The sequence below is a fragment of the Pseudomonas maioricensis genome, assembly GCF_022790535.1.
Lineage (GTDB): Bacteria > Pseudomonadota > Gammaproteobacteria > Pseudomonadales > Pseudomonadaceae > Aquipseudomonas > Aquipseudomonas maioricensis.
This window is the reverse complement of record NZ_LOHG01000010.1, coordinates 199,944-255,826: the sequence shown is the minus strand read 5'-3', so window position 1 is coordinate 255,826 and position 55,883 is coordinate 199,944. Positions and strand designations below refer to the sequence as shown.

General features: G+C 58.1%; 50 protein-coding genes and 2 pseudogenes (1 of these 52 only partly in view). 16 read left to right on the top strand and 36 right to left on the bottom strand.

Annotated elements, in window-relative coordinates; genetic code table 11:
* A partial coding sequence (locus tag AUC61_RS17460; protein ID WP_340163299.1) for a contractile injection system protein, VgrG/Pvc8 family occupies positions 1-489 on the bottom strand: 489 nt, incomplete at its 3' end.
* Between the two features lie 139 nt (positions 490-628).
* Between AUC61_RS17460 and AUC61_RS17455 the strand changes: the two genes are divergently transcribed.
* From AUC61_RS17455 to ppk2, 3 genes are all read left to right on the top strand, one after another.
* Positions 629-856: a hypothetical protein gene (locus tag AUC61_RS17455; RefSeq protein ID WP_122663666.1), complete on the top strand. Its 228-nt coding sequence runs from the start codon at positions 629-631 to the stop codon at positions 854-856.
* A gap of 48 nt (positions 857-904) precedes the next feature.
* Positions 905-1,609: a YoaK family protein gene (locus AUC61_RS17450; RefSeq protein ID WP_122663667.1), complete on the top strand. Its 705-nt coding sequence runs from the start codon at positions 905-907 to the stop codon at positions 1,607-1,609.
* Between the two features lie 75 nt (positions 1,610-1,684).
* Complete coding sequence (gene ppk2 / locus AUC61_RS17445) at positions 1,685-2,602, top strand: polyphosphate kinase 2 (protein ID WP_122663668.1); 918 nt, start codon at positions 1,685-1,687, stop codon at positions 2,600-2,602.
* Between the two features lie 24 nt (positions 2,603-2,626).
* Here ppk2 and AUC61_RS17440 read toward each other — a convergent pair whose 3' ends face one another.
* A complete protein-coding gene (locus AUC61_RS17440; RefSeq protein WP_243247437.1) occupies positions 2,627-4,483 on the bottom strand; it encodes a pyruvate kinase in 1,857 nt (618 codons plus the stop codon).
* 223 nt (positions 4,484-4,706) lie between these two features.
* Between AUC61_RS17440 and AUC61_RS17435 the strand changes: the two genes are divergently transcribed.
* The 5 genes and pseudogenes from AUC61_RS17435 (at position 4,707) to AUC61_RS17420 (ending at position 9,874) form a co-directional block, all read left to right on the top strand.
* Entirely contained in the window at positions 4,707-5,642 is a 936-nt protein-coding gene (locus tag AUC61_RS17435; RefSeq protein ID WP_243247436.1) for an AEC family transporter, read from the top strand.
* A gap of 66 nt (positions 5,643-5,708) precedes the next feature.
* The gene (locus tag AUC61_RS17430) at positions 5,709-6,671 is read left to right on the top strand and encodes a class I SAM-dependent methyltransferase (RefSeq protein ID WP_243247435.1); all 963 of its coding nucleotides are present in this window, start codon (positions 5,709-5,711) and stop codon (positions 6,669-6,671) included.
* 271 nt (positions 6,672-6,942) lie between these two features.
* A pseudogene (locus AUC61_RS26655) lies at positions 6,943-7,416 on the top strand (MCP four helix bundle domain-containing protein); the annotation flags it as partial.
* Between the two features lie 99 nt (positions 7,417-7,515).
* Entirely contained in the window at positions 7,516-8,565 is a 1,050-nt protein-coding gene (locus AUC61_RS26650; protein ID WP_422765461.1) for a methyl-accepting chemotaxis protein, read from the top strand.
* A 76-nt stretch (positions 8,566-8,641) separates the two neighbouring features.
* Complete coding sequence (locus AUC61_RS17420) at positions 8,642-9,874, top strand: cyclic di-GMP phosphodiesterase (protein WP_243247433.1); 1,233 nt, start codon at positions 8,642-8,644, stop codon at positions 9,872-9,874.
* Positions 9,875-9,997: 123 nt separating this feature from the next.
* Here the strand turns inward: AUC61_RS17420 and AUC61_RS17415 are convergent, their stop codons facing one another.
* From AUC61_RS17415 to AUC61_RS17405, 3 genes are all read right to left on the bottom strand, one after another.
* Positions 9,998-10,432 carry a nuclear transport factor 2 family protein gene (locus AUC61_RS17415; RefSeq protein ID WP_243247432.1) on the bottom strand — a complete coding sequence of 145 codons (435 nt, stop codon included), beginning with the start codon at positions 10,430-10,432 and terminating at the stop codon, positions 9,998-10,000.
* Positions 10,433-10,724: 292 nt separating this feature from the next.
* Positions 10,725-12,377, bottom strand: coding sequence for a malate dehydrogenase (quinone) (mqo, locus tag AUC61_RS17410; RefSeq protein ID WP_243247431.1), 1,653 nt, complete (start codon positions 12,375-12,377; stop codon positions 10,725-10,727).
* 421 nt (positions 12,378-12,798) lie between these two features.
* Entirely contained in the window at positions 12,799-13,503 is a 705-nt protein-coding gene (locus tag AUC61_RS17405; protein ID WP_243247430.1) for a GNAT family N-acetyltransferase, read from the bottom strand.
* 368 nt (positions 13,504-13,871) lie between these two features.
* Here AUC61_RS17405 and yghX point away from each other — a divergent pair, with 368 nt between their 5' ends.
* Positions 13,872-14,759, top strand: a complete 888-nt coding sequence (yghX, locus tag AUC61_RS17400) for a YghX family hydrolase (protein ID WP_243247429.1) — start codon at positions 13,872-13,874, stop codon at positions 14,757-14,759.
* A 94-nt stretch (positions 14,760-14,853) separates the two neighbouring features.
* On the opposite strand, the gene AUC61_RS17395 is transcribed toward yghX, so the two are convergent.
* Positions 14,854-15,339 (bottom strand): DUF3592 domain-containing protein, encoded by a 486-nt coding sequence (locus AUC61_RS17395; RefSeq protein WP_243247428.1) that lies wholly within the window; start codon positions 15,337-15,339, stop codon positions 14,854-14,856.
* A gap of 218 nt (positions 15,340-15,557) precedes the next feature.
* On the opposite strand from AUC61_RS17395, the gene epsC reads away from it, so the two are divergent.
* Both epsC and AUC61_RS17385 read left to right on the top strand, forming a co-directional pair.
* Entirely contained in the window at positions 15,558-16,334 is a 777-nt protein-coding gene (gene epsC / locus AUC61_RS17390) for a serine O-acetyltransferase EpsC (protein WP_243247427.1), read from the top strand.
* 2 nt (positions 16,335-16,336) lie between these two features.
* Positions 16,337-17,227: a VOC family protein gene (locus tag AUC61_RS17385; protein ID WP_243247426.1), complete on the top strand. Its 891-nt coding sequence runs from the start codon at positions 16,337-16,339 to the stop codon at positions 17,225-17,227.
* 18 nt (positions 17,228-17,245) lie between these two features.
* On the opposite strand, the gene AUC61_RS17380 is transcribed toward AUC61_RS17385, so the two are convergent.
* From AUC61_RS17380 to AUC61_RS17370, 3 genes and pseudogenes are all read right to left on the bottom strand, one after another.
* A complete protein-coding gene (locus tag AUC61_RS17380) occupies positions 17,246-17,833 on the bottom strand; it encodes a flavin reductase family protein (protein ID WP_243247425.1) in 588 nt (195 codons plus the stop codon).
* A gap of 25 nt (positions 17,834-17,858) precedes the next feature.
* Positions 17,859-19,025, bottom strand: a pseudogene (locus AUC61_RS17375) (pyridoxal phosphate-dependent aminotransferase); the annotation flags it as partial.
* A gap of 361 nt (positions 19,026-19,386) precedes the next feature.
* Positions 19,387-19,785: a nuclear transport factor 2 family protein gene (locus AUC61_RS17370; protein WP_122663681.1), complete on the bottom strand. Its 399-nt coding sequence runs from the start codon at positions 19,783-19,785 to the stop codon at positions 19,387-19,389.
* A 187-nt stretch (positions 19,786-19,972) separates the two neighbouring features.
* On the opposite strand from AUC61_RS17370, the gene AUC61_RS17365 reads away from it, so the two are divergent.
* The 4 genes from AUC61_RS17365 to AUC61_RS17350 are packed head-to-tail and all read left to right on the top strand — an operon-like array spanning position 19,973 to position 25,812.
* A complete protein-coding gene (locus AUC61_RS17365; RefSeq protein ID WP_243247424.1) occupies positions 19,973-21,160 on the top strand; it encodes an ABC transporter substrate-binding protein in 1,188 nt (395 codons plus the stop codon).
* Between the two features lie 10 nt (positions 21,161-21,170).
* Positions 21,171-22,040, top strand: coding sequence for a branched-chain amino acid ABC transporter permease (locus tag AUC61_RS17360; protein ID WP_122663683.1), 870 nt, complete (start codon positions 21,171-21,173; stop codon positions 22,038-22,040).
* The gene (locus AUC61_RS17355; RefSeq protein ID WP_243247423.1) at positions 22,037-24,562 is read left to right on the top strand and encodes a branched-chain amino acid ABC transporter ATP-binding protein/permease; all 2,526 of its coding nucleotides are present in this window, start codon (positions 22,037-22,039) and stop codon (positions 24,560-24,562) included. The genes AUC61_RS17360 and AUC61_RS17355 overlap by 4 nt, the downstream gene beginning before the upstream one ends.
* Positions 24,559-25,812, top strand: coding sequence for an amidohydrolase family protein (locus tag AUC61_RS17350; protein WP_243247422.1), 1,254 nt, complete (start codon positions 24,559-24,561; stop codon positions 25,810-25,812). The genes AUC61_RS17355 and AUC61_RS17350 overlap by 4 nt, the downstream gene beginning before the upstream one ends.
* Before the next feature lie 98 nt (positions 25,813-25,910).
* On the opposite strand, the gene AUC61_RS17345 is transcribed toward AUC61_RS17350, so the two are convergent.
* The 23 genes from AUC61_RS17345 to AUC61_RS17235 form a co-directional block, all read right to left on the bottom strand.
* Entirely contained in the window at positions 25,911-26,603 is a 693-nt protein-coding gene (locus AUC61_RS17345) for a GntR family transcriptional regulator (RefSeq protein ID WP_243247421.1), read from the bottom strand.
* 125 nt (positions 26,604-26,728) lie between these two features.
* Positions 26,729-28,300 carry a gamma-glutamyltransferase family protein gene (locus AUC61_RS17340; RefSeq protein ID WP_243247420.1) on the bottom strand — a complete coding sequence of 524 codons (1,572 nt, stop codon included), beginning with the start codon at positions 28,298-28,300 and terminating at the stop codon, positions 26,729-26,731.
* Positions 28,301-28,447: 147 nt separating this feature from the next.
* A complete protein-coding gene (locus AUC61_RS17335; RefSeq protein ID WP_243247419.1) occupies positions 28,448-30,112 on the bottom strand; it encodes an FAD-dependent oxidoreductase in 1,665 nt (554 codons plus the stop codon).
* A 179-nt stretch (positions 30,113-30,291) separates the two neighbouring features.
* Positions 30,292-31,479, bottom strand: coding sequence for an MFS transporter (locus tag AUC61_RS17330; protein ID WP_243247418.1), 1,188 nt, complete (start codon positions 31,477-31,479; stop codon positions 30,292-30,294).
* A 281-nt stretch (positions 31,480-31,760) separates the two neighbouring features.
* Complete coding sequence (locus AUC61_RS17325) at positions 31,761-32,282, bottom strand: DUF3833 domain-containing protein (RefSeq protein ID WP_243247417.1); 522 nt, start codon at positions 32,280-32,282, stop codon at positions 31,761-31,763.
* Between the two features lie 23 nt (positions 32,283-32,305).
* Positions 32,306-32,842 (bottom strand): chalcone isomerase family protein, encoded by a 537-nt coding sequence (locus AUC61_RS17320; protein ID WP_243247444.1) that lies wholly within the window; start codon positions 32,840-32,842, stop codon positions 32,306-32,308.
* Between the two features lie 177 nt (positions 32,843-33,019).
* Positions 33,020-33,607, bottom strand: coding sequence for a peroxidase-related enzyme (locus AUC61_RS17315; protein WP_243247416.1), 588 nt, complete (start codon positions 33,605-33,607; stop codon positions 33,020-33,022).
* On the bottom strand, positions 33,607-34,125 hold the full coding sequence (locus AUC61_RS17310) for a CMD domain-containing protein (RefSeq protein ID WP_243247415.1): 519 nt from the start codon (positions 34,123-34,125) through the stop codon (positions 33,607-33,609). The genes AUC61_RS17315 and AUC61_RS17310 overlap by 1 nt, the downstream gene beginning before the upstream one ends.
* 71 nt (positions 34,126-34,196) lie before the next feature.
* The gene (locus tag AUC61_RS17305; protein ID WP_243247414.1) at positions 34,197-35,762 is read right to left on the bottom strand and encodes an ABC transporter substrate-binding protein; all 1,566 of its coding nucleotides are present in this window, start codon (positions 35,760-35,762) and stop codon (positions 34,197-34,199) included.
* Between the two features lie 55 nt (positions 35,763-35,817).
* Positions 35,818-36,831, bottom strand: a complete 1,014-nt coding sequence (locus AUC61_RS17300; RefSeq protein WP_243247413.1) for an ABC transporter ATP-binding protein — start codon at positions 36,829-36,831, stop codon at positions 35,818-35,820.
* Positions 36,821-37,834, bottom strand: a complete 1,014-nt coding sequence (locus AUC61_RS17295; RefSeq protein WP_243247412.1) for an ABC transporter ATP-binding protein — start codon at positions 37,832-37,834, stop codon at positions 36,821-36,823. Before AUC61_RS17295 ends, AUC61_RS17300 begins: the two co-directional genes overlap by 11 nt.
* Positions 37,831-38,736 (bottom strand): ABC transporter permease, encoded by a 906-nt coding sequence (locus tag AUC61_RS17290; RefSeq protein WP_122663697.1) that lies wholly within the window; start codon positions 38,734-38,736, stop codon positions 37,831-37,833. The genes AUC61_RS17295 and AUC61_RS17290 overlap by 4 nt, the downstream gene beginning before the upstream one ends.
* Positions 38,733-39,707 (bottom strand): ABC transporter permease, encoded by a 975-nt coding sequence (locus AUC61_RS17285; protein ID WP_243247411.1) that lies wholly within the window; start codon positions 39,705-39,707, stop codon positions 38,733-38,735. The genes AUC61_RS17290 and AUC61_RS17285 overlap by 4 nt, the downstream gene beginning before the upstream one ends.
* Entirely contained in the window at positions 39,704-41,164 is a 1,461-nt protein-coding gene (locus AUC61_RS17280; RefSeq protein WP_243247410.1) for a SidA/IucD/PvdA family monooxygenase, read from the bottom strand. The genes AUC61_RS17285 and AUC61_RS17280 overlap by 4 nt, the downstream gene beginning before the upstream one ends.
* Positions 41,165-41,525: 361 nt before the next feature.
* On the bottom strand, positions 41,526-42,476 hold the full coding sequence (locus AUC61_RS17275; protein ID WP_243247409.1) for a LysR family transcriptional regulator: 951 nt from the start codon (positions 42,474-42,476) through the stop codon (positions 41,526-41,528).
* A 403-nt stretch (positions 42,477-42,879) separates the two neighbouring features.
* Positions 42,880-43,209, bottom strand: a complete 330-nt coding sequence (locus AUC61_RS17270; RefSeq protein ID WP_243247408.1) for a hypothetical protein — start codon at positions 43,207-43,209, stop codon at positions 42,880-42,882.
* A 514-nt stretch (positions 43,210-43,723) separates the two neighbouring features.
* Positions 43,724-45,679 (bottom strand): hybrid sensor histidine kinase/response regulator, encoded by a 1,956-nt coding sequence (locus AUC61_RS17265; protein WP_243247407.1) that lies wholly within the window; start codon positions 45,677-45,679, stop codon positions 43,724-43,726.
* Positions 45,669-46,535, bottom strand: a complete 867-nt coding sequence (locus AUC61_RS17260; protein WP_243247406.1) for a sensor histidine kinase — start codon at positions 46,533-46,535, stop codon at positions 45,669-45,671. The genes AUC61_RS17265 and AUC61_RS17260 overlap by 11 nt, the downstream gene beginning before the upstream one ends.
* Positions 46,528-47,544: an ATP-binding SpoIIE family protein phosphatase gene (locus AUC61_RS17255; RefSeq protein ID WP_243247405.1), complete on the bottom strand. Its 1,017-nt coding sequence runs from the start codon at positions 47,542-47,544 to the stop codon at positions 46,528-46,530. Before AUC61_RS17255 ends, AUC61_RS17260 begins: the two co-directional genes overlap by 8 nt.
* Entirely contained in the window at positions 47,535-47,939 is a 405-nt protein-coding gene (locus AUC61_RS17250; RefSeq protein ID WP_122662009.1) for an anti-sigma regulatory factor, read from the bottom strand. Before AUC61_RS17250 ends, AUC61_RS17255 begins: the two co-directional genes overlap by 10 nt.
* Positions 47,936-48,298 (bottom strand): STAS domain-containing protein, encoded by a 363-nt coding sequence (locus AUC61_RS17245; protein WP_243247404.1) that lies wholly within the window; start codon positions 48,296-48,298, stop codon positions 47,936-47,938. Before AUC61_RS17245 ends, AUC61_RS17250 begins: the two co-directional genes overlap by 4 nt.
* 4 nt (positions 48,299-48,302) lie before the next feature.
* Complete coding sequence (locus tag AUC61_RS17240) at positions 48,303-49,154, bottom strand: STAS domain-containing protein (protein ID WP_243247403.1); 852 nt, start codon at positions 49,152-49,154, stop codon at positions 48,303-48,305.
* A 249-nt stretch (positions 49,155-49,403) separates the two neighbouring features.
* Positions 49,404-50,276 (bottom strand): LysR family transcriptional regulator, encoded by an 873-nt coding sequence (locus AUC61_RS17235; RefSeq protein ID WP_243247402.1) that lies wholly within the window; start codon positions 50,274-50,276, stop codon positions 49,404-49,406.
* 145 nt (positions 50,277-50,421) lie between these two features.
* On the opposite strand from AUC61_RS17235, the gene AUC61_RS17230 reads away from it, so the two are divergent.
* A complete protein-coding gene (locus AUC61_RS17230) occupies positions 50,422-51,630 on the top strand; it encodes a YbfB/YjiJ family MFS transporter (RefSeq protein WP_243247401.1) in 1,209 nt (402 codons plus the stop codon).
* Between the two features lie 223 nt (positions 51,631-51,853).
* On the opposite strand, the gene AUC61_RS17225 is transcribed toward AUC61_RS17230, so the two are convergent.
* From AUC61_RS17225 to AUC61_RS17210, 4 genes are all read right to left on the bottom strand, one after another.
* Positions 51,854-52,696 (bottom strand): fumarylacetoacetate hydrolase family protein, encoded by an 843-nt coding sequence (locus AUC61_RS17225; RefSeq protein ID WP_243247400.1) that lies wholly within the window; start codon positions 52,694-52,696, stop codon positions 51,854-51,856.
* 44 nt (positions 52,697-52,740) lie between these two features.
* Positions 52,741-53,961: an MFS transporter gene (locus tag AUC61_RS17220; protein ID WP_243247399.1), complete on the bottom strand. Its 1,221-nt coding sequence runs from the start codon at positions 53,959-53,961 to the stop codon at positions 52,741-52,743.
* 381 nt (positions 53,962-54,342) lie between these two features.
* On the bottom strand, positions 54,343-54,972 hold the full coding sequence (gene ycaC, locus AUC61_RS17215) for an isochorismate family cysteine hydrolase YcaC (RefSeq protein WP_122661995.1): 630 nt from the start codon (positions 54,970-54,972) through the stop codon (positions 54,343-54,345).
* A 52-nt stretch (positions 54,973-55,024) separates the two neighbouring features.
* Positions 55,025-55,883, bottom strand: the final stretch of a protein-coding gene (locus AUC61_RS17210) for an amidohydrolase (protein WP_122662126.1). Its footprint extends 980 nt past the window's final position; the window shows 859 of its 1,839 coding nt (coding positions 981-1,839); its start codon lies off the right edge, out of view — the gene reads right to left on this strand; its stop codon occupies positions 55,025-55,027.

The following is a 55,883-nucleotide window of genomic DNA, read 5'->3' as shown; positions in this document are numbered from 1 at the left end:
ACTGAAGATGGCGTGATCCTTGAGCACCAGCGCGATAATTTCGGGAACAGTCTTGCCCTGAAAGATCCGATGATTGCTGCGGTATTCCAGTCGCTTGAGACTGGGCACCAACTGGATGAAATAGTGGGTGAAGCGCTTGCCGGAATCACCCTGAGCGATTTCGCAGATCTGTCCGTGAAGGCCATTACCGTCGGCGTCGAACCTCAGAAACGCCAGGCGGTGTAACAAGTCCTCCAGTTTGAGATTGGCACGCTCGCTGACCAGCTCTATCCGCACGCTGAACGGTCGGCTGATGGATTCCTTGGCGGTAAAGGCCAGCACTCGCAGGTCATGCTCAAGCCCGGCGATTTCCAGCGTGAACGAGGCGCGATTGGCGGGGTTGAACATGGGCGAGTCCTTGGCCTGAGTAAAAGGCGGGACTTTGCCGACAGCAGCTCGATACGTCAGCCAGCCGATGCAGAGCAGGTTTGTAGGAAGCTTCCGAAACACGAGAAGTCTCCGTTACAGGATTACAGCCTGCCAAGACGTCTCTTATGGATAACCAGGTAGCCAACGCATTGCTTGTTCCCCCAGAAAAAGCGATGCTCCACCGCATAGCAATCGACGGTACTTATAAGAAGGAAACATCATGGCCCTGAACAAGCCAACCCAGGAACTCAAGCGCCACCTGAAAGGGACAGCCGCTAATCTTGAAAGCACTGCCAACGAAATACTCAAGCTTGCCGAACAAATGACTGATGTCGACGTCACGGCCATTCTGCAGTTGGTCAATCGCCTATACGGCGATGCTGACCAGCTCAAAGCCTACGCAGACGAGATCAAAGCCAAGCGGATCGTTCGCGCCAAAGCGCTTTAAGCGTCGCACTGCTCGTGTCTGAATCAGTGATCAATGCAGGGACCTTCAATGCTTCCTTCTACCGTCAGTGCCAGCGCTAACCTGAAGCATCTGCACATGCAGAAATGGCGCGGCCGTGTCGGTATGTCATTGGCGGCCTGTCTTTCGATCCTCGCGGGCATGACCGACGCCATAGGGTTTATGGCAACCGGCGACTACGTCTCTTTCATGAGCGGCAACACCACACGTCTGGCAGTGGCAATCAGCGATGGCGACCTGAACACCACGTCCCGCCTGTTGCTGGCAATCATCACCTTTGTAGCGGGCAACGCACTGGGTGTCATTGTCGCCCGTCTCGCCGGTCGACGCGCCCTGCCCTTGCTGCTGAGTATCGGCATGCTGCTGTGTGCTGCTGCGGCATGGCCGATGGGCTCGCAACTTCTTACAGTGATGGCGGCCATTCTGGCCATGGGCATGCTCAATGCGGCCGTCGAACAGGTTAACGGGCTGCCGGTGGGGCTGACATACGTGACGGGGGCTCTTTCACGTTTCGGGCGTGGCCTGGGCCGCTGGATGCTGGGCGAGCGCCGTGACGGCTGGCGGATACAGTTGGTGCCGTGGGCGGGCATGTGCATGGGCGCCGTCATCGGCGCATTGCTGGAGAACCGCCTGGGAGCCAATGCCCTGCTGATCAGTGGCGCATTTGCCGCATTGCTTGGGCTTTTGACGCTGTTTATCCCCCACCGCTGGCAACGTCGTTATATGCCACGATGAGTCTTCAAACTGTCACCTTTGCGTCATATAGCCTGATTAACATCTGAGGACTTTTCCTACAGGTGAGCGCCCGACATGTCTCCTTCCCACGAAAATCTCGCGCGTCGCATCCACCGTGAACTGCTCGATCACAACGACGAAGAGCTGGAACTCGAACTGGCTGAAGACGAGTACAGCCTCGACAAGCTTTTCGAAAGCGACATCAGTGACAGCGACGAGAAACAGGCCCGCCACCTGTATTTCAGCGAGCTGTTCCGCCTGCAGGGCGAACTGGTCAAGTTACAAAGCTGGGTGGTGAAGACCGGTCACAAAGTAGTGATCCTTTTCGAGGGCCGCGATGCCGCCGGGAAAGGTGGCGTGATCAAGCGTATTACCCAGCGGCTTAACCCTCGGGTCTGCCGTGTCGCCGCGCTGCCCGCGCCCAACGACCGTGAACGCACTCAGTGGTATTTCCAGCGCTACGTTTCACATCTGCCTGCCGCCGGAGAAATCGTTCTGTTCGACCGCAGTTGGTACAACCGTGCCGGTGTCGAAAAGGTCATGGGTTTTTGCGATGACGATCAGTACGAAGAGTTTTTCCGTACCGTCCCCGAGTTCGAACGCATGCTCGCTCGCTCCGGCATACAGCTGATCAAATACTGGTTCTCGATTTCCGATCAGGAACAGCACCTGCGCTTTCTCAGCCGCATCCATGACCCGCTCAAGCAATGGAAGCTCAGCCCAATGGACCTGGAGTCTCGGCGGCGCTGGGAGGATTACACCAAAGCCAAGGAAATCATGCTTGAGCGCACCCACATCGCTGAAGCGCCCTGGTGGGTCGTGCAGGCTGACGACAAGAAGACCGCGCGCCTGAATTGCATTCATCACCTGCTTGGCCAAATGCCCTACGAAGAAGTCGAGCAACCCGCCATTGAGCTGCCTGAACGGCAGCGCCGCGAGGACTACAGCCGTGTGCCAACGCCAAGTGAGCTGATCATCCCGCAGGTCTATTAAGCCGCGCGTCGATGTGAATGCCGGTCAGGCGTTCACATCGGCTACGTTCAGCTTGCGCAATAAATCCCGCTTCTTGCTGCGATGCCCCTGCATGCGAATCAGCAAGTCATCCAGTGTCTTCATGGCATCGAGAATATGCGGTCCTTTATTAAGCATGACGCATTCCGCTCGTACCCCCATCGCCGCATCAGTAATTTCCGCGCGCGTGGCGGCGCCTTTCTTGGCCAGAGATTCCAGCACCTGAGTGGCCCAGATCACCGGCACATGCGCAGCCTCGCAGATACACAGGATTTCTTCCTGTAGCTCCGCCGTGCGCTCGAAGCCGTTCTCCACGGCCAGGTCGCCCCGGGCAATCATCACCCCCAGACGCGGCCTCTGCATGCCTGCCAGCAGCAAGGCTGCCAGGCTTTCGAAGCCGCGACGCGTTTCGATTTTCAGCACCACGCCCAAGTGCTCGGCATCGAGCCGTTGCAAGTGCGCAAGCAGGGACTTGACGTCTTCCGGGCTGTTGACGAACGACATCTCCACGACGTCCGCATGTTGAGCAGCAAACTCAAGGGCACCGATATCTTCCGCCGACAGAGCGCCAAGTTTCAGGTCACTGTCCGGCAGGTTGATACCCTTGTCGCTCTTCAACCTGCTCCCCCCTGGCGCATGGGTGATTCGGACAGACACGGCATCCTCATGCACTGACTGGATGCGTCCACCGATTTTTCCGTCGTCAAACCAGACAGGCTCATTGGCGCGCAGATCCTTGAACACTTCCGGCAACGTGCAACCGATGCGCGCCGGTGTCAGGACCTTACCGGCATTGTCCAGGACAGCGGGATGGCCATAGTCAGCATCTGCACCCAGTAAAAGCACATCACCTTCGTTCAACAAGATACTTTGCTCACGCACCGGGACCGCGGTGACGCGCGACGACTTCTTGCGACCGCGATGCTTTTTCAGCTGCAATTCGACGCCCGGGATCACATAGGCAGTCTTACGTAACTCAGCCCGACAGCCTTGGTCGGTGACCTCCACGATTAACAACGAACGCGCTGAATCCCTTGCATCCCTAAACTCGAGCTGGTCATCGGCCTGCAGCTGTTCAAGCCACGGGGTTGGTAATTGAAAGCAATACTCAGCGTTCGGGCAGGCTTGAAGATCTGCTACCAGCCAGACACTGGCGGCCGTGACTACGCGTCCGAAATCATCTTTACGGGGGCGGATTTTCAACACAGCCGGACCAGGCTGTATCCGGCCGGTGCGCAATTTCGGACCCGCCAAATCCATCATTACCTGACAGGGTTTGCCCGCTTTGGCAGCTGCACTTCGGGCGTGCCTGATCATTTTCAGCCATGCATCAGGTTCGTCGTGGGCACAGTTGATACGCTGGCAATCCATGCCAGCCTCGATCAGATCACTCACCAGCTGCGGATTTGTCGCGGCTTCCTGCGGCATTGTCACCATGATACGGACGCCCCTCTCCGGCTGCGGACCGCCAAATAGCTGATCTGCGTGGAGTTCCAAAAGCGCACTTCCCACACCCGCCTCTAATGTACCTGCGGTCTCATGCAGCTGCGCTCCGGGGAGTAACCGCTGCATGACATCAATGACTCTGTCGACCGATGAAAGCGCATTCGCTTCACAGCGTCCCAGAGAGGACAGCCCGAGATCTGCCAGCTGCCTTTGTAGAGGACGAATATCGTGGCGACGCAGCGCGAGGTAGCCCAGCAGGTTGCGTGCACTGTCCTGATAATCAGGATGCACGGCCATGGCTTCGATCGGCGTCCGGGCCGCTGCCTCCATCTTGATGCGCAAAAAAGACAGACGCTTGAGAGCAGCGCGTATCTGCTGCTCATCTAATACGTTGAAGTCGGCTTCTATTATTGTCATGGCGGGTGCTCACCGGGAATGAGGGGCCATTGCGGTCCGTCAGACAAGCACCGGGAGCCGAGCAATGTGTGGACTTCGAGGCTAAAGCCCGGTTGTGACAATATTCTTACCCGGAGCGGCCAGTAGATAGACGGCGCTCCCAAGGCCGGAAAAATAGATTGGACGCTAACGATTTTCATCCTTAACCTTGCCAGCCTGTTTGTGCGCAACGGGTCTGGCCTGAATGTTTGCTGTTCTCAACGTATTGCTGCCGATTTTTGCCTTGATCCTGCTGGGGTTCATCTGCCGTCGTACAAATCGTCTGGGGCCCAACGCTGCATCGGAAATCAACCGGATGGTGGTCTGGCTGTGTTTGCCAGCACTGCTGTTCAGCGTGACGGCAACCTCCACCTGGGAACAGATCTGGCACCCGGGTTTTGTTATCGGTTTCACGTTGAGCACCTTGTCGGTATTCGTCATCACGCTGCTGCTGCGCTGGAAAAAAGGCACTAACCTGGCCGACGCCAGTATCGACGCGCTCGGTGGTTCCTATGCCAATGCCGGTTATATCGGCATTCCTCTGTGCGTAATGGTGCTCGGCCAGGAAGGACTGGAACCGGCGCTGGTCGGGGCGCTTCTGGTGGTATGCGTATTATTTGGCCTGGCGCTGGTCTGCGTGGAAGTCGGGCTGCAAACCGAACGCAGGCCGCACCGTATTGCCTTCAAAGTATTCCTGGCGCTGGCGAAAAACCCTCTTGTGGTGTCTCCGCTCCTTGGCGCGTTATGGGCCAGCACCGGCGCGCCGCTTCCCGGTGCCCTGGAAAAACTGCTCAGCCTCTTGGGTGCGGCGACCAGCCCCTGCGCACTAGTCGCGCTTGGCTTGTTCCTCGCCGAAAAACAGCAAGGCACACGCGAGGGGACATCGCTACTGGTTCTGATCAAGCTGATCGGCCACCCGCTGCTGACCTGGGTGCTGGTGTTTCATGTCTTCGACGTGCCGCTCTTGTGGGCCAATGCCGCCCTGCTGCTTAGTGCACTGCCCACCGGCACTGGCCCGTTCATGCTGGCCGAGTATTACAAGCGCGAGGCGTCACTGGTCTCCAGCACAATTCTGGTTTCGACCCTCGGCTCGCTGGTGACGCTGTCGATCTGCCTGTACCTGATCAGCCATCCGGCTTGACGTCGCTGCCCGTCCGGCATCGATAACGTTTAACATGTCGCGCCCTTTCGCCACTGATCGCCTGTCATGACCCCAGAAGCACTCGCCATCCTTAACCAGCATCTGCTTGATGCCCTGCAAACCGCGCCCGATGAAACCCGGCGTTTGTTTCATGGCCGGGGCCGCGTCTGGCCAGGACTTGAGCAGCTCACCGTCGACTGGATGCAGGGCGTGGTCCTGGTTTCGCTGTTCCGCGAGCCTGCAAAGCCCGAACTGGACGCGCTGACCGAATTGCTGCTGGAACTGACCCGCACGCCGCAATGGCTGAATAGCAAGGCACACACCTTGTTGTTGCAACACCGCTACTTGCCGGAAAGCACCACCGAGTGGCTGCTGGGGGAACGAGTGGAAGAATGGCAGATCACTGAAAGCGGTCTGCACTTCAAGGTCGATCTGGGCAGGAAGCAGAACTGCGGGCTGTTTCTGGACATGCGTTACGGGCGCGACTGGGTGCGTGCTAACGCGCAGGGCAAACGGATATTGAATCTGTTCGCCTACACCTGTGGCTTTTCCGTCGCGGCCATCGCAGGCGGCGCTGAACACGTGGTCAACCTGGACATGTCCCGGGCGGCACTCACCCGCGGCCGCGAGAACCATCGCCTCAATCAGCATGACCTGCGCAACGTCAGCTTTCTGGATCATGAGCTGTTCAAGTCCTGGGGAAAGGTCAAAAAATCCGGGCCTTATGACCTCGTTATTATTGATCCGCCCTCCTTCCAGCGCGGCAGCTTCCTGCTCGACAAGGATTACCAGAAAGTGCTGCGGCGTATGCCGGAGCTGCTAGTGCCGGGAGGTCAGGTGCTGGCCTGCATGAATGAACCAAGCCTGGGCTCCAGTTTCCTGATAAACCACACCGCCATCGAATCTCCGGCCCTCCGCTTCGAGCAACGCCTGGCGAACCCGCCGGAGTTCCCCGACGCCGAAGCCGAAGGCGGACTCAAGGCATTGCTCTTTACTGATACATCGCAAGCCGCAGCGGATATAACATAACACCAATAGTTAGTAAGCTTTGCAACTTTAAACTTAACCAAGTGGATCCAATTAATATTTAATGGCGTCAAATAAACCACTTCTTGAAGCCCTTAAAGTTTCAGTTATAAACGCCGATGGACTTGAATAACCCGCCCTGTGCAAACAACAAAACTTTTTTACACAGGTGATGGTTTTTTCACATTGTGGCGACTACATTGATGGCAAGTCGCCATGAGATAGATCAGTTGAATCTCAGCTATCGCAGTGTGGCGATTCGAGGTATCTCGGCATGAAAACAAGAAATATAAAACTGACCACCAGAGCCCTGTTCAGCTTCGGCATCATCTGTTCATTATTGATCGGCCTTGGCGTTGCCTCGCTGCTCAAAATGGACGACATCCATGACTCCGCATCCGACCTGCAAAATAACTGGCTGCCCAGCGTCAGACAGGCTGGCAGGATAGAGACCGCCATGCTTCTGTATCGCCTGGACGCGAGGCGTTTTGTCATGGATGACGCACGCCAGGGCGAAGCATCGATCAAGAAAATCAATCAACTTAAAGCCAACTTGAGCACCGCCACTCAAGACTATGCACCGATGGTCGGTGGCGCTGACGAGAAAGAGCTGTTCAATAAAGTCTCGGCCAACGTCAGTTCCTACCAAAGCAAAATCGACGAACTGATGGAGCTGAGTAAAACCCGCACCTACCAGGAAATGGCGGTATTCATACAAGACACTTCCAAGCCTCAGGCCGTGGCACTGCAAAACTCGATCGAGGAGTTGATTGCCATTAATGAGAAAGGTGCAGATCAGTCTGGCGCCATCGCGGATGGAAGTTTTACCAGCGGGCGCTACATATCAATGATATTCATTGTTATCGCCGTGCTTGTAACGATAGTTGTAGCGGTGGCGTTTACCCGAAGTATTACCCAGCCTATTCAAACCTTGTTGATCACCACCCGCAAGATTGCCGACGGCGACTTACGCACGACGGTCGAAATCAGCGGCGCAGATGAAATGACCGAGCTGCAGACTGCCACGGCAACGATGCTCGCGAGTCTCAAAGGCACGATCCAGCACATATCGGACTCATCAGGACAACTCGCCTCCGCTGCCGAGGAAATGAGCTCGATCACCAAAGAATCCAATGCCGGTATCCAGCGTCAGAGTATGGAAACCGAACAGGCAGCCACGGCCGTTAACGAGATGACCGCTGCTGTCGAAGAGGTCGCACGCAATGCGGTTGCTGCCTCTCAATCAACCCAGGCATCAGAACGCTCGGCCCGAACCGGGCAGGAACGCGTCAGCCAGACCATCGCCTCGCTGGAAAAACTCAGCACCACGGTCGAGCGCACCGGCGTTGAAGTCGAAGGCCTGGCCAACCAGGCACAGCATATTGCCAAGGTGCTGGACGTGATTGGCTCCATCGCCGAACAAACCAACCTGCTCGCCTTGAACGCCGCCATCGAAGCAGCACGCGCCGGTGAACAAGGTCGCGGGTTTGCCGTGGTGGCCGACGAAGTCCGCGCACTGGCCCACAGGACCCAGACGTCTACCCGGGAAATCGAGCAGATGATTCAGGGCATCCAGAAAGACTCGACGCTGGCGGTGCAGTCGATGAAACAAAGCACGCTTGAAGCCGGGTCGACATTGCAGATTGCCCATGAGGCCGGTATCGCGATCAAGGAAATCACCTCTGCAATCTCCGACATTAATGAGAGAAACATGCTGATTGCCACGGCGTCAGAGCAGCAGGCGCAAGTCGCGCGCTCGGTTGACCAGAACCTGGTGAGCATCCGCGATCTATCTTCACAAAGCTCATCAGCGGCCAGCCAGACCTCATTGGCCAGTAATGAGCTGTCGCAACTGGCCGTAGGCCTTAATCGTCTGGTAGCGAGGTTCTCGGTGTAGCAACCGCGGGAAAAGCCCGATCAGCTCCGAATGCGCTGATCGTGAAATTCAGCCATAACAAAAGCGAGTCATTATCGTGCTGAAACATATCTCTGTGACCGAGCTGCGGCTTGGCATGTACGTACACGAATTCTGCGGCTCAGGGATAGAGCAGTCATTCTGGAAACACGGATTCATGCTCTCGAACGAGCATGACTTACAACGCATCCTTGATGCCAGAGTCGCTGAACTCTGGATTGATGACAGCCGAGGCGCCAGCCCGATACCCGCCACCTCGCTGCAACCAGACCCAACGCTGCCCACCAGCCTGCGGACCATCGCCAGCCGACCGATTCCGCACCGTGTTGCACTCAATCAGGAAATCTCCAGGTCGCTCAAGCTTTGCGCTCACTCCAGGGCGGCAGTCGAGAAGATGTTCAGCGATTTGCGCATGGGCCGGGTCATTGAGATGGAGCAGGTCAGCGAACTGGTCGAGGAAATCTCCGACTCGATTTCTCGACATCCTGACGCTTTGATTAGCCTCGCCCGCCTGAAAACCTGCGATGAATACACCTACATGCACTCGGTCGCGGTCTGCGCACTAATGATCGCCCTCGCCCGCCAGCTTGGGCTGCCGCCTGCACTGGTTCACGAGGCGGGTATCGCAGGCCTGATGCATGACATTGGCAAAGTGGTGATCCCGTTGACCATCCTGAACAAGCCAGGCGCGCTCAGCGATGAGGAATTCATGACCATGCGCAGCCACTCCGAGTGTGGCGCCAATATGTTGATGCAGAGCCAGCATTTCAGCTCGCGCGTCATGGACGTCTGCCTGCATCACCATGAAAAGATCGATGGCACGGGTTACCCGCACAGACTGGCTGGCAGCCAGATCAGCCTGTTCGCCCGGATGGGCGCGGTATGCGATGTCTATGACGCCGTCACCTCGGACCGCCCCTACAAAGAAGCCTGGGGGCCTGCCGAAGCCATTCACCGCATGGCCCAATGGCAAGGTCACTTTGATGAAAAAGTCTTCCAGGCGTTCGTCAAATGCGTCGGCATTTATCCGGTCGGCGCGCTGGTTCGCCTGCAAAGCGGAAGAATTGGCGTGGTCACCGAGCAGCATGAGAAGTCGTTGCTCACACCCAAGGTCCGGGTGTTCTTTTGCGCCAACAACCATGAGTACATCGCGCAGACCACCGTCAACCTCGCGGCGTTAGTGGGTCAGGACCGCATCGTGGGCCGTGAATCAGCGAAGGAATGGGGATTCAGCAATCTGGACGAACTGTGGTTAGAGACGAGCGTGAGGACTCAGTCGAGTTGTGGCTAGCGCACAGAACTTGTAGGCGCTGACAATTGCCCTGTTGGAGCGAGGCTTGCCCGCAAATCATTCGCGGGCAAGCCTCGCTCCAACAGACAGTGCAGTCTTATGAAAGCGGTGCTTAGACTTACATCAGAACTTGAACGCCTGACGTCCGATCAGCAGCCATTTCCCGCCCTGCTTCTGCCAGATCTGGAAATTCTCGATTTCGGTAGGGACAACCTTGCCACTGTTCACTGCATCGGCGGAAAAGTGGTTGCGAACCAGCGCGGTATCACCCGACAGGGTGACGTGCTGCTTCTGCATCTCAAGCCTGTTGAAAGCGCTCTTGCCGGTTTCGATATCGGCAATAAAAGCTTTCTTGTCCTGGATGTTTCCGCTGGAGTGCCCGTAAGTGAGGTTCTCAGCGGTCAACGCCTGCAGTTGCGCAATATCTTTGTGCCACATGGCTTGGGTAAGTTGATCGACAGCCTTTTCTACATCAGCCTGATCCGACGCCTGGGCAGTTGCAATGTAGCCACTGAACAGGCAGAGAAATGCAGCGAGCAGTTTGAAACTCTTGGTCATGGTTGTTCCTTGTTATTGTTTATTGGTGACGCGTACAAGATCGAATTATCTTATACGACGTCTTACAACATAGCTTATTTATCAAGCCAGGCAAACGTGATTTTCAAGCCTGAGGTTTTAGTCGATTAAACCCATACTTATATGTGGTTATTAAGCAGTCGCTTTTTTAAAAACCTCGGGACCTGAAACGCAAAAACCCGGCAATGCCATTAAGGCAGTGCCGGGTTTCTGGTTCGGGTTTCAAGTGGCCATTGCTGACCGCTTCACCCGGTACCTCTGAAGATAAGGCGTGTTACAGCGCCATATCAGCAGCAGGGTTGCTTGGCTGCGGCTTGGCCGGTTTGGCCGGTGCAGCGCTGGCAGCAGGATACGCCGCAGGGTCGATTACCGGCGGCTTGGTCAGCTGCAGGACTTCAGCAGTGTAATCCCACGACTGCTGAACGCGCTCAGGCGAGCCATTCAGCTTGGTGCCGTAGCTCGGAACGATCTGGCGCATACGGGCTTGCCACTCTGGAGTAGCAACCTTGTCCTTGAAAGCCTTCTCAAGCACGTCGATCATGATCGGAGGAGCAGTCGATGCACCTGGGGAAGCGCCCAGCAGGCCTGCAATAGAGCGGTCCTGAGAGAAAACAACCTCGGTACCCAGCTTCAACACACCGCCTTTTTCAGCATCGCGCTTGATGATCTGCACGCGCTGACCGGCTTGCCACAAGCGCCAGTCTTCTTTCTTGGCGTGTGGGAAGTACTCTTTCAGTGCGTTGAAGCGATCGTCATCCGACATCATCAACTGACCAGCCAGATACTCGATCAGCGGATACTGCTCAACACCAACCTTGGTCATCGGCCACACGTTATGAGTCGTGGTGGTCGACAGCAGGTCGAGGTAAGAGCCTTCCTTGAGGAACTTGGTGGAGAAGGTCGCGAATGGTCCAAACAGGATCATGCGCTTGCCGTCCAGCACACGGGTGTCCAGGTGCGGCACGGACATGGGTGGCGCGCCAGTCGAGGCGATACCATAGGCCTTGGCCATGTGCTGAAGAGCGAGGTCTTGATTCTCGGTCACCAGGAACGAACCACCGACCGGGAAGCCGCCGTATTCGCGAGCCTCTGGGATGTCAGCTTTTTGCAGCAGCTTCAACGCACCGCCACCCGCACCGACAAACACGAATTTCGCATCTGTGCCGTGAGTGGTGCCGTCTTTCAGATTTTTGTACTCGACGTGCCAGCTGCCGTCCTTGTTACGCGTAATCGCGTTGACTTCGCTCGACAACTTCAGGTCGAAGTTGGGCTTGGTCTGCAGATTGGCAACGTATTGACGAGTCACTTCGCCCCAGTTCGCATCGGTACCGAGCGGCGACCAGGTGGCAGCGATTTTCTGGCTTGGATCACGGCCTTCCATCATCAGTGGAACCCACTGCTTGATTTGTGCCTGATCTTCGCTGTACTGCATGCCGGCGAACAGTGGGCTGGTTTTCAGCGCCTCGTAGCGGGCCTTGAGGAATTTGACGTTATCGTCACCCCACATGAAGCTCATGTGCGGGGTAGAGTTGATGAACGAATGCGGATTCTTCAAAACGCCGTTCTTGACCTGCCACGCCATGAACTGACGGGTGACCTGGAACGCTTCGTTGATCTCGATGGCCTTGGCGATCTCGATCTTGCCGTCTTTACCGTACGGGGTGTAGTTCGACTCGGCCAGGGCAGAGTGACCGGTACCGGCATTGTTCCAGCCGTTGGAGCTTTCTTCGGCAACCTTGTCGAGACGCTCGACCATTTCCATGGTCCAGGTCGGCTCCAGCTCGTTGAGCCATGTGCCGAGCGTGGCGCTCATGATGCCGCCGCCGATCAACAACACATCGACTTTCTTGGCTTCTTCTGCATGCAAAGGCGTAAGTCCCATCGACAGCGCCAGGCCCAGAAGGGCTGTGTTCACTTTTTTTAACATACTGTGATTTCCAGGATAGAACGTCATCCCTCCGTCAATCTACGCATCTGATACCGGTTACACGCATGCGACGTGGCATCGTGAACATCGGCAATCGGCAGGACCGACGGCTGGACATACAAGGCTGATTTACTGCTATCAACCTCACTCTCTTGTCTCTCCTGAGCTGACTTCTTGTTTGCCATTGTTTTCAGCTGCTGAGTGACATTGAATCTCTTGGTACATCGTCGGAATAAACAGCCCCGACAACCTTGTTACAACCAGCACCCAGGCCTTTCACGGAACAACATCTGATATTTGTCACACCAGAAGATCATGCGATGTTAAGCACATATGTACACGTGTTTCGGGAACCGCGAACGGTAATTGTAATCGGATACAGGTTGCGGAGCGAACTTTTACCGATAATCAAACGTGCGTATTAATCAATAGTGTCATTGGACGCTGGTCTTTGACGCGCATCAACAAGGGCTTTGGCTTGTCGCGTCAGTTGATCCAGATGCCGATCACGCTGTTTCTCAGCCTCTATCATCGGCCGTTTTCCGTGCTGCTGAAGTAGATATGCATGAATTTGCCGAATCTCCAGCGAATTGTAGATCGGCGCAACGTCCAGCACTGCCACCAACCCCTCAGTGCCGTGATCCCACGTGTTCATCAGGACCTGTGGACCGCGCGCGGCCAGAACCTGAAACCCCATTGCTTCGAAGCGCGGCACGGCGGCGGCGCGACAGGCAAGTTCGGCGTGCGGGTAGCGTCCGGTCATCTCCTTGAGCATGCCGCGCGCCACGCCTTTGCGGCGCTGGCTGGCTTGCACGGCCATAAACGCTACCGCGCACGCATCCGGATCATCCTTGACGGGCAAATACAGCAGAAAGCCGATAACGGTGTCCGGCTCATCAGCGTCCAGCGCGACGATCAATTCCACAGGGATCCCTTTGGACCCGTCCATGGCCTCGATATAAAGGTGAACCTCGAAGCCGACGCCATATTGATAGAGGCTGTACAACGGATTGCTGGGCGCGATGTTGACCATGCTGATGTCAGTGATGTAATCCACCACCATCTGCATGATCTGGCTTTTGATGGACTCGGGTGGCGGGTTTTCAAAGCGGGTAACGGTGAACATCGGGGTAGCGGCTCCAGACTTCAGGTCATCCCCGGACCGACGTCATCGGTCCGAGGTGGCGCCATCATACCCGCTATTGGTATCAGAACAGAGCGCGCAACGCCGCACTGCTCTGTAGCGGTCAAAGGCACTGAATAGACGCGATTTTCATGTGGGAGCGGTGCTTGCCCGCGATAGAGGCGACGCGTTCTGAAGTACAAACCGCGGTGTTCTTATCGTCGGAATGCCGCCCAGACCAAGCACCGCTCCCACATGAAATCGAGTTTGATCCGCGATAACGGTGTGCCAAGGACAGTTCCCCAATGCCCATTTGCCTCACCGGTAAAGACTGCTTTAATCAGCCGACTGACCGAAGAAGGAGCGAACAGATGGAGCGTCTTACCGCGAAAGATTTTTCCCCGGAACTGCTTGAGTTGTACGACTACTACGCCCACGGCAAGATCAACAGACGTGAATTTCTTGATCGCGCCGCTGCCTTCACCGTATTCGGCCTGACGGCCAGCGCAGTACTCGCCTCGTTAAGCCCCAACTACGCGCTGGCCCAGCAGGTGGAATTCACCGACCCGGATATCGTCGCCGAATACGTCACCTACCCATCGCCCAAAGGTCACGGGCAGGTCCGCGCTTATCTGGTGCGCCCGGCAAAGGCCACCGGTAAGCTACCTGCAGTGGTTGTTGCACATGAAAATCGCGGGCTCAACCCCTATATCGAAGACGTCGCTCGCCGCGTGGCGAAAGCCGGTTTCATTGCCCTCGCCCCCGATGGCCTGACCTCAGTGGGCGGCTACCCGGGTAACGATGACAAAGGTCGCGAGCTGCAGCAGACCGTTAACCCGGAAAAACTGATGAACGACTTCTTCGCTGCCATCGAGTGGATGATGAAGCACGACGCGTCCACCGGCAAAGTCGGCATCACCGGCTTCTGTTATGGCGGCGGTGTTGCCAACGCGGCAGCCGTTGCATACCCCGAACTGGCTGCCGCCGTCCCCTTCTACGGACGTCAGGCCAACACCGCAGACGTGCCACGAATCAAGGCACCGCTATTGATCCACTACGGCGAACTGGACACCCGCATCAATGAAGGCGCAGCGGCTTATGAGCAGGCATTGAAAGCGGCTGGCAAAACGTATCAGGCATACGTTTATCCGGGGGCCAACCATGGTTTCCATAATGACTCCACTCCGCGCTACGACGAAGCGGCCGCCAAACTGGCCTGGGACCGGACGCTGGAGTGGTTTAACAAATACCTGGTTTGAGATAAATCGCTGTAGTCAGTCGGTCGATCTCCGGCTTGAATGCCTGGGAATCTGGCCGACTGCCAGCCAGTCAGAATGACAGCAGACCGCAGTGTCAGTAATAACGGTCTTCAGCCTTCAAAATTCCGATGCGTCTGATCGTCCACAGCGAGATCAATAGCGTCAGCAACGCTAGCGATAAGCAGCCAGTCATGATGAAAAAACCAGGCCTATGACTGTTGAGCTTGCCTGAAAAAGAGTTTTTCGACGGGAACCAGCGCGAGTACAGAACCGGCACCGTCTGCCCCACCTCATACGATTCGCTCTTCTCGGGCCAGTCACGAACGTAAGCGTCATCATGGGTTTGCTCGTTCTGATCGACGTACCGGTAGTGGATCAGCTTCATGTCGGAGGTTCTCGAAATGTCCTCCACTTGCGTCACGGTCGCGTTGACTTCAACCGCGCCTGTCTTGATCGCGCCGTAAATCAAACCGCTGCTTCGCGCCATGGCGGCGAGCACCAACATCACGCAACAAGCGATGATCAACAGAATGACCCGATTGTAGAGATGGTCTTTTTCAGCCTCACGCGGGTAATACATTTAACGGTCCTTCGTATAGAAACAGTGATGGGTCAGACAGCGGACGGCACCGTAACAGCGGGCAGAATCCGTGTCAAAAAGCCATCAATGCAGCAGGCATCTGACGAGAGCCCGGCCCTTCTGCGTTGCGAAAAAAGCAACAGAGCTATCACCCCATGAGGATTGATAGCGCCCCCTGTGCCTGCCCATACTCGGTCGACCCCAAAAAGGAGAAGGTCATGGATTCCCTTTGGCAGCGCCTGCAGGATCAAGCCCGACAGTTGGCTGATCGCAATCCCGTATTGAGCCAATATGTGCAGCAAGGGATTGTGTCGCAGCCCTCCTTCGAAACAGCGCTGGCAGCGAATCTTGCCCGGCAGCTCAAAGGCCAGGCCAACAATGCCGACCTGACGAACTGGTTCACCGACATCATTCGCGCCCATCCCGATATCGCATCAGCCGCAGCGGCAGACATCAATCATCTGGTGATCGTCAATCCGGCCTGCCCCGATCACCTGACCGCATTTCTGACTTTCCGGGGTATCCAGGCGGTGCAGGCCTATCGTATCGGCCACGCCTTGTGGAATGAAGGTGATATCCAGAGCGCAGTGCTGGTCCAGAACTGGGCAGCCAACACCTGGAGCATTGATATTCACCCGGCGGCCAGATTAGGCAAAGCGCTGTTCGTGGATCACGGCATCGGCCTGGTCATTGGCGAGACTGCTGTGGTTGAAGACGAAGTCAGCCTCTGGCATGGCGTAACACTGGGCAGCACGCTCGCGGAAGTTGGCGACCGTCATCCCAAGATCCGCCGAGGCGCATTGCTCTGTGCGGGTGCCACCGTACTGGGCAACATAGAAGTCGGCGCCAAGGCCATCGTGGCTGCCAATGCCGTGGTGCTCAAGCCGGTACCCGCGGGCGCAGTAGTCGCGGGCACACCGGCGAAAATCGTCGGTAGCGCACCGCATTCGCTGGCGACCCTGACCTCGAAAACCATCACCGAACGGGAGCAATGATCATGGCCGCAGCCGCTCAATCCCCACAGGGCATTGACCACCCGCTGGTTACCGTACGCAATCACCCGCAAGCCCTGGAGCTGTACCGCAAGATGGGTTTTGCCCCCTCGCCCGTCAGTTATCACCCATGGGGCACTGTCACCACGTTAGTAATGTTCCCGAGCAACTTTATCGAGATCATCGCCGTGGATGACGCCTCGAAATTTGGTACCAATTCGGTGAACGGCTTCTGCTTCGGTCGCCAGTTGGGCACGTTTATTGATCGCGGCGAAGAAGGTGTTTCGCTGGTGGCGCTGCACAGCAAGGACGCAGATGCCGACTACTCACGGCTGACAAAAGCGGGTCTGGCGAGCCAGGGTCGCATCGACTTCCGACGCAAGATGACCTTGCCCGACGGCAGCCCGGATGAAGCCGTAGTGTCCCTAGGGCTGTTCATGGACGAAAAGCATCCTGACGTGTCCAACTTCATCTGCCATCAACACCGCCCGGAATTGATCTGGGTACCGGAATGGCAAAATCATCCCAACGGTGCCGATGGCATCCTTGCAGTGACTTACCTCGCAGACCCTGCGCAACTGGAGCCCCGCTGGAAGGCACTGTATGGCGATGCCGTGCGCTACAACGGCGATGTGCTGGAGGCTGACACCGGCTGTGGCGTATTGCGCGCCATGTCGCTGAGCACGGCTAAAACCGAGTTTGCCGGGGTCAACCTGCCTGAAGCCGCGAACGAGCGACCCCACGCGATTGCCCTGCGGATCAATAGCAAAAATCTGCACGCCGCGCGGGCGATTATCGAGAGCAATCAGGTGCCCCATCATGCTGACTCAACACGCCTGCTGATTGAGCCATCGGCCGCCGGAAACGTGATTCTGGAGCTGGTTCAGACACGTTGAGGGCCGTGTAAGCAGCCCTCAGGCGTCTTCGCTACCCGGAACGTCCAGCGCCTCGCCAATTGCATAAAAATGCCCGCCCGCGATGTAGTGCAAGCTGCGCCACGCGGGATCGGCACTTTCGAAATGCCAGTGCCCGTCCTTGAACACACGCGTGTCGGCCCATGCCCCAACGACTTCACCGATGAACAAGTCGTAACTCGACTGATTGTGCGGTTCGGGGATCAGGCGACACGCCAGCCAGGCAGAGCATCCAGCCACAAATGGCTGATCATGGCCGGGAACATCGAACAGTTCCACACCGGAGCGCTGAAGTTTGTCCGCCTCATCGAACAAGCTTCGCGTGCCCACTTCATGGGTCAGTCGCAATTGCGCGGCCGTCGGCACCTGAATCACGAACAGCCCGCTCTTCTCAACCAGCTCACGGGTTTTGGCAATTTTGTCGAGGACCACGGTGAGCTTGGCAGGCATGAAATCCAGCGCACAGGCCCAAGCGGCCGCCATGACGTTGTCGACCCCTTCGTGCCTGGCAGAGACAAGCACTGTCGGGCCGTGATTGAGCAAGCGGTAGGCCTTGGCCGGGTCAACAGGGGCAATAAATTCGTTCACGGAAATACCTTATTCAAAACTTGTCGAGCGTCGTCACGAACGACTTGATTCGCACACAAGCGCGGGCCAGTTGCTCATCGCTTACGGTGAACGACAACCGCACAAAACCCTGCGCGGGCTCCCCGAATGCGGCGGCGTCCAGCACCGACACACCCGCCTCGCGGAACAGGCGCCAGGCAAAGTCCAGCGAGCTCAGGCCCGTACCACGCACGTCCAGCAGGACGAACATGCCGGCGTCGGGGCTGCGCACCTCGATACCGGGGCACTCACTCAAACCGTTGACCACCAGATCGCGTCTGCGTTGATAAATATCGCGCATGCCCACCGTTACTTCTTCGTGGGCAAGCACCGCTGCCAGCGCCCCCGCCATGACGAAACCGGGCAAGCCGTAAAGCATGCTCAACGAAAGATTTTCCGCGTGGCTCACTAACTGCGGGTCGGCGATGATCCAGCCAAATCGCCAGCCGGTCATTGCATGGGATTTGGACAAGCTGCCAACAATCACGCAGCGCTCAGCCATGCCCGGCAAACTGGCCAGACTGGTGTGTTCACGCTCGTAGCAGAGGCTTTCGTAAACTTCGTCGACGACGACCCATAGATCATGGGCGATGGCCACCTCGGCAATGCCCTGCAGCTCTTCGGCAGTGAGCACAACGCCGGTTGGATTATTGGGATTGGAGAAAAAAATAGCGCGAGTACGTGGGGTAATAGCCGCCTTGAGACGAGCGATATCCGGGCGAAAACCAGCATCGGCCTCACACTTGACACGCACCGGCGTTGCCCCACTTGCCTTGAGGGTTGCCTCATAAGTGACGTACATCGGGTCAAGGACAATGACTTCGTCACCCGCTTGCAACAAGCACATGGCGCTTACAAACAAAGCATTTTGCGCACCGGCCAACGTGATCACGTTTTCCGCCTGTACAGACCGTCCAAGACGATTGGAATAGCGCTCGGCAATGGCCTCACGCAATGCAGGACGGCCAGCGATATCGGTGTAATGGGTGTCCCCGGCGTGCAGTGCGCCGACGGCTGCCTCGGTAATGAAGTCCGGGGTCGCGAAATCAGGGTCACCGACACTGAGAATGATCACATCCTCCCCATTACGCTGGGCTTGCCAGGCAGCGAAGTGAATATCCCAGGCGGCAACGCCCTGCCCGGCTATCCGTTCGACAAAGGGGGAAAAGCGCATACCACGGCCTCTCTGAGTGCGAGTGAAGAAACCACCACCTTACCGCGACGCTCTTCACAAAGGCCAGTGTGGATGGAAGCACGGGCCATGTGCGGTATGTGGCGTCAGCCCATGAGTTTTTGACTTCAGCCAGACGCTGGACCTGTGGGGAGACTCTAAGCTGGCCTGCAAACACAATTCCCGTGGGAGCGAATTCATTCGCGAAGGGGTTAGTACATCCGCAGCCTGTGTATCGTCTGGAATGCCGCCTTCCCGAATAAATTCGGTCCCACAGGTTTCGCGGTGAGCCAAGCCAGTCCCAGTCATGACACCCACGGGAAAGCATTTCAACTCTGAAACGGCGGATCAATCCAGCAGCCAGTCAAGCCTTGGCAATCTCCGGCACCAGCAACCACTCGGCGCTGTCATTCCAGACGTCCATATGAGTGATCTTGCCGTTGCGGACCTCGAAGCGATCCAGATAGCGATTGCCCGAAAAACTACGACCGTCCGGCCATTCGCCGTAAAGCGTGCCGTTGGAATACACCACGGTATGATCACCGCGATCCATCCAGTCGAAGTTGCCCAACGCCTTTTTGACCCAGGCGTAGCGCGAGCCATTGAACGCGGTGATGTCCTGCGGGGTGGGCATCACGCGGCCCCCTGTGAAGGTGATCTTCACGTCCTCACTCATGAACGTTGCGGCCCGAACCGGATCCGGCGCCATGGACGCTTCCAGAAAATTGCTAACAATCTGTACATCTTTATTAACTTCCGACATCGCTTTATCTCCCGCCCTTGGACTTGGTTAAAATTGCCATCACGCATCCCCATGGTGCATGCCGCTTTAATTTGGCGCGCAATCGTTGAAGATCTCTTGAAAAAACCAACGTTTTGCGGGCCGTTACGACTGGCATCCTACTTGCTAGCAATAAATATGCAACTGCTAGCAATCAGGAGAACACACTATGGCCATCCGGCTTCCAAACCTGCAACGTCTGCTGTTTCCCGTGGCTGCGGCAGTCACGCTCAACATGGCTATGTTCGGTGGCGCGCAAGCCGCTGAGCCGCCGATCAAAGTCGGACTGGTGGCAGCCCTGTCAGGGCAGTCAGCCAAATCCGGCGAAGCCCTGACCCGCGGCCTGACCATGGCCATCAATGAAGTCAACGCCAAGGGTGGCGTACTCGGACGTCAACTGGAGCTGGTGCGCCGCGACGATGAAAGCAACCCGTCCAAGGGCATGCTGGCCGCTCGCGAGCTGGTCCAGCGGGAAAAGGTCACCGTGTTGTTTGGCGGCCTGGATACACCGGTGTCTCTGGCCATTGTGCCGCTGGCCAATCAGATGAAGGTGCCGTTCATGGGCATCTGGGCAGCGGGTACCAAAATCACCGAGAACGGCGCTGCTGATAACTACGTGTTCCGGGTTTCGGCAGTCGACGAACTGGTGGACGAAGCGCTGGTGAAATACGGCGTCGATAACGGCATGAAAAAGCCGGGAATGATCCTGATCAACAACCCGTGGGGTGAGTCCAACGAAGCCGGCTTTAAACGTGCGCTGGAAAAACGCGGCATGGCCAACGCCGGGGTTGAACGCATTCAGGACAGCGACCTCGACGTCGTACCGCAGCTGACCCGTCTGAAAAACGCTGGAGCTGACACCCTGCTGATGGTGGGCAACGTCGGCCCTTCGGCACAGGTCGTCAAATCCCTGGATCGCATGGGCTGGGATGTACCGGTTGTGTCCCACTGGGGTCCGGCGGGCGGTCGTTTCGGTGAGCTGGCCGGGCCGAATGCTTCCCGCGTGCACTTCATTCAGACCTACGTGTTCACCGAACACAACAGCGCCAAGGGCGATGCCCTGCTGAGCGCGCTGAAAAGCACTTATCCGCAAATCAAGACCCTGGCTGACGTTACGCCTGCCGTGGGTATCGCCAACGCCTACGACGCGCTGCATCTGGCCGCACTGGCCATCGAGAAAGCTGGCAGTACCGACGGCAAAGCGGTCCGCGACGGTTTCTACGCCATCAGTGAATACGACGGTTTGATCAAACATTACAAACAGCCGTTCACCGCGCAGAAACACGATGCGCTGGGGCCGGACGACTATCTGTTCACGCACTTCGTCAACGACCAGATCGTACCGTTGAAGCCTTAAAGGAGTCGCCATGTTCACCGCCGCCATTGTCACCGGCCTCGGCCTGGGCAGCATGTACGCGCTACTGGCGTTAGGTTTTCACCTGACCTACATCGTTTCGCGCACCGTCAACTTTGCCCAAGGCAGCGCCATGATGGTCGGCGCGGTGCTGGGCTACACCTTTTGCATCAACTGGGGCTGGTCGCTATGGCTGGCCTTGCCTCTGACGCTGATCCTCTGCGCGCTTTACGGCCTGGTGATCGAGCGCTGGCTGGTGCGGCCATTCCACAGCCGGGGGTCACAAGCCTGGCTGATGGCGACGGTGGCAGGCGGCATTCTGGTGGACAATCTGGCGCTGTTCACATTCGGCAAGGAGCCTCGCCAGTTCGAGAGCAACCTGGTCAACCTCAACGTCGAGCTGTTTGGCAGCAGCGTTGGCGCGCTGCAGTTATTGATTCCGCTGGTCGGCGCAGCAATTGCCCTGGCCTTGTATCTGGTCCGGCGCTACACACGGCTGGGCAAGGTGCTTGAAGCCTGCGTGCAAAACCCGCGTGCGGCGATGCTGATGGGCATCAACGTCAATCGGGTGGTGGCGATCGCTTTTGCTATTTCCACGGTGTTCGCGGCCGTGGCGGGCTTGTTGATTGCGCCGCTGTTCAGCGTCAACGCCGAGATGGGCATGCTGTTTGGCCTGAAGGCTTTTGCGGTGGCGATTCTGGGCGGCATCACCAGTGCCGGGGGCGTGTTCGCGGCCGGGCTGCTGTTCGGTCTGGCTGAAGCGTTGATCACCCTGTATTTCGGCTCGGCCTTCACCCAGATATTCACCTTTGCGCTGGTCATTCTCGCCTTGGCGATTCGTCCCAACGGTCTGTTCGGCAGCAAGGCTCTGGTGAAAGTATGAAAGACATCAAAACCCTCGCAGCTCCGGTTTTCATCGGCTTGCTCGCAGTCGCGTGCGGCTTCATGGCCTTCACGCTGGACAGCTATTCCCTGCTGGTCTTCACCCTTTGCGCCCTGGCGGCCGTAGTCGGTGTCGGCCTGAATATCCTGATTGGTTTGAGTGGGCAAATCTCGTTTGGCCATATCGCGTTTTACGCCATTGGCGCTTACGTATCGGCACTGCTGACCATGGCGGGCTGGCCGCTATGGCTGGCGTTGCCGCTGGCGGGCATTGTCTGTGGCCTGATCGGCGCATTGCTGGCCATTCCTGCGTTGCGGGTCAGCGGCCCTTATCTGGCGATGATTACCATTGCGTTCGCTTTCGTGGTGCATCACAGCCTCATTGAATGGCGTGACGTAACCGGTGGTTCGAATGGCCTGATGGGGATTCCACTGCCTGAATTTGCAGGCCTTGATCCGGCTATTCTGCTCGCGCTGCTGGCGGGTGCGCTGATGATCGGCGCATTGCTCTTCTATCAGCGCTTGAGCCACAGCACCTGGGGCAAAGCCATGCGCGCCGTGAAGGCGTCTGAAATTGCCGCGCGCTCGCTGGGCTTCAATCCGGTCTTGAGCAAAACCCTGGCGTTCGCCCTGTCAGCGGCATTGACCGGCCTGGCAGGCGGTCTGCTTGCGCCCCTGCTGATGTTTATCAACCCTGAATCCTTTCCGTTTTCGCAGTCGATCCTGTTTGTGCTGGCGGTGATTGTCGGCGGCAGTGGCATGCTGTTCGGGCCGCTGATCGGTGCATTACTGATTGTACTGGTGCCGGAGTTGCTGTCGGACTTCGCCGAATACCGCCTGCTGATTTTCTCGGTGCTGTTGCTGCTGGTGCTGTGGGTCGCGCCGAACGGTTTGCTGGGCGCCCTCGCCCGTCGCTGGATCAAGCCGACCCGCTTGTTGCCTCCCACCACGATCAACACCCAACGTATCGCCGAGCACCTGCAAAGCCGTGGCCCGTCCACCGGTTTGCGGGTGACCGATATCGGTATTCGCTTCGGCGGTGTGCAGGCGGCGCAACACGTCAGCCTGCATGCACCTGCCGGAAGTATCACCAGCATCATCGGCCCCAATGGCGCGGGTAAAACCACGGTGCTGAACATGATCAGCGGGTTCTATGCCCCGGACAGCGGTCAGATAGAACTGCAACAGCCATTGGCTGGCCTGCCTGCGTGGAAAAGCGCCCGTGCCGGTATCGCCCGGACCTATCAGACCACGCTGTTATTCGGCGAGATGTCGGTGCTGGATAACCTCTTGGTGGCGATGCAGAAAGGTCGCCTCGGCCTGCCTTTCAACCTGTCGACCTCCGGGCAACGCAGCCTCGCGCTGGACCTGTTGGCTCTGGTGGGTTACCGCGGGGAAGTGAATATCGCCGCCGAAGACCTGCCCCACGTTGACCGGAGACTGGTGGAAATCGCACGGGCGCTGGCCACCGCGCCTGCGGTATTGCTGCTGGATGAACCGGCTGCCGGCCTGAGCCGCCGCGACACTGACGATCTGGCCGTGCTGCTGCGCAAGCTGGCGGACTTCGGCCTGACGGTAATCCTCGTCGAGCACGACATGTCGCTGGTGATGTCAGTGTCTGAGCACTTGCTGGTGCTGGATGCGGGCAAGCCCATCGCGTCGGGGCCTCCTGCCGAAATTCGCCAGAATCAGCAGGTGATCGCCGCGTATCTGGGCGGCACCGATTATCAGGCAACGCCACGCGATCAAGCCTGGGATGGAAGTCGCGATGCGCGGCTTTACGTCAAGGATCTGGTCATTGACTACGGCGCCGCAGCAGTGGTCAACAAAGTCAATTTACTGGTTAATCCCGGCGAGCTGGTGGCGATTCTGGGTGCCAACGGGGCGGGCAAATCCAGCATCCTGCAATGTCTCGCGGGCCTGCATCGCGCAACCGATGGCAGCATCCTGCTGGACAACGAAAGCATCGACCAGGCCAGCGCCAGCACCATCGCAGGCAAAGGTCTGGCATTGGTACCGGAAGGCCGTCAGGTGTTCCCGTACCTGAGCGTGCGCGACAACCTGTTACTGGGCAGTTACTCACGACGCGAAGCCTTTGATGCCGAGGCTGAAATCGAGGCGATCCTCAAGCGCTTCCCGCGCCTGCGCGACCGTATCGATAACCCGGCGGGCATGCTCTCAGGTGGCGAGCAACAGATGGTCGCGGTAGGTCGCGGCCTGATGGCCAAACCGAAAATCCTGTTGCTGGATGAACCGTCGCTAGGCCTCTCTCCCGCCATGATCGGCGAACTTTACGACGCGCTGGCAGCGCTTCGCGACGAAGGCGTGACGATTTTGCTGGTGGATCAAATGGCCAACCTTGCCTTGCAAGTCGCTGACCGCGCCTACGTGCTGGAAACCGGTTGCATTGTGAAATCTGCCAGTGCCGCCGAGTTACGCGACGATAAAGAACTGGCGGCGGCTTATCTGGGTGAAAGCGCCAGCAGCGAAAATGCCAACAGCATTCAAGGAATGAGCGTATGACCGCCCTGAAAATCATCAATGCCCGACTCGGCGACGGCGATGCGCAAGGCGTGCTGTACGTGGAAGACGGCTATTTCGTCGAGCGCTTCAGCGAGGCGGCAGTCAACCGGCAGACTCTGGATCTTGAGGGCCGATTACTGTTGCCGGGGCTGATCGAGACCCACATCCATCTGGACAAGGCCTGCATCATGCAGCGTTGTCATCTGCATGAAGGCACTCTCGCGGAGGCGGTGGCGCAGACCCGCGCGGCCAAAGCTGAATTCACCGAAGAAGATGTCTATCGCCGCGGCGCGCTGGTGCTCGATAAAGCCATTCTTCAGGGCACGACCCACATGCGTACCCATGTGGAACTTGACCCGCAGATCGGCCTGACTGGTTTCAACGCCATTCGCCGCTTGCAGGCGGATTATGCCTGGGCGATCAGTCTGGAAATCTGCGTGTTCCCCCAGGAAGGCTTGCTGAACAATCCGGGCACCGAAGCACTGCTGTGTCAGGCGCTGGAAAACGGCGCAACGGTTCTCGGTGGCTGCCCTTACATGGACAGCGATCCGAACGGACAGATACAGCGCCTCTTCGAACTGGCCGTGAAATACGACTGTGACCTGGACCTGCATCTGGACTTCGACCTGAACCCGGAAGGCATGACGGTCATGGAGGTGGCGCGCTGCACACAACTGCATGGCTGGTCGGGACGTGTGACAATCGGCCATGTGACCAAGCTGTCGACGTTACCCAAAGAGCAAATGACCGTGCTGGGCCTTCATCTGGCGAAAGTCGGTGTACAGGTGACCTGCCTGCCGTCTACCGATCTGTTTCTGATGGGCCGCGAGTCATTCCACAACAAGCCTCGCGGGCTGGCTCCGCTGGAACATCTACACGCCTGCGGCGTGATCTGCTCAGTGTCTACCAACAACATCGGCAACCCGTTTACGCCCTATGGCGATGCGTCGCTGATCCGGCAGGCCAACCTGTTCGCCAACGTCAGTCAGATGGGGACGGTGCCGCAATTGCTGCAATGCCTGGCGTGGGTATCCAGCGAATCCGCGCGAATGCTGCGCTTGCCCGACTACGGTCTGCTGCCCGGTTGCCGCGCCGACTTCATCGTCTTCGACGCACCTTCGCCTGCTGCAGTAGTCGCCGAAATAAGCGCGCCGTTGATGGGGTTCAAGGCAGGGAGACAAACCTTCAACCGCCCGGTTGGGGTATTACTGAAGCCTGAGTCGATATCTGCAACTTGCCTGGACCTGTAGGAGCTGCCGAAGGCTGCGATGGCATCGTGTCAGGATGAATGCTTCGCAGCCTTCGGCAGCTCCTACAGAAAAATCTATTTCAGCAATGCTGCTGGTTCTCAATCACTCAACGCCTGCCGCAGGTTGAACTCTTCCGGCGCGCTTTCTTCAAGGGCAAGCTGCGCTTCCAGCTCATCCAGGTGCTCAAGCATCACCGCAACGGCACGTTCGTTGTTGCCGTTCTCCAGTGCCGTAATGATCTCCTGATGCTCGTCCGACGCGCAGGACGGCACGTCATTACGCTGATACAACGCGACAATCAGCGAACTGCGCACCATCAGATTGGCAAGGATGTCACTGAGTACGGTGTTGCCACTGATCTGGCCGAGCATCAAATGAAACTCGCTCAGCTCACGCACGATGGCCCGACGATCAGTATCGCTGGTGGCTTTGCGCTCATTGTTCATGTGCGTCGCAATACGCTGGCGCTGTTTGCGCATGACCGCAGGGGTAATGCCTTCGACGATTGCCCGCTCAATGGCACGCCGGGCGCTGAAAATATCCCGGGCTTCCTTGGCGGTAGGCTGCGCAACCATGGCCCCGCGATTGGCCTCGATGGTCACCACTTTCTGCATTGCCAGGCGCTGCAAGGCCACCTGCACATGGTTACGATTGGCTTGCAGGGTTTCGACGATTTGCGCTTCGATCAGTCGCGTGCCGGGCGGCAAACGATGTTGGGCGATAGCCTTGAACAGCGCATCGGCGATGCGCTGTACCTCAAGCTGTTTGGCAGTGACAGTGCTCAAGCCCATTCTTTCCTCTATTTTCCGTAAAGCCAGGTGCCGCCGCGCAAACGAACTGCGCACAGCGGACAATCGGCGGCATTATCCGCCAGCCGTCCGGCACCGGCAAACCCCCTGTACAAAGGCTTTTTCGATCAGTTCGGTTGCCCCAGTGCGAGACCTTCGCCGCGAGGATCATGCATGGCGCTGCGACGCTCGTCGGCATCGATGGCGATGATTCCAGCATGCCCGGTCATGGGGCTGCGTGCGGGAATGATTTCCACCTCATGCCCCATGGCAGCCAGCCCTTCGAGGGTCGCGGCGCTCATGTCACCTTCAAGTTTGAGGTTATCGGTGCTGTCGAAGAAACTGCGGCCCAGCAAAAAGCGCGGGGTTTCCAGCGCTACATCAATCGGCCGCTGATAGTCCACCAGTTGCGTAGCCAGCACCATCTGCGTCTGTGGCTGGCCATCGCCACCCTGGGTGCCGAAGAACCAGCGACGGCCGTCATCGGCCAGATAGCAGGACGGATTCAAGGTATGCGCAGGCCGCTTGCCGGGAGCCCAGCCATTAACGTGAGCAGGATCGGCATTGAAACCCGCAGCACGGTTCTGCCACAGCACGCCGGTATCACCCAGGATGCAGCCCGAACCGAAATCGTGAAACAGGCTCTGGATCAGGCACGCGGTTCGACCTTGGGCATCGGTGGCCGCCATCCAGACAGTATCGGCAGGTCGACCCGGTTCATTCCAGGGCGCAGCTCGCTGATCGTCGATGGCATCGGCATAAGCCTTGATTTGCTCATCCTCCAGGCTGGCAGCGAAATCCCACGCTGACCTCAGCGGATCGCACAACTGCGCATTACGCCGCAGCAACCCCTGCTTAATGGCTTCCACCAGGTAGTGGTAGTACTGCGCGCTGCCGTTATCGACTTGCGCCAATGACTTGTGTTGCAGCGCGGCCATTGCCTGCAAGGTATACAGACCCTGACACGGCGGCGCCACGTTGTAGAGTCGACCCTGACGATAACGCGCCGAAATCGGCGCGACTTCAAGCGCACGAGTAGCCGCCAGATCGGCTGCGGTCAGGCCACAACCGAGCTGGTCAAACGCCGCACCGAATGCCTCGGCCAACTCGCCACGATAGAAATCCTCAACGCCGTGCCTGGCCAGATGCCGCAACGTATTGGCCAGCTCGGGCTGACGCAGCGTGTCGCCCTCGCCCAGCCAGCGCCCGTCGGTCTTGCACAGCCGATGCAGGTCAGGCAATTGCTCGATCAGCGGCTGACGCATCGTCTGCCAGAACAATTGCGACTGGGACACCGGCGCACCACGATCGGCCATCACAGCGGCGTCTTCCAGCAAGTCCCCCCAACCCAGCCTGGAGCCCCACTCAAGACGACTGATGTTCGCTGCGGTCTGCCAACTGGCCAACGCACCCGCGGTGCTAGCAACCGAAGCAGGCCCGCGGACGGTGATTTTTCCACCCTCAGGCAAGCGCTGACCGGCGTGACCAATCCCCACGATGGTGCGTACCTTGCTGTCATGGATCATCCACAGGGCATCGCCGCCTAACCCGGTCATGTGCGGAAAAACCGCCGCAAGCATGGCGCTGGCGGCCAGCATCGCATCGATGGCCGTACCTCCTGCGTCGAGAATACGCAGGCCGGCGGCACTGGCTTCGGTATGAGGTGTGCAGATGACGGCGCGAGTGGAGGTAGCGATCATGATCAAAGGCTCTCTATTTTTTGCTAGCTATCAATAGTTTTATTGTTAGCAGAGCAAGATATGTGCCTCTCGCCCTATTTGTAGCAAATGCCGAACATCATGCGAATCCACTGATTGAATCAGTCTTCTTGCAGGAATGACCGAGCGTCACACCCGCTTCATTGCCTCAAATATCTGCGCGACCACTGCCGCGCCCTCGCCTACTGCGGCAGCCACCCGTTTGGTCGACTGCGCCCGCACATCGCCGATGGCAAAGACACCCTTGCGGTTGGTCTCCAGCGGCAAAGGAATCCAGTCGTCCACCGCGACACTGCACACCGAGCGGCCAGTGATGACAAAGCCTTTAGCGTCGGTATCCACGCAATCACGCAACCAGTCGGTATTGGGATCGGCGCCAATGAACAGAAACAGATGCCGCAATGGGCGCGTGTCGCGTTGCAATGTGTCGCGATTCTGGAATACAGCGCTTTGCAGGCCGCTGACCTCATCACCTTGTAGCTCAACGATTTCAGTACGGGTATGGATCACCACATTGGGTAACGAGGCAATGCGCTCGATCAGGTACTGAGACATCGCCGCTTCCAGCCCTGCGCCGCGCACCACCAGGTGCAAACGCTTGACCTGCGGAGCCAGAAACGCCACTGCCTGCCCTGCGGAGTTTCCCGCGCCCACCAGAGCAACTTCCGCTCCCTGACAGATCTTCGCTTCTATGGGTGACGCCCAGTACGAAACGCCCTTGCCCTCGAATACATCAATATTGGCCACGGGTAACTTGCGATAACGCGCACCGGATGCAATCACCACCGCCTTTGCATGGATACTTGCGCCCGTCGTCAGTTCGACACGCGGCAGGTCGGGCACCGAGCAATCCAGATGGGCAACCTGCAACGGGATGGCCATCTTCGCGCCGAATTTCTGCGCCTGGGTGAACGCGCGACCGGCCAGTGCCTGGCCGGAAATCCCGGTCGGGAACCCCAGATAGTTTTCAATCCGCGCCGAAGCGCCGGCCTGACCGCCATACGCCCGCTGATCCAGCACCAGCACCGACAAACCTTCTGAGGCGGCATACACCGCAGTGGCCAATCCCGCAGGCCCGGCCCCCACGACAGCGATGTCGTAGATCACATCAGGGTCCAGCTGCGGGGTAATCCCCAGGCAAACCGCAGCCTCGGCGTTATCGGGATTTTTCAGAACGGTGCCGTTGGGACAGATCATCAGCGGCAGGTCGGCCTCGGCAACACCCAGACGAGCAATCAGCAGCTTTGTTTCTTCATCGTCCGAGGAGATGTCGAGCACCGTATTCGGGTAACCATTGCGAGTCAGAAAACCCTGCAATCCGGCCAGCCGCCCCTCTCCGGAATGGCCCACCAGAATCGAACCGACCCGGTCAGACTGGATCATCCCGACCCGACGCAAAATGAACGCACGCATGACCATTTCACCCAACTCTGCCGAGCCGATGATCAACGCCCGTATGTGCGCGACGTCGTAAGGCAGCGCCATACAGCCGTCCAGCCCGGCACGACCTTCCACCAGCGAAGCACGATCCCCTAAAAGGCCCGACTCGCCGGTGATCTCCCCCGGCCCCCCCTGAGTGATAACCGCCTCACGACCCAGCCCGTCACGCCGAATCAAGTCCACCGTACCTTCAAGCACCAGCCAGATGGCAATCCCGCGTTCGCCTACGTTGAACATGGTCGCTCCCGGTTCGAAGTGCTGCGCCGGACCATTGGCAAAGCGCCGGGCAAGCTCGATCTGGGCGGGAGTGAAAACAGGGAACATTTGCGGGCGACGGGTATCAAGCAAGCTCATGGCTAGTCCTTGGGCGGCCGTGCCGCGCGCATGTGAAAGTCCTGGCCTTCTTGTTAGTCCTTTGTTTACCCGGGCGGATAGCAGGTTTGTGCTGCGCCCGACGAACTGACACGCCTGACTCAACCTGCGCAGGGCAAAAAGCCCCGCATCGCGAGGCTTTTTTTGTTTTCCATGTCCCGTCAGGCCGCCACAGCCTGCGCCCTTTTCATGCTCCACATCGCAACCACAGCAATCAGCGCAACAATAGCGCTGAACAACTCGCCCACATGGCGCAAGCCAAAGACTGGCACGCTGACGCCAACGGCAATCACCGGCAGTGACATGGAGAGATACAGCACCACAAACAACGCCGAGGCGACTGCGGCTTTCTGGTGCGCAGGACTGGCAGCGGTCACAGCGCCCATACCTGCGCGGAACACCATGCCCTGCCCTATCCCTGCCGTGATGCCGGCAATGATCAGCAGCAGGATTTGCTCGGTGGCAATGCTCAACCCCAGGGTCAGCATGCCGATGATCAATGCGACACAGCCCAGGGTCATATGCTGGCGGGACGGCAGCCATTGCAGCAGCGCCTGGCCAACTACTGAAGCTGCGAAGAACGAACCAACCACCGCACCGATGACGATACCGCTGGACTGCTCCATGACCTGACGCATGATCGACGGGACCATGCTGGTGAACAGCCCTGCGACGCTGAAACCTGCCAGACCGGCAATGGCCGCCGGTATGAACAGGCCGCGCACTTCAGCAGGGATGGAGGGACGCATGACTCGCAGACGTGGCACTGCAGGGCGCGTGACCGTTTCACGAGAGACCATGACGCCCACCAGTGCAATAGCCAGAAAACCCAGATGCAGCCAGAACACCAATTGCAGAGGGTGCGGTAAATGCTGAGAAGTCAGGCCCGCGAGCAAAGGCCCCAGCCCAAGGCCAAACATATTGGCGGCCGTCGCGACAAGCGTTGACCGCTTACTCCAGGACTTGGGGGCCAGTTCGATGACGGCCACGGTCGCAGTCCCGGTCATGATGCCCGCAGAAAAACCGGAAAACAGTCGCCCCATCAACAGACCGCCGATGGAATCGCAATACAGGAAAATCACTGCGCTGATCGCGCCCATGACCAGACCGGCACACAGCATGGGGCGACGGCCTACCTGATCCGACCAACTGCCGACTGCCAGCAACGCCGCAATAACCCCGGCCGCATAGATCGAGAAGATCAGCGTCACCCAGGTTTCACCGAAACCCATTTGCTGTTGGTAATAGACATACAGCGGCGTCGGTAACGTTGTGCCAACCATGACGATCAGCAATGCGCAGGCCACCAGAATGAAATCTCTGCTGGAGGTTGAAACAGAATCGGTCATGCGAGGCACCCGGTGAGGAATTCATGGTCATGCGCCCGGCATCAAAGGCCGGGGTAGCCATACTACAGAGGGGTGGGATGGAGCGGCAGAGAAGGTTTCAAGAAATTTCAGATAACAGACAGAACAGGGACGGCGCCGCATCACAGGACCAGAATCCAACTGATCACAGCTGCCTGAGCTGGAATATGTTCTGTAGGAGCTGCCGAAGGCTGCGAGACATTAATCCTGACTCGCAGCCATTCGCAGCCTTCGGCAGCTCCTACAAGTTCTTCTATTGACCACTATTCCTTACGAAAGAAAAACGTCACCTGCCCCAACTCCACACCCAGCTTGCTCATGTACGAGCGATTGGCCAGGGTCTTGTCGTCGAGCAGCCACATCCAGTCATCGAAGTGCACTTTGTAGGTCGTGCCATCCACAGGGAGGTTCAGCACATAGCGCCAATGGAAGGCATTGCCGGAGACTTCACCGAAAGCTTCGCCGTCAACGTCACCAGCCGTACCCTTCCAGCGGCCAGGGCCATCAGGGCGAAGCGTCCATACCCGGGTTTCTTTTTTACCGTCGCTGTAGGTGAAGTCCTCGTGCAGGATCAGCGCTTCGCCTTCGCTACGGCCGTTAATCACAACGTCCATGCGTTTGGTGACCTCTCCCGAGCGCTTCTGGAAGATGCCCTGCGCCACAACGCGACCGGTGAAATACTCACGCAAATCGAGCTTGGGGGTCTCCTGACTGTATTGCTTCACGTCTACGCCGCTGCAGGCAGTCAAACCGATACATGCAGCGATGATCAAAGCCTTCAACATGTGGCTGCTCCCAACAAAATAAATTACTTGGCGGTGCGTCCCATCAGTTGCTCACGCAGCTCGGGGTTGCGGGTTTTCGGGCTTAGCCAGATATCAAAGAACGCTTTTGCAAACTGCGGATCCTGTACAACGTGCTGCAGTTTGTCACCGACGTAAAAGCGTGCTTCGCGGCCCGGGAAATACACCCCGGTAATTTTCGTGCCCTCTTCAACATCGACAAACGCCTGGGCCATTTGCTCACGCCAGGCGACCAACTGCTTCTCGGGGACCGCCTTCGGTGAAGTGCGCTTGATCTCGACAATGCTGGCTTCGACCAGATCATCCCTGGAAATTGTCCGGTGATAGGTCAGCTCCAGCGCAAACGGCTGATCAGCCTTCAAAGGCTTGCCAACACTCAGCAATCGCGCGGTATAGACACGGAAGCCGAACACGCGCAGATCGCCCCCGCCGATGACCTGAGCATTGGGCAACGCTTCTTGCCACGAGGCACTTGCCACTTGACCGAACACCTGACTAAACAGCAGAAAAACCACTAACCAAAGCCGTGCCATTCGACGCATCCCGTCCGGGTCTTCAAAACCAGACCAAAAAAGGGTCAGCATCCAGGTGCAAGGTCAAAGACCACAACAACACCGGGATGTTGACCCTTCAGACTTAAAAGCTATACGACTAACAGGAGTTTGTACAATTTTTATCGAGGTTTTTATTCAAACGCTCGATTGGCTGGAAAGCCGCGCCTACTCGCCTTTGTAGACGGGTTCGCCAAGGTTGAGCATCAGACGATTGGCCCAGGCGAAAATCGAGATCGCGTGGATCAGGTCCAGAATCTGCGCGTCATCCAGGCCTTGCGCACGCAGTGGCTGAATGTGTTGAGCCCCCAGCGCCGAGGGATCAAGGGTCAGGTCGATGGAAAAACGCACGATGGCTTTTTCCCTGTCGGTAGTCCCGGCTGTTTCAGGGTTCGTGAAGATCTCGGCAATCACGTCGTTGCGCTTGGCCAGTTGCTCAAAACGCTGGGCATGCACCGAGGCGCAATACACACACTGATTGATCCGGGAAACGACCGTACTGGCCAGCTCGCGCTCAGCCCGTGACAAGCCGCCAGGAGCGTACATGATCGCGTTGAATGCAGCCGATCGCTGGCGCAACACTTCAGGCTGGTGTGCCAGGGTCAGGTAGTAATCGGAGACCTTGGCCTGAGGATGACTCTCCTCCAGCACAGCCACTTGTGCAGGCGTCGCGTTCTCAAGCTTGATGGTCGGCAGCCAGGCCTTCCAGCCCAGTACTTCGCTTGTGAAACCATTAATGCGGATCGGCTCACTCATCATGCGGCTCCTGCGGCTGACAATGCGGCAAGACCGGCAGCCAGCCGGACCTGATAAGACAGATAAGCAATCAACTGCGCCAGCACGACGATTTCTGCGGTGGACAATCCGGCTTGTTGCAGCACGTGTAACGCCTGCTTATCACCTTCCACCGGGCGTTCGATCAGGGTGCGGGTGAAACCGAGAATGGCTTGCAAGCGAGGATCCGTCAGGCGTTCAAGGGCTGCGAAATCCACTGCGGCGATCAGCAATGGATCTACGCTCAGTGCATGCAATTGCTCCTTATAGTAATCGGCCAACAACGGGCTGGGCGTCAGAAGGCTGGCGAAATAGGCCACCAGCAGGCGCTCATTCAGGGACAGATTATTCTCAAGCTGCGGGTCGAAAAACTGCGCGTGGCTGCCCTGAGTAGCGGCCAGCACTTTGTCACGGGCATGACGAACCTGATGCAGATGCGTGCCGGGCGTCAGGCCCAGCAAATCATCCAGCACATCCGGCGATTGAACGGTGGAATTCATCACAAATCCTCTGATTGCATCGGGCTGATGCCTGTCGCCCGCAAAGGCGTCAGGCTCAGAGCGTCAAGACTTCAAGGCAGCTTGGTAACCATGCTGGCGGCGGTACGGTCGCTGACCAGAGGCTCAACTTTCAGGTCTTTGCGCGCAGCCCAAATGTTCTGGTAATGGAACAGCGGGATGATGCCGACGTCGTCAGTCACGACCTTGGCGGACTCTTCCAGAATGGCCCGACGCTTGGCTTCGTCGAACTCGGCGGTGGCTTTGGTCAGCGCCTGGTCTACCAACGGGTTGCTGTAGTGCCCCCAGTTGGACGCGCCCAGACCTTTGGTGCTGTCAACGGTGGTCAGAATGTTGGTCAGCGCATAAGCCGCTTCACCAGTACCGTTACCCCAGCCGATCACGCTGATCGCCAGTTCATTCTTGTTCGCCTTACCGGCGTAAACCGCCCACGGCAGGACTTCCAGCTGTACTTTGACGCCGATACGCGACCAGAACTGCGCCACCGCCTGCATGGTTTCCGGCGCTTGCGGGTAGCGGTCACCCGGGACGTGCACGGTCAGCTGGAAGCCATCCGGGAAGCCCGCCTCTTTGAGCAGCTCCTTGGCCTGTTTCGGGTCGTACGGAATATTTTTCAGGTCTGCGTTGTAGCCAAAGGTATTGGCTGGCATCCACTGGTTGGCCTCGGTCACGGTACCTTGCATGATGCGCTCGACAATCGCCTGACGATTGATCGCCAGCGACAACGCCTTGCGCACCTTCACGTCACGCAACGGGTTTTGCTCCAGCGGTTTGCCCGCGTTATCGCGGATAAACTCGTTCGGGCCTTCGCGGAAGCTTGGTTGAACAATCAGCGCACGCAGCCCGGAGTAAGCGTAAACCTTCACGTTAGGGCTTTGACGCAGGCGCGCCACATCCGTCGGCGAAACCTTGTCGATCACGTCCACATCACCCGCCAGCAAGGCTGCGGTGCGGCTCGCGGCGTTGGCGATGTAACGATAATCGACGCTGTCCCACAGCGGCTTCTCGCCCCAGTACTCGTTGTTGCGCTCGAAAATCGTGCGGTCGCCTGGCACAAAGGAGACAAAACGATAAGGCCCGGTGCCGACCATAGCTTTGCCGGAGTTGTAATCGGCGCTCGCAGCACCTGCACCGACATGGCGGCTGACGATGTAGATCGAATCAACGTCCGGCAGCAGGTTGGCGTTAGGCGTGCGGGTCTTGATGATCAGGGTGTGATCATCCTTGGCCTGGATCGACTCAACGGTACGCATGGCACCGGCGTAAGACGCTACGGAGCCTGGCACAGCGCGGGCACGCTCAAAGGAGAACACGAAATCGTCAGCGGTCAGCGGTTTGCCATCCTGCCATTTGACGTCATCGCGCAGGCTGAACTCCCAGGTCTTGTCATTCAGCACTTTCCAGCTTTTGGCCAGACCCGGCAGGGTCTTGTCGTCGTGACGATTGACCAGCGATTCGAAGGCATGCAGCGCCACCGAGCGGTCACCGGCGTAGTTGTTCAGTTGAGGATCGAGGGACGAGACCGGGTCGGCGTAACCGATACGCAGGGCCTCAGCCGAGGCACTGCCGCCAGCCAGAATCAGAGCCGAGGCCAACAGTGAACGAACAAGAGGTTTCATGTGTTGTTTCCTTGTACGCAATGGCAATAAGAAAGACGGACGATCAGGCGCCCGTTCAGGCTGTTTCGTTGAGGTGACAAGCGCTCAGGTGGTTCGGCGAAACCTCCCTGAGCGGTGGAACTTCCACGCGACAGCGCGCCATGGCGTGCGGGCAACGAGGATGGAAATGACACCCGGCGGGCGGGTTCAGCGGGCTGGGGATTTCCCCTTTGATCGCGTCATAACGGGCACTGCGAATATCGAAACGCGGGATCTGCGCCAGCAAAGCCTGGGTGTATGGATGATTGGCACGACTGAACAGATCGTCGACGTCGGCGCTCTCCACGACCCGCCCCAGGTACATGACAACCACGCGATCGCACAGATGCTCAACCACGCCAAGGTCATGGCTGATGAACAGATAGGTCAGGCCCAGCTCGTCGCGCAGGTCCATGAACAGGTTAAGAATCTGCGCCTGAATCGACACGTCCAGTGCCGCCACTGATTCATCGCACACCAGCAATTCAGGCTGTACCGCCAACGCACGAGCAATACCGATGCGCTGACGCTGACCGCCACTGAACTGATGCGGATAGCGCTGGCGCAGTTGCGGGCTGAGCCCGGCACGTTGCAGTTGGGCGCTGACGTAATCGTCGAACCCGGCTTTGTCGGTCAGGCCATGCAGCAGCGCGCCCTCCCCGACGATGCGGTCCACCCGAAGGCGCGGGTTGAGGCTCGCGGACGGGTCCTGAAAAATCATCTGAATTTTCAGTCGCGCAGCCTGACGCTCTTCATGGGTGAAATCCTCAATGGAGTTGCCGTCAATGAAAGCCGTGCCGGAAGACACCGGCAGCAAGCCCGCGACCATTCGGCCAAGGGTCGACTTGCCACAGCCGGACTCGCCCACCAACCCGACCACTTCGCCACGCACGATGCGCAGGTCTACCCGGTCAACAGCGTGAGTCACCGAGGTCGGCCGAGTCAGTTGCAGGCGCTGCAACATATGCTGCAGCCCGGTTTCAGGACTGGCTTTACCGAACGTCTTGCTGACATCGCGCAGCTCAATGATTGGCGTCGATTCATTGCTCATCGGCGGCTCCCGGATGAAAACAGCGGACCAGTCGGCCCGGCTCTATCGCTTGACTGGGCGGTTCCTGCTCGCACACCGAAGTCGCTCGGCTGCAGCGGGCAGCGAAGGCACAGCCCGCTGGCATCGACAGCAAGTCTGGCGCCATGCCCGGAATCTGCCGCAGACGCTGGCCGCGTTTGTTGCGGCTTGGCAGGCTGTCGATCAACCCTTGGGTGTACGGATGTTGCGGACGATCCAGCACAGCGGCGACACTGCCCTGCTCAACGATCCGCCCGGCGTACATCACGGCGATGTCGTCGGCCAGCCCGGCGACGACCGACAGGTCGTGGGTGATCCAGATCAATGAGGTGCCCTGCTGGCGGACCAGCTTCTGCACTTCACTGAGAATCTGCGCCTGAATGGTCACGTCCAGCGCGGTGGTGGGTTCATCGGCAATAATCAAGTCAGGCGAGTGCAGCAACGCAATGGCAATCGCCACCCGCTGACGCATGCCTCCAGACAGCTGGTGTGGATAGGCGCGCAGACGCTCATCAGGGCTGGCGATGCCCAGCAGGCTCAAGGTCCGGCTGGCATGTTCACGAGCCTCGGCACGGCTGAGCGGTTGATGCGCTTGCACCGCCTCGATCATTTGCGTGTCGACGCGCAGCACCGGGTTGAGGGTCATCATCGGGTCCTGGAAGATCATCGCGATCCGATTACCTTGCAGGTGACGCAGCTCTTTGGCCGACAGACGCGTCAGGTCACGGCCTTGAAACAGCACTTCCCCGCCGCTGATCCGCCCCGGTTCATCGACCAGCCCGAGGATGGAGAAACCGGTGACTGACTTGCCGGAACCGGACTCGCCCACCAGGCCAAGGATGCGCCCCGGCTGAATGCTCAGCGATACATCACGCACCGCAGGCAGCACTCCCGCACGAGTGTAGAAAGAAGTGCACAGCCCGCGCACATCCAGAGTCGGCTGCACGTTTGCCAACGGCTCGGCAGAGATGTCGGGCAGGCTCATCGTTGCAACCTCGGGTTCAGCACATCACGTAAACGGTCGCCCACCAGGTTGATGGCGACGATGGTTATCAGAAGCGCAAGACCGGGGTAGAAACTGATCCAGTACTCATCACTGAGCATGTACTGAAAACCGTTGGCAATCAGCAGGCCCAGAGAGGGCTCGGTAATCGGCACACCCAGGCCCAGGAACGACAGCGTGGCTTCCAGGGTGATCGCCCGGGCAATCTGCAATGCACCAATGACGATCAGCGGCGGCAGGCAGTTAGGCAGAATGTGCCCAACCACGATGCGCCACGAACCAATGCCCTGCCCGCGTGCGGCATCAACGTATTCGCGGCGACTTTCAGTCAGCGCCTGACCCCGGGCAGTCCGTGCGTAGTAGGCCCACTCCAGCACCACCAGCGTCAGCATCACATTACCGACGCCCTTGCCCAGCCAGGCAAGAATCATCAACGCCATGAGAATGACCGGGAACGACAGCAGCAGATCCACCAGACGCATCAACAAGGCATCGACCCAACCGCCCGCATAGGCAGAAAGCAAACCGAGCATGGTGCCGAGTACCGCGGCGATCAACGCAGAACCGATACCTACCCAGAGACTGATACGCAGACCATAGATAATCGCCGACAACAGGTCGCGACCCTGACCATCAGTCCCCAGCCAATAGGTGTAGCCGCCGTCGACGTTCTCCGTGCCTGGCGGCAGGCGCGCATCAAGCACGTTGAGCTGCATCAGATCATAAGGGTTCTGATAGACAATCCACGGCGCCAGCGCCGCGACCCCGACGATGAAAACCAACACCAGCAAACCGAGCATGGCTGTGGGCGAGGTCTTGAACTCCGACACACCACGCCGCCATGGAGACTGCGCCTTGAAGGTCGCTACAGGAGCCTGGCTCATCGTTTCGCCTCCACACGCACACGCGGGTCGAGGAAGTAATACAAGGCATCGACAATCAGGTTGAGCACCACAAAAATCACCACGACCACCATCAGATATGCCACGACCACCGGGCGGTCGAGCATGTTGATGCTGTCCAGAATCAACTTGCCTGCACCCGGCCAGGCGAAAATGCTTTCGGTTACCACGGCATAAGCGATGGTCGAACCCAGCTCCATGGCCAACACCGTGACCAGCGGGATCATGGTGTTGCGCATCACATGCATGCACATCACCCGCACCGGTGACAGGCCTTTGGCCCGGGCAAACTTCACGTACTCCTGCGGCAGCACTTCACGCACTCCAGCACGGGTCAGACGCAGCACCAGGGATATCTTGAACAACGCCAGATTGAGTGCAGGCAAAATCAGATGCTGCAAGCCATCCAGAGTCAGAAAGGACCACTGAATACCGAACAGCTCGCGCGTTTCGCCACGGCCACTGGCGGGCAGCCAGCCGAGCTTGATGGAGAACAGCATGATCATCATCAGCGCCACCCAGAACGCGGGCAGCGAGAAACCAACGATGCTTGAAGCCATCAGCACGCGTGACAGAGGATGATCGGGATAACGGCCCGCGAACATGCCCAGCGGTACGCCAAGTACAACCGCCAGAAACATCGCGCTGAACGCCAGTTCAAACGTTGCAGGCAGCCGCTGCACGATCAGGCGCATGGCGTCTTCGTGATAGACAAAACTTTGCCCGAGATTGCCTTGCACCGCGCCTTTGAGAAACAGCAGGTATTGCTGCCACAACGGCTTGTCCAACCCCAGATGCGCGATGGCCGCGAGCCGTTCGGCCTGATTCAGGTCTTCGCCGACCAGAATATCCATGGGGTTGCCTATGGCGTTCAGGCCAATGAACACCACCAGCGTCATCAGCAGCACCACCAGCAGCGACTGGCTCAGACGCCGCACCAGCCAGCCGATCATCCGCGCAACTCTTGAGCCGTAGGCTCGCTGGCAACCCATTCGTCACCGAGCAGTTCAGGCTCGGCATAATTCTGCATAGCCGCGAAATGCAGCTCGATATCTTCATTGAACAACTGCCCGGCGAGACCTTGAGCGAGACGCTTGGCGCCTTCGCTGATGGCCGGAATATCACCCGACACCGCGCCGTAGCTCAGGGCTGCGGGGTAATTGAAGCAGTGGATCTGACCGATGCCAGGGCATGCGCCAGGGGTCTTCTCCTGAAACTCGAAGCACAGGCCCAGGTCCGGCAAGTCCTCCAGTTCGTTATCCGGCTCGCCCCCTGGCGGTGTGAAGCTGTCGCTCCAGGCACGGACATGCTGGGCGAAACTGGCGAATTCGGGACGCAGTTGGAAATTAGTCCGGAAGCCGGTGGCAAACACCAGAAAATCCACCTCGATCCGAGCTTTCGGCGTATCCAGCCACAGGCCACCGGCCGGGTTTTGCTGAACGGCGACAACCGGGCTGTTCAACAGAAAGCGTGAGTTGGGTGAGCGCGAGACGCGCTGGGTGCTGCCGCGTGGCGGCGGGACTTGCTGAGTGTTGAGGTATTTGCGAATTCGCCATTTCCAGGCATCCGGCAGACGCCAGTAACCGTGGGTCATGCCCGGATTACCGGCGCCCTTGCCTTTATTGACCCGTGGCAGCTCGGCCCGACGAATCAACAGATCGACACGCTGCGCACCGGCTTCCAGCGCCGTGGCGGCACTGTCCATCGCCGACGCACCACCACCGATCACTGCAACGCGCTTGCCGACGAACCAGTCATCCTGCAAACCGTCGGCCGAATGCGCCCAGACGTCTCGGGGCAAGTCGTGCGCGAAATCGGGCACCCAAGGACCGCCTAAGCCGTCGCGCCCGGTCGCCAGGACTACATGGCGAGCCAGCACGTGCTGAGTCTCCGCCGGGCCCTCAATGTCCAGTTCCACCAGCCCGTCAGTCCTAGGCTGTACGCGGCTGACGCGATGCTCGTTGCGCACGTCGAGATTCAATGCCTTGCGATACCAACGCAGGTAATCAGCCCATTGCAGACGCGGAATCTTGTCCAGAGCGTTCCAGGCCTCCAGGCCGAACTGGGCCTCGAACCAGGCACGAAAGGTCAGTGCGGGCAACCCCAGTGCAGGCCCGGTCAACTGCTTGGGCGAGCGCAGGGTTTCCATGCGCGCCGTGGTCGCCCAAGGGCCTTCGAAGCCGGTGGGCGATTGGTCGTAGATGCGCGCGACCACACCCATATTGCGCAGCTCGGCGGCCAGTGCCAGCCCTGCCATACCGCCGCCGATGATGGCCACGTCCAATACCGCCTGGCCGTCATTGACCCGTGGTTTTACCCAGGGTGATGCGGGCAGATCCAGCCATTGCAGATCCTGCTGCAGACGAGCTTCCAGCGCAGCAAGACCGCTGACGGTGTTCATATCGGACATTTTCAATACTCGGCGCTCGAGGAAAGGTGGTCACTTGCTATACAAGAAGCGTTCCACACTCATACATTTTCGAATTCATAAGCGGTATGAATTCATATAGCGAATAGTAAAAGCCGCCGAATATTCCTACAACGATGATTATTGAATATTGATATTCCAGAAAGGAATTAGGGATGAAGATGTGCGGCAAATGCGGATCCCTTGTGGGAGCAGAGCTTGCTCGCGATAAGGCTGGACACTATTCACTTCAGATCGCATTCAGCCTTATCGCGAGCAAGCTCTGCTCCCACAGGGAACTGCATTTCAGATCAAGATTGGGTTTAGCTCTGATGAAGGTAAGCGCACCGCTCAAAACCTGCGGCTAACCCGCATAAATACTTTGCAGCAAAGCGTCATGCTCGCTGGGGTCATGCATGATCATGGTCGGCAACAGCGATTGAGCGGATTGGGCGAGCTCTTCTACCAGGGCGACCGACACGTCGGAAAGCGGGCTGGCGAAGGCAGAAATCAAGCCGAAGAAGAACGGGATGTTGCACTCGATAGGTCGCACTACAACACCACTGATCGGAACGCCCAACGCCGTGAACGGATCCACGAGCGCGACTCCCAACCCCACGCGGGCCATCTGCATCGCAACCAGCGAGGTATTTGTATCGAGCATATGCGGCGTCTTTCCGCCCGCATCCTGAAACGCCTTATCGATGCGACGCCGGAAACGGAACGGGTTAGACATAGTGATCAACGGATGCTCAGCCAGAACATCCATAGGCAGCACATCGTAACGAGCCAGCTCCGAATCGCCTGACAGAACAGCGACACACGGCGACTCCCCAATCCAGTGAATATCCAGACCCCGATGCTCAAGCGGCAGGCTCACGGCCCCGAGATCCATCGTCTTTGAAAGTACCGCCTGGACTACATTTTCCGGAGACATGCTGTGCAACTGAATATGCTGCGGCTGCAGGGCTTGTGGCAGTCGGGACAGAGCCAGTGGAAGCAGCCCGGCAGCCAGCGCCGGGATTGCCACCAGCTTGATCTGACGGTTCTCGTCCTGAGCAATATGCTGAGCACGCTGGCGGATATTGCGTATGCCCAACAAGGCACTTTCGACCTCCGCATACATCATGAAGGCTTTCTGGGTAGGCGTGACCTTGGGCCCGCTGCGCTCGAACAACGCAAAGCCGAGCTCCTGCTCAAGCTCCTGAATGACCCGGGTAACAGAGGGTTGTGAACGGCCGAGCATTTTGCCTGCCGCCGTCACACTGCCCGCCGACATGACCGCCGCGAACGCTTCCAGTTGCCGCAAATCCATACGTACGCCTTGTAATGAACGATGAAGATCAGATACCGCCCGGCGCTAACCCACACTGGGACGCGGCCAAGCCTAACCTATCGAACACAACACGCCTACTTGGCGCGATACAGGCCAGAAGCTGCACGAGCGTATACAGGGGGGAACTTACTGTTCTGGCGTTCCATTAATCTAAAACAAAATGCCCTCCGAGCATGCTCGGAGGGCACATTAAAACAACTTACCGGTTCGCACTTCTTATGAGCGCTCTTGAACTGCACTAACCACTACCGGATATACCTACCCCCCCTTAGCGGGAGCGAATTCATTCGCGAAGAGGCCGGTATCGTCACTGCATATTTATCGTTGTCCCGGCAGTCTTCGCGAATGAATTCGCTCCCACGAAGATGGCCGTGAGTTCACATCAATACGAGCCTTCTGCAACCCGAACGTCTGGCTGACGCTCAGCCTGATTCCAGGCATCGTGCAGTGTTTGCAGGACATCGCTCATGAACTGCTTGTCGGCGGCTGCTTTTTTACCGACCCAGCCGTGACCACGACGGTACATCGACAACCGGGCGCGCAGGTTCGGATGGCGATGAACAAACTCTTCTTCAGGTACGCCTGATGCAAGAGGGTCAATACGCACCTCGCCCTCTTCGCAGACCCACAATATGTGGTTATCGAGGCTGTCTTTACGCGCTGCAAACAGCTCGGCAAGTTCATTAATCGTTGGTTGGTTATTCAAGTTCATGTGTAACTCCTTGACCGCTCGTCATCTGATTAATTAGTCAGCTCAAACACATCATCAAATCGGCCAATGGGTTCATGTCGCTGCAGATAAACGAAACACAGCATTCGTTCATACGTCTGCAGAGTCGGCCCTTGACTAGATGCATGTAGCCTTGATGAAAAGCCGCTACAGAGCAGCGTCACAACGAGAGGAGAGTTAGCGAATATCCGAGACCAACAGCGACTCTGACAGCAGTCAGCCACAAGCCTCATGAGGACGTATCGCCAGCACCTTCACGTCAAATAACGCTCATGCCAGGTCAGCTTCATCAATCTGCCTTGTGGGCAGCACACATCCGGGAACATCACGACGGCTCGTCGTGCATGTCAAGAACACCCTTTCCAGTTCTCCCGATCAGGGAGACAGCTGCATAATGCAAGTCGAAACGGCATGCGTCAATGATTATGTAGTGATTATTTTAGAGCACTACATATTTCTGATTCTGACCGACCGGTCACCGAAACGTGCCGGTCTGTCAGGCTTCGCGGGGATTTGTCTCCAGCATCAAGTCGACTTTCTCGAGCAAGGCACCTAGCTTGAAAGGTTTGATGATCATGTCCATGCCCTGCCCCAGGAAGCTTTGCCGGTTAACGGCATTCTCTGCGTACCCGGTCATGAACAGCACCGGCAGGCACGGTCGCCAGGCTCTGGCGCGATCCGCCAACTCGCGGCCATTCATATGTGGCAAACCGACGTCTGTGAGCAGCAGGTCGATCGATGGATCGTTTTCCAGTATCGAAAGCGCCGTAGCAACGTCCGATGCCTGGGTGCAGCGGTAACCTGTATCGATCAATAACTCGTTGACGAACATTCGCACCGAAGCTGTGTCTTCCACGATGAGGATGTGTTGCCCTGCGCCCTCTCGTGGCGCGGCGGCGGGTGGCAGCTCGACCGGCACGGAGTCGACTCCGGCAGGCAGCATCAGGGTGACTTCAGTCCCGTGCCCCGCAACACTACGGATCACGACATCGCCCCGCGACTGCCGGGCAAAACCGTAAATCGTTGAGAGCCCCAGCCCCGTGCCTTCACCAATAGGTTTGGTGGTGAAGAACGGGTCGAATACTTTATCGATGACGCTGTGTTCGATGCCAATCCCGTCGTCTTTAACGGATAGCGCGAGGTACGGACCGTCCGCCAGCCTCGCGTCGCCCTTGGAATGAGCAGCGAAAGTGGTCACACGGATCGTGCCGCCCTTAGGCAATGCGTCGCGGGCATTGATGACCAGATTCAGCAAAGCACTTTCCAACTGGCTGGAATCCACCAGCGCGATGGCCGACTGCGAAGTAAGGTCCAGTGTCAGCGCTATGCGTTTGCCGATGGTGCGCCGTAGCAAGTCTTCCAGGGACCGGATGTGTTGGTTGATATCGATCGGCCGGGCGTCCAGTGGCTGCTGACGGGCAAATGCCAGCAGGCGGTGAGTCAATGCAGCGGCACTTGACGCCGACGCCAGCGCTGCCTCGGCGTAACGCATGATTTTCTCGGGACGGTTTTCCTGGGTGCGCTTCTTGATCAACTCGATGCCGGTAATGATCCCGGTCAGCAAATTGTTGAAGTCGTGGGCGATGCCGCCGGTCAACTTGCCAATCGCATCCATTTTTTGCGCCTGAAGCAACTGCGCCTCAGTGCGCGCCCGTTCGGCAACCTCGTGGGCAAGCCGGGTGTTGACGTTGTCGAGTTGCTTGAGGTGTGACTGCTCTCGCTGCCGGTGCTCTGTCACGTCCTCGATAAACACCAGGCTCAACTGCGGCGTGCGATAAGGCGATATCTGCCACTCGGTCTCACGCAGCTCGCCTCTGACCAGCATGCGCAATGTGCCTTGCCAGCGTTCGCCCGCCAGCAAGCCAGCGCGCAGTTCCTGAATAATCTCATCCTGACCGTCAGCCAGGGAGCCGAGCATTGTTGGCTGTGCCACGCTTTGCTGAATCAGCAGTGCGAAGGCGTGGTTGCATTCATGAACCTTGAGCTGTGCATCCATGACTGCAATGGGCGCAGAAATGTTGACGAAGATTTCCCGGAAGCGCGCCTCACTTTCGCGCAAGGCGTATTCGGTGTCTCGTACCCGCAGCAAGGTGCGTAATGTAGCCAACAGCACATCCGGGTCTACCGGGTGCACCAGATACGCATCAGCCCCGGCCTCCAGCCCGGTAACAATGTCCGCGGTCTGAATAGACGCAGCAGAGACATGCACCACCGGCAGCAAAGCAGTACGTGGCTCGGAGCGCAGCAGTCTGACAATGTCAAAACCGCTCATGTCCGGCAGGTTCACATCAAGGATCAATGCATCAGGAACCTGTGCAGCGATCAGCTCCAGGCCCTCGGTGCCGGTGCCCGCTTCCGAAACGATGAAGTCGTGACGCTCCATGCGCCGACGCAACGCGTAACGCGTGGCGGCGTTGTCATCGACGATCAGTAACCGCAGCTCACGTTTCATCGGGGTGCCCTGCCGCAATGGCCAGCGGAATGATGACGAAGAATGTTGACCCCAGGCCCGGCTCGCTCTCAAGCCCTACCCGCCCGCCAAGCAACTCAGCGAAACGTTTGCATATAGACAAGCCAAGGCCCGTTCCACGCAGCCGTTTCTGCAAGGGCGAATCGATCTGGGAGAAGTCTTCGAAAAGCGCGCCGTGCATTTCCTGAGGAATGCCTACGCCGGTGTCACTTACCGCGAAGCGTATTTCGTTCTCGCCTTCCAGCCGGGCCGAAACCCGCACCTCGCCACGCTGAGTGAACTTGAGGGAGTTGGAAACGAAATTGCGCAGAATCTGTGCAAGCTTTTTATCGTCGGTGTACAGGCGTGGCAGGCCCACTGGTTCTTCGAAAATGAGGTCAACAGACGAGGCGTTCACGATTGGTCGAAACATCCCGCGTAACGCCGAGAACAAGTCGAACATGTCGAACCAGGCGGGGGAAATCGAGATGCGTCCGGCTTCAATCTTGGCCAGGTCCAGCAAGTCATCGACCATATCGCTCAACTCACGGGCCGCGCCACTGACGAATGCAACTTGCTTGTGTTGCTCTTCACTCAACGGCCCGTCGATTTCGTCCTTGAGCAAGCTGGTGATACTCAGAATCGAGCCCAACGGGGTACGGAACTCATGACTCATGTATGAGAGGAAGCGGCTCTTCAAGTCAGAGGCCTGACGCAATTCATCTGCCTGATTGTCGAGCTCGGCATACAACGCGAGTACACCCTGATTGGTTTCTTCAAGCTCGGCACGCAAGGCATCCGCCTCAGCGCGCAGTTGCTGTAGCTCAAGGGACTGATCGGTAACAGTCGAATCAGGCATTGAACGCCTCCAGGGTAATGACCAAAACAGTGACATCGTCGCGACCGCGGCAAAAATCGCGATGCAGCACAGCAGCGATAATCGCTGGATGCCGATAGATCAGACCCGGATAGTCACGCAGGTTCCAACGAGATTGCAGGCCATCGCTGAACATCACCAGCAACTGCCCTTGCGCGCCCGCATGCTCGAACGCCTGAGCCTTTCGGAACTGCAGACCGACGATGCCCGGATGCGATACCAACCCTCGGGTTTTATCACCCTCAATCAGAGTTGCGCCGATATTGCCGATTCCCACAAAACGCAGCCCACCACTACCCGCGTCGAACTGAACGACTGCCGCCGCGCCGCCACGCGTGCCCCTCATGGCGTGGTGCATATCGTCAAAAATCTGCTCGGCCGAATCGAAAGGCCGCCGCTGAAACTCCACTTCACCCGCCCGAGCGGCGACCTCAGCGTCTTCGCCATGACCCAGGCCATCCACCACCAGCACGCTGATCCGCTGCCCTTCCATTGCCAACGACCAGACGTCGCCGCAGGCAGGATCATCATGCAGTGAATGCTGGCTGATACCGATGCGCAGGTCCCGGACCTTGTCTTTGCGTCGATAAAACCGGGTCAGAACCACTGCGCCACGGGCATCCGCATGGACATCAAAGACGTCCGCCTGTCGCGCCATTGCGCCCAGGCCTATACCTTGCGTGCCGCCGGTCGAAAAACCATCGCGCAGACAATCATGCAGGTCGAAACCCGGGCCGCGATCCACCGCAATAATCTCGATGCCAGACAGTGCAGGTGAATCGAACACCCGCAGGTGTAACTCACCACGCCCGACATGCTTGAGGATGTTGCTGGCCAGTTCCGTTGCCACCAACGCCACACGTCCGGCATCCACCTCATCGAACGCAAGTGCTTGCGCCAATTGCTGAGCGGTTCGTCTGGCGTGCCCTACCTGGCTGGAGTCTTCGATCAACAAAACCTGCGTCAGGGTGCTGCGCAGATTCAAGTCCATCGGGTAATCGTTATGCGAGTACCGGCACCGGGCGCGGTGTCCAGTTCAAACTCTTCCACCAGGCGTTTGGCGCCCGTCAGACCAAGCCCCATGCCATTGCCGGAAGTCCAGCCATCGGTCATCGCCAGTTTCAGATCAGGGATACCCGGACCTTCGTCGCGGAAGGTGATCCGCAAGCCGGTGCGCAGGCCATCTTCGATAATCTGCCAGTCCATGTCGCCGCCGCCACCGTAAACCATGGTATTACGGGCCAACTCACTGACGGCGGTAACCATCTTGGTCAGATCGATCAAGCGCATGCCGCACTCCTGAGCCAGCTTGCGAGCCGTCTGGCGTGCAAGTACGACATCCTGTTCGATCAGCACCGGTTGCGTGCCGCTGCTACGCACGGTCATTGCGCGTCAACTCGCTCTTGTAACAGTCTCATACCGCGCTCCACGTTCAACGCGGTGCTTACACCCGGCAAGGTCATGCCCAGTTCAACCAGCGTGATCGCCACAGCGGGTTGCATACCCACCAGCACGGTCTCGGCATCCATGATCCGCGACAGGCCGGAAATGGTGCCGATCATGCGCCCGACGAACGAATCGACGATGTCGAGCGCTGAGATGTCGATCAATACACCCCGTGCAGAGGTTTTGCTGATGCGCTCGGACAGGTCGTCCTGCAGGGTCAGCGCAAGCTGATCGTGCATGTCGACCTGAATAGTGACGAGCAGATAAGCACCCATCTGCAAAATAGGAATACGTTCCATGAACTTATACCGCCTTGGTGACGGTCAGCCCCAGGCGCTTCAGCGACAGAGCCAGCGCATCGGCGAGATTAGCCTTGGTCACGACGCCTTGCAGGTCCAGACCCAGGTGCACGATGGTTTGTGCAATTTGTGGGCGCACGCCACTGATGATGCAGTCAGCGCCCATCAAACGGATAGCAGTAACGGTTTTCAGCAGGTGCTGGGCGACCAGCGTGTCAACGGTTGGCACGCCGGTGATGTCGATGATGGCAATTTCCGAACCGGTATCGACGATGCGCTGCAACAGGGACTCCATGACCACCTGAGTCCGCTGCGAATCCAGGGTGCCGATCATTGGCAAAGCCAGTACGCCGTCCCATAGTTTGACGACCGGGGTCGACAGCTCCAGCAACTCTTCCTGCTGACGCTTGATCACGCTCTCACGCGACTTCTGGAAGGTGCGAATAGTGTGCATGGCCAGCGCATCAAGCAACTCGGAAAGCTCCAGCAACTGTTCGGCATACATCACCGGATCTGCGTGGTATTCACGCTGCAGCAAAGCAAACAAAGGCCCTTTGAAGGAAAAAATAAAACTGGCGGTCTGCTGTGAGTCCTGACCGATCAGGGCGCGGCTTTGAGAAAGCTTTTCGAGGAACTGGCGAATTTCGTCCCAGTCACTGCCTGCCAGTGATTGGTGACGGCCCTTCTCAGCCACAGAAACAACCAGGTGGAAGAAATCTGCCATCTGTTGTTTCAGGTCATCATCCTTGATGTTGCGAGTGGCGCCGTTTGCTTCCAGTGCTGCAACCCATGCGGCTGTCAACTCGGACTGAGACTTCTTGATCGCTTCAACGGTCTGCTGCTGCACTGCTGCCATATTGTTTGAACTCCTGACCGATGTCGGCAAACCTGATCACTCAGGCATGCAATATAAAGATGAAAAAGGGGGGCGAGGCTCGCCATGCGGCGATTCTCTACCATTTGCCTTGAAATGCAAGCGGCCGATAATGGCACATTGGTTAATGCTCGTCGTCAAGGTGTAAAGACGCCGATTTTCGAGGAAAAACAACCGTAAATCGGTTTTATGATGTCAAAAGCATCCATTCGAGTGTAAGCACTATAAGCCTCATCCAACCTCGCCAAATACGTCGACAATCTGATCAATCACCGCCCTGACCCGCGCGGTATGCCGCAAATCTTCGTGAGTCACCAGCCAGACGTCATAGGTTTCCTGTCGTTGTCGGTCAGGCCACAGCCGGGTCAGCCCGTCCCGCTCACCCAGGCACACCGGGATTTCGCCGATGCCGATTCCTGCAGCGATTGAATGTCGCATCATCAAGCCCGAATTAACGGTTGCAACCAGACGCCCATGGGTGACCGGCTCAGAAACGATAGTCGCTTCACGGCCACTTTCCAGATAGGGCTGAAACATGATCACGTCGTGCCCGGCAAAGGCTGCACCTTGTTCAGGTGAGCCGCGACGTTGCGCATATTCCGCCGAAGCGAACAGCCCCACCGGCCAGCGCGCGATGCACCGGGCAATGAGGTCAGGGTTTTCCGGCTTGACGTTTCTGATCGCAATGTCGGCTTCGCGCCTGGACAGGCTGAGCATTTGAATAGAAGCATCAAGCCGGACTTTCACATCAGGGTGCTGCCGATGCAGGTTGGCGATGGCGGGAATCAGAAAGTCGATGGCTAACGAATCGGTAGAGGTGATGCGCACCTCTCCCTTCAGTCGATCATCAAGCCCCTGAACCTGACGCTGAAGCTCCAGTGCCGAACGCTCCATTTTTTCCGCCGAGCGAAACACCGCCTCCCCCGCGGCTGTCAGCACGTAGCCTTCCGAAGTCCGTAAAAATACCGTGGTGCCCAGCGCTTTCTCCAGCGCCGCAATTCTGCGCCCGACAGTGGCCTGATCCACATTCAGCACGCGCGCCGCGCCGCGCAACGTGGACTTCCTGCACACAGCCAGAAAGATTCGTGTGTCGTCCCAATTCAAAAACGCCTCCGCGATGCATTTTTGCATCTTAGCCAAGAGAATTAACTGCAATATTGCATCAATCATCGCCGTTACTATGGACGCAGCCAAGCACTTTGCAGTGCTCACTTTAATTTCCAGAATTCATGGGAAAGGACATTCCACCATGCACACCACCACTGACACCCTTGCACCCCGGCGCAATAGCGTCTGGCTGCATATTCTTGCGGGCCTTAGCGCCAGCCTGGTCAGCATTGGCCTGGCGCGATTTGCCTATACGCCGTTGATTCCTTCGTTGATTCACGCCCAGTGGTTCTCCGCATCGGATGTGATTTATCTCAGCGCAGCCAATCTGATCGGTTATCTGATCGGCGCGCTGACCGGCCGCCCTATTGCCGCGCGACTGTCCAACGGGCATTCACTGCGGCTGATGATGCTGATTGCCACCGCCTCGTTCTTTGCGTGCGCTTACCCGCTGTCCCTCGCCTGGTTCTTCAGTTGGCGCTTGCTGTCCGGTATCGCGGGCGGCGCAATCATGGTGGTTGTGGCCGCAACCGTGATTCCTCACGTGCCCGTCGCTCGCCGGGGGCTGGCCAGCGGCGCAATCTTTATCGGCGTCGGCCTCGGCATCGCCGGTTCCGGCACGCTGGTACCGTTCCTTTTGTCGCTGGGCTTGCGCGATGCCTGGATTGGTCTGGGCCTGGTTTCCCTCGCACTGACCGCAATCAGCTGGTTCGGCTGGCCATCGGTAAGTGCTACCGCAGCAGCGTCGGCCTCAAACCCGGAGCCCCATCAAACGCAGCACAGCCGCATGGATCCAGGGATCTACCTGTTGTTCGGCCAATACGCGCTGATGGCCATCGGTCTGGTACCAGCGATGGTATTTCTGGTGGATTACGTGACGCGGGGGCTTGGTCTTACTGCGCACGCCGGTGCAGTGATCTGGGTCATGTACGGCGTCGGGGCGATTCTGGGGCCAGTGGTCTATGGCTTTCTGGCGGACCGTCTGGGCGCGCGCACCTCAATTCGTGTGGTGTTGGCAGTACAGGCAGTGGCTGTCGCGTTGTTGTGCAGCACCAGCAGTTTCGCCCTGCTCGCGCTGCTGGCGATCATCATTGGTTCGTTCCCGCCCGGCATCGTGCCACTGGCGCTGGGCCGGATCCACGAGCTGGTACCTCGCCACGACCAGCAGCAAGTAGCCTGGAGCCGTGCGACCGTTTCCTTTGCGACGTTTCAAGCGCTGGGCGGTTATGGGTATTCAGTGATTTTCAACGCCAACGACGGCCACCACGTCATGTTGTTCGTGATCGCCGCGTCGGCTATTGCGGTGGCTTTAGTGGCTGATTTTGTTGCTGCTTTGATTGCTCGAAATTAAACCACTTACCGGATGTGAAATGTGCTCCCCTTGTGGGAGCTGAGCTTGCTCGCGATGAGCGACGACATCCCATGCCTGCCCCATCAAGGGCTGAGTCCTGAGCAAGCCTCGTACACAGGCTGCGGATGCACCGCCCCCATCGCGAATAAATTCGCTCCTACCGGGGTTTGCGTTTGCAGGCCAACACAGAATTTCCCCCAAGGTAATCGCATTTCAGGCAACGTCAAAAAGCCTTGATCACCTGCCGCTGCTGCCCAAGCCCTTCGACACCCAGCGTCACCACATCGCCGGGTTTGAGAAACAGCGGCTCAGGCTTGTGGCCCAGCCCGACCCCGGCGGGGGTACCGGTGCAGATCAGGTCGCCGGGCTCCAGCTCGATAAACTGCGACACATAGCTCACGACAGTCGCCACATCGAAAATCTGGTTAGCCGTGTTGCCGTCCTGATGGCGCGTGCCGTTAACGTCCAGCCACAATGCCAGCTTGCCGGAATCAGCCACTTCATCCGTGGTTACCAGCCAAGGGCCAACAGGCGCAAAGCCTGGGAAGCTCTTGCCTTTGGTCCACTGCCCGCCCCGCTCCATCTGATAACTGCGCTCAGAAAAGTCATTCACCACGCAGTAACCGGCGATGTGCTTCAAGGCGTCAGCTTTGTCGATGTACAACCCTTGAGTACCGATGACGATACCCAGTTCGACTTCCCAGTCGGCCTTCACCGAGCCGATCGGCAAGCGAATATCGTCGTTGGCGCCGGTAGGATGACAAGCCTTGAGGAACATCACCGGTTCGGCAGGGATCGGCAAATTGGTTTCAGCGGCGTGATCGGTGTAATTGAGCCCGATGCAGATCACCCGCCCGCCCTTACTGACGGGTGGGCCAACACGCACATCGACAGCAACCAACGGCAGCGACGCGCTATTGATCGCGCTCAAACGCGACAGGCTTTCGCTGGAAAGTGCAGCGCCGTCGATGTCATCGAGGTGAGCAGAGAGGTCACGAATATCACCGTTGGAGTCGATCAGACCCGGTTTTTCAGCACCCGGCAAACCAAAACGAACCAGCTTCATAGGGGTATTCCTTGTCAGTAGATAGGCGCAAGCACACTGTAATCTCAAGGTGTCAATGGCTGGGCGCTGCTGGCGATGGCGGGCCTGCGCACAAGGACCACCAGCAAAATCGCAAACAGGCTCAACAATGCGAGTGCCGCACAGCCTACATCAATCGCCAGATCCAGGCCCCAGCGTGTCGCGGCCCTGCCCAGCGACATCGCCACCACGCCCTGCATCAGATACGCCACCAAAAACAACGCAGACAAAGTGCCTGCCCGATGATGAGCCGGTGCATGGGCGTTGATCAGATTCAGGCCGCCCATGAACAGCAGGCTATAGCCAACACCACTGCTCGCGCTCGATAACAGGAAGACCAGCAGAGCATGGTCGGAGGTTGCGAGGATCAGCAACAACATGCCCATGCAGGCGAATGCACCACCAATGATGATCGCGATATGGGCAGACAAGCGCCGCGCGACAATACCGGTCGCGCCAGTAACAATCGCAAACACCGAAATAGCGGCGCCGTTGACCAATGCATTGCTGGAACCGATCAGGTCGTGGGCAATCTGCGACCCTAACGAGAGCATCGTTGCCCCCAGTGAGTAGCCGCTGAGCACAGCGGTGACTGCCACCAGAAACACCCTGCGCAGCGGTTTATGGATGCTCGGCAAGCGCGGCTTCCAGGCCTGCCTGCTTTCTGCGCGTGTATGCCGGGGCAGGAACCAGGTACCGAACAGCGTTGCAATCAACACCAGCACTAACAGCAGGAAACTCAAGCGGGTCGGCAGCGGCGCGTACTGAATCAACGCGCCGCTGAGGATCAACGCTGAGGCCAACCCCAATGCCTGCGCTGCGGTGGTAATCGAACCGGCCTGTTTAGCCTGCCCCGGCGCACTGAACTCCACCACCGCAGCGGCTGAAGGCCCGGCAGACAGTCCGACGCCGACACCCATGAACGCCCGCCCGATCAGTAGCCAGGTCACGTCGGGTGCGACAGCGAATAGCAACACGCCCAGCAGTGATGACCCTAACCCCAGCAGCATCGCAGCCCGCCGTCCGATGTAGTCAGACAAATCACCGAGCACGATCAGTGTCGCCACCACAGCGATGGGGAACACTGCGAAGATCAGCGTCGTGACGGTCGGTGTCAGCGACCATTCCCGGGCATACAGCGGGTAGGTCATGGCAGGCGCCGCACTGGTCCACAACGTGTGCATGACCACCGCAGCAGCCACCCAGAAAGAACCCCGGCGACCCAGCGTGTAATGTCGAAAATTCATGGGGCAGCCTCAATGATCAATGCGCTTATAAAACAACGAATAGCATCGAGCGGGATTGTTTGGCCGTGCTTATTAAGCAACAGACAATGAATCCGGGGCAGCGCTCGAATTGACAGGGGGAAGACGGTATTTCTGACGGCCCATGCACAGAGATTGTATGGATCCCACGCCATCACCCATCTGCTCAGCTCCCACATAGACCGCGCTATCCCGCAGGACCGGCTTCAGCCGAAGAGGTCCGTACGGTCCGTCTTCATCGTCAGTGATGCCGCCTTGGCGGCTGAAGCCGGTTCCGTGTCATTGTTTCACTGCGGGAGACCGCATTTACCGCACAAAAAAAGGCGCCCCACCGAGGTGGGGCGCCTTTTTGACCCGCCGAACTTACTTGGCAGTCAGTGCTGTGTAGCTGTTCATCAGGTTGCGGTAGTTAGGAATGCGTGGCGACAGCAGGTTCGCCAGGCCTTCCATATCGTTACGCCAGTCAACCTGCAGCTCGCACGCTACGGAGAACCAGTTCACCAGTTGCGCACCGGCAGCCGTCATGCGGGCCCAGGCAGCCTGTTGCACGGTTTCGTTGAAAGTGCCCGACGCGTCAGTCACGACAAACACTTCAAAACCTTCAGCCAGCGCCGACAAGGTCGGAAAAGCGACACATACGTCGGTCACAACACCGGCGATGATCAGTTGCTTGCGGCCGGTGGCTTTCACTGCCTTGACGAAGTCTTCGTTATCCCAGGCGTTGATCTGGCCTGGACGCGGAATGTACGGCGCGTCCGGGAACAGCTCTTTCAACTCAGGAACCATAGGGCCGTTCGGACCGTTTTCAAAGCTGGTGGTCAGAATGGTCGGCAGCTTGAAGAACTTGGCCAGATCAGCCAGTGCCAGCACGTTGTTCTTGAACTCGTTAGGCTGGAAATCCTGCACCAGCGAGATCAGACCAGTCTGGTGGTCGACCAGCAAAACAACCGCGTCGTCTTTGTTCAAGCGTTTCCAAGGGGTAGCAGTACTCATGGGATAACTCCTTCAGGTTTCAGAATGTCAGCGTTGCCGTAATGGCTATTGATCAGAATGCGAAACATGAACAGCCGAATGCGCCCCAGAAACCCTGGAAGTCGCTGACCGGTACGCTGGACATACGCGCGCGCTCATGGCTGTGGGAATGCACGACACAAGGGCCGCTGCATTGGTGAACCTGCGCCACCAGCGGCGAATTCGGGCGCCAGTGACCTGGCACTTTGACTACCGGCGACCAGTCCGGCAGGACCGGGACCTGAGGCGGCGCGAGTTTTTCGAAGTCGCCGCTGCCGTACACCACCTTGCCGTCAACCACTGTCAGCACCGATTCGATCCACTTGATCGACTCTTCTTCAACGCTGAAGTAATCTGCCGACAGGGCCACCAGGTCAGCCAGTTGGCCGACTTTGATCATGCCCTTCTTGCCTTGCTCGGAAGAGAACCAGGCGCTGCCGTGAGTGAACAGCTCCAGCGCGGTGTCACGTGACAGGCCTTCTGGATACAGCTCAAGCCCGCCAACCGTACGACCGCTGACCATCCAGTACAGGGACGTCCATGGGTTGTAGCTGGAGACTCGCGTGGCGTCGGTACCGGCACCGACCGGAACGCCCTCGGCCAGCATGCGCTTGATCGGCGGCGTGTGTTCGGCCGCCTTTGAACCGTAACGCTCGACGAAGTACTCGCCCTGGAAAGCCATCCGGTCCTGAATCGCGATACCGCCATTCAGCGCACGAACGCGCTCAATGTTTTTCGGCGTGATGGTTTCGCAATGGTCGAAGAACCACGGCAGATTGTTGAACGGGATCTCGCGGTTGACCTTCTCGAATACGTCGAGCATCCGCGAAATGGATTCGTCATAGGTGGCGTGCAGGCGGAACGGCCAGCGATTCTCCACCAGGTGACGGACC

Coding starts and splice junctions, on each gene's coding strand:
- AUC61_RS17455 (WP_122663666.1), top strand. CDS start 629: ATGGCCCTGAACAAGCCAACCCAGGAACTCAAGCGCCACCTGAAAGGG.
- AUC61_RS17450 (WP_122663667.1), top strand. CDS start 905: ATGCTTCCTTCTACCGTCAGTGCCAGCGCTAACCTGAAGCATCTGCAC.
- ppk2 (WP_122663668.1), top strand. CDS start 1,685: ATGTCTCCTTCCCACGAAAATCTCGCGCGTCGCATCCACCGTGAACTG.
- AUC61_RS17440 (WP_243247437.1), bottom strand. CDS start 4,483: ATGACAATAATAGAAGCCGACTTCAACGTATTAGATGAGCAGCAGATA.
- AUC61_RS17435 (WP_243247436.1), top strand. CDS start 4,707: ATGTTTGCTGTTCTCAACGTATTGCTGCCGATTTTTGCCTTGATCCTG.
- AUC61_RS17430 (WP_243247435.1), top strand. CDS start 5,709: ATGACCCCAGAAGCACTCGCCATCCTTAACCAGCATCTGCTTGATGCC.
- AUC61_RS26650 (WP_422765461.1), top strand. CDS start 7,516: ATGATATTCATTGTTATCGCCGTGCTTGTAACGATAGTTGTAGCGGTG.
- AUC61_RS17415 (WP_243247432.1), bottom strand. CDS start 10,432: ATGACCAAGAGTTTCAAACTGCTCGCTGCATTTCTCTGCCTGTTCAGT.
- mqo (WP_243247431.1), bottom strand. CDS start 12,377: ATGTTAAAAAAAGTGAACACAGCCCTTCTGGGCCTGGCGCTGTCGATG.
- AUC61_RS17405 (WP_243247430.1), bottom strand. CDS start 13,503: ATGTTCACCGTTACCCGCTTTGAAAACCCGCCACCCGAGTCCATCAAA.
- yghX (WP_243247429.1), top strand. CDS start 13,872: ATGGAGCGTCTTACCGCGAAAGATTTTTCCCCGGAACTGCTTGAGTTG.
- AUC61_RS17395 (WP_243247428.1), bottom strand. CDS start 15,339: ATGTATTACCCGCGTGAGGCTGAAAAAGACCATCTCTACAATCGGGTC.
- epsC (WP_243247427.1), top strand. CDS start 15,558: ATGGATTCCCTTTGGCAGCGCCTGCAGGATCAAGCCCGACAGTTGGCT.
- AUC61_RS17385 (WP_243247426.1), top strand. CDS start 16,337: ATGGCCGCAGCCGCTCAATCCCCACAGGGCATTGACCACCCGCTGGTT.
- AUC61_RS17370 (WP_122663681.1), bottom strand. CDS start 19,785: ATGTCGGAAGTTAATAAAGATGTACAGATTGTTAGCAATTTTCTGGAA.
- AUC61_RS17365 (WP_243247424.1), top strand. CDS start 19,973: ATGGCCATCCGGCTTCCAAACCTGCAACGTCTGCTGTTTCCCGTGGCT.
- AUC61_RS17360 (WP_122663683.1), top strand. CDS start 21,171: ATGTTCACCGCCGCCATTGTCACCGGCCTCGGCCTGGGCAGCATGTAC.
- AUC61_RS17355 (WP_243247423.1), top strand. CDS start 22,037: ATGAAAGACATCAAAACCCTCGCAGCTCCGGTTTTCATCGGCTTGCTC.
- AUC61_RS17350 (WP_243247422.1), top strand. CDS start 24,559: ATGACCGCCCTGAAAATCATCAATGCCCGACTCGGCGACGGCGATGCG.
- AUC61_RS17345 (WP_243247421.1), bottom strand. CDS start 26,603: ATGGGCTTGAGCACTGTCACTGCCAAACAGCTTGAGGTACAGCGCATC.
- AUC61_RS17340 (WP_243247420.1), bottom strand. CDS start 28,300: ATGATCGCTACCTCCACTCGCGCCGTCATCTGCACACCTCATACCGAA.
- AUC61_RS17335 (WP_243247419.1), bottom strand. CDS start 30,112: ATGAGCTTGCTTGATACCCGTCGCCCGCAAATGTTCCCTGTTTTCACT.
- AUC61_RS17330 (WP_243247418.1), bottom strand. CDS start 31,479: ATGACCGATTCTGTTTCAACCTCCAGCAGAGATTTCATTCTGGTGGCC.
- AUC61_RS17325 (WP_243247417.1), bottom strand. CDS start 32,282: ATGTTGAAGGCTTTGATCATCGCTGCATGTATCGGTTTGACTGCCTGC.
- AUC61_RS17320 (WP_243247444.1), bottom strand. CDS start 32,842: ATGCGTCGAATGGCACGGCTTTGGTTAGTGGTTTTTCTGCTGTTTAGT.
- AUC61_RS17315 (WP_243247416.1), bottom strand. CDS start 33,607: ATGAGTGAGCCGATCCGCATTAATGGTTTCACAAGCGAAGTACTGGGC.
- AUC61_RS17310 (WP_243247415.1), bottom strand. CDS start 34,125: ATGAATTCCACCGTTCAATCGCCGGATGTGCTGGATGATTTGCTGGGC.
- AUC61_RS17305 (WP_243247414.1), bottom strand. CDS start 35,762: ATGAAACCTCTTGTTCGTTCACTGTTGGCCTCGGCTCTGATTCTGGCT.
- AUC61_RS17300 (WP_243247413.1), bottom strand. CDS start 36,831: ATGAGCAATGAATCGACGCCAATCATTGAGCTGCGCGATGTCAGCAAG.
- AUC61_RS17295 (WP_243247412.1), bottom strand. CDS start 37,834: ATGAGCCTGCCCGACATCTCTGCCGAGCCGTTGGCAAACGTGCAGCCG.
- AUC61_RS17290 (WP_122663697.1), bottom strand. CDS start 38,736: ATGAGCCAGGCTCCTGTAGCGACCTTCAAGGCGCAGTCTCCATGGCGG.
- AUC61_RS17285 (WP_243247411.1), bottom strand. CDS start 39,707: ATGATCGGCTGGCTGGTGCGGCGTCTGAGCCAGTCGCTGCTGGTGGTG.
- AUC61_RS17280 (WP_243247410.1), bottom strand. CDS start 41,164: ATGTCCGATATGAACACCGTCAGCGGTCTTGCTGCGCTGGAAGCTCGT.
- AUC61_RS17275 (WP_243247409.1), bottom strand. CDS start 42,476: ATGGATTTGCGGCAACTGGAAGCGTTCGCGGCGGTCATGTCGGCGGGC.
- AUC61_RS17270 (WP_243247408.1), bottom strand. CDS start 43,209: ATGAACTTGAATAACCAACCAACGATTAATGAACTTGCCGAGCTGTTT.
- AUC61_RS17265 (WP_243247407.1), bottom strand. CDS start 45,679: ATGAAACGTGAGCTGCGGTTACTGATCGTCGATGACAACGCCGCCACG.
- AUC61_RS17260 (WP_243247406.1), bottom strand. CDS start 46,535: ATGCCTGATTCGACTGTTACCGATCAGTCCCTTGAGCTACAGCAACTG.
- AUC61_RS17255 (WP_243247405.1), bottom strand. CDS start 47,544: ATGGACTTGAATCTGCGCAGCACCCTGACGCAGGTTTTGTTGATCGAA.
- AUC61_RS17250 (WP_122662009.1), bottom strand. CDS start 47,939: ATGACCGTGCGTAGCAGCGGCACGCAACCGGTGCTGATCGAACAGGAT.
- AUC61_RS17245 (WP_243247404.1), bottom strand. CDS start 48,298: ATGGAACGTATTCCTATTTTGCAGATGGGTGCTTATCTGCTCGTCACT.
- AUC61_RS17240 (WP_243247403.1), bottom strand. CDS start 49,154: ATGGCAGCAGTGCAGCAGCAGACCGTTGAAGCGATCAAGAAGTCTCAG.
- AUC61_RS17230 (WP_243247401.1), top strand. CDS start 50,422: ATGCACACCACCACTGACACCCTTGCACCCCGGCGCAATAGCGTCTGG.
- AUC61_RS17225 (WP_243247400.1), bottom strand. CDS start 52,696: ATGAAGCTGGTTCGTTTTGGTTTGCCGGGTGCTGAAAAACCGGGTCTG.
- AUC61_RS17220 (WP_243247399.1), bottom strand. CDS start 53,961: ATGAATTTTCGACATTACACGCTGGGTCGCCGGGGTTCTTTCTGGGTG.
- ycaC (WP_122661995.1), bottom strand. CDS start 54,972: ATGAGTACTGCTACCCCTTGGAAACGCTTGAACAAAGACGACGCGGTT.